This is a genomic window from Rhizobium indicum, assembly GCF_005862305.2.
Classification (GTDB): Bacteria; Pseudomonadota; Alphaproteobacteria; order Rhizobiales; family Rhizobiaceae; genus Rhizobium; species Rhizobium indicum.
The window spans coordinates 1,515,482-1,570,566 of record NZ_CP054021.1; the positions used below are offsets into that span (position 1 = coordinate 1,515,482).

At 61.3% G+C, this 55,085-nt stretch carries 57 protein-coding genes, 2 tRNA genes and 3 pseudogenes (1 of these 62 cut by a window edge); 33 read left to right on the forward strand and 29 right to left on the reverse strand.

What is annotated here, in order from left to right; all coding sequences use genetic code 11:
• Window positions 1-239: 239 nt before the first annotated feature.
• Window positions 240-476: a hypothetical protein gene (locus FFM53_RS07600; protein ID WP_026158563.1), complete on the forward strand. Its 237-nt coding sequence runs from the start codon at window positions 240-242 to the stop codon at window positions 474-476.
• A 277-nt stretch (window positions 477-753) separates the two neighbouring features.
• Here the strand turns inward: FFM53_RS07600 and FFM53_RS07605 are convergent, their stop codons facing one another.
• From FFM53_RS07605 to FFM53_RS36895, 10 genes and pseudogenes are all read right to left on the reverse strand, one after another.
• Window positions 754-2,328, reverse strand: a complete 1,575-nt coding sequence (locus tag FFM53_RS07605; protein WP_138387902.1) for a carboxylesterase/lipase family protein — start codon at window positions 2,326-2,328, stop codon at window positions 754-756.
• Between the two features lie 464 nt (window positions 2,329-2,792).
• Complete coding sequence (locus FFM53_RS07610) at window positions 2,793-3,119, reverse strand: NIPSNAP family protein (protein ID WP_018069196.1); 327 nt, start codon at window positions 3,117-3,119, stop codon at window positions 2,793-2,795.
• A gap of 222 nt (window positions 3,120-3,341) precedes the next feature.
• A complete protein-coding gene (locus FFM53_RS07615; protein WP_138387903.1) occupies window positions 3,342-3,935 on the reverse strand; it encodes a hypothetical protein in 594 nt (197 codons plus the stop codon).
• Between the two features lie 13 nt (window positions 3,936-3,948).
• On the reverse strand, window positions 3,949-4,146 hold the full coding sequence (locus FFM53_RS07620; RefSeq protein ID WP_131718171.1) for a response regulator transcription factor: 198 nt from the start codon (window positions 4,144-4,146) through the stop codon (window positions 3,949-3,951).
• Complete coding sequence (locus FFM53_RS07625; RefSeq protein WP_138387904.1) at window positions 4,143-4,442, reverse strand: GcrA family cell cycle regulator; 300 nt, start codon at window positions 4,440-4,442, stop codon at window positions 4,143-4,145. The genes FFM53_RS07620 and FFM53_RS07625 overlap by 4 nt, the downstream gene beginning before the upstream one ends.
• Window positions 4,439-4,837 (reverse strand): hypothetical protein, encoded by a 399-nt coding sequence (locus FFM53_RS07630; RefSeq protein WP_138388039.1) that lies wholly within the window; start codon window positions 4,835-4,837, stop codon window positions 4,439-4,441. Before FFM53_RS07630 ends, FFM53_RS07625 begins: the two co-directional genes overlap by 4 nt.
• Window positions 4,803-5,168, reverse strand: a complete 366-nt coding sequence (locus FFM53_RS07635) for a hypothetical protein (RefSeq protein WP_138387905.1) — start codon at window positions 5,166-5,168, stop codon at window positions 4,803-4,805. Before FFM53_RS07635 ends, FFM53_RS07630 begins: the two co-directional genes overlap by 35 nt.
• Window positions 5,169-5,200: 32 nt before the next feature.
• Window positions 5,201-5,476 carry a sigma-70 family RNA polymerase sigma factor gene (locus FFM53_RS07640; RefSeq protein ID WP_138387906.1) on the reverse strand — a complete coding sequence of 92 codons (276 nt, stop codon included), beginning with the start codon at window positions 5,474-5,476 and terminating at the stop codon, window positions 5,201-5,203.
• Between the two features lie 273 nt (window positions 5,477-5,749).
• The gene (locus FFM53_RS07645; protein ID WP_138328744.1) at window positions 5,750-5,944 is read right to left on the reverse strand and encodes a hypothetical protein; all 195 of its coding nucleotides are present in this window, start codon (window positions 5,942-5,944) and stop codon (window positions 5,750-5,752) included.
• Window positions 5,941-6,130: pseudogene (locus FFM53_RS36895) on the reverse strand (hypothetical protein). The gene FFM53_RS07645 and the pseudogene FFM53_RS36895 overlap by 4 nt, the downstream one beginning before the upstream one ends.
• A gap of 172 nt (window positions 6,131-6,302) precedes the next feature.
• Between FFM53_RS36895 and FFM53_RS07655 the strand changes: the two are divergent.
• The 5 genes from FFM53_RS07655 (at window position 6,303) to FFM53_RS07675 (ending at window position 8,973) form a co-directional block, all read left to right on the forward strand.
• The gene (locus tag FFM53_RS07655) at window positions 6,303-6,950 is read left to right on the forward strand and encodes a S24 family peptidase (protein WP_011650846.1); all 648 of its coding nucleotides are present in this window, start codon (window positions 6,303-6,305) and stop codon (window positions 6,948-6,950) included.
• Between the two features lie 116 nt (window positions 6,951-7,066).
• On the forward strand, window positions 7,067-7,534 hold the full coding sequence (locus FFM53_RS07660; protein ID WP_138328746.1) for a hypothetical protein: 468 nt from the start codon (window positions 7,067-7,069) through the stop codon (window positions 7,532-7,534).
• A gap of 706 nt (window positions 7,535-8,240) precedes the next feature.
• Complete coding sequence (locus tag FFM53_RS07665; RefSeq protein ID WP_138387907.1) at window positions 8,241-8,504, forward strand: hypothetical protein; 264 nt, start codon at window positions 8,241-8,243, stop codon at window positions 8,502-8,504.
• An 11-nt stretch (window positions 8,505-8,515) separates the two neighbouring features.
• Window positions 8,516-8,752: a hypothetical protein gene (locus tag FFM53_RS07670; protein WP_138387908.1), complete on the forward strand. Its 237-nt coding sequence runs from the start codon at window positions 8,516-8,518 to the stop codon at window positions 8,750-8,752.
• Window positions 8,749-8,973 carry a hypothetical protein gene (locus tag FFM53_RS07675; protein WP_138387909.1) on the forward strand — a complete coding sequence of 75 codons (225 nt, stop codon included), beginning with the start codon at window positions 8,749-8,751 and terminating at the stop codon, window positions 8,971-8,973. Before FFM53_RS07670 ends, FFM53_RS07675 begins: the two co-directional genes overlap by 4 nt.
• A 26-nt stretch (window positions 8,974-8,999) precedes the next feature.
• On the opposite strand, the gene FFM53_RS07680 is transcribed toward FFM53_RS07675, so the two are convergent.
• Window positions 9,000-9,239 carry a DUF982 domain-containing protein gene (locus tag FFM53_RS07680; RefSeq protein ID WP_130666756.1) on the reverse strand — a complete coding sequence of 80 codons (240 nt, stop codon included), beginning with the start codon at window positions 9,237-9,239 and terminating at the stop codon, window positions 9,000-9,002.
• A gap of 291 nt (window positions 9,240-9,530) precedes the next feature.
• On the opposite strand from FFM53_RS07680, the gene FFM53_RS07685 reads away from it, so the two are divergent.
• From FFM53_RS07685 to FFM53_RS07695, 3 genes are all read left to right on the forward strand, one after another.
• The gene (locus FFM53_RS07685; protein WP_003546085.1) at window positions 9,531-9,782 is read left to right on the forward strand and encodes a type II toxin-antitoxin system Phd/YefM family antitoxin; all 252 of its coding nucleotides are present in this window, start codon (window positions 9,531-9,533) and stop codon (window positions 9,780-9,782) included.
• The gene (locus FFM53_RS07690) at window positions 9,779-10,228 is read left to right on the forward strand and encodes a type II toxin-antitoxin system VapC family toxin (RefSeq protein WP_138387910.1); all 450 of its coding nucleotides are present in this window, start codon (window positions 9,779-9,781) and stop codon (window positions 10,226-10,228) included. Before FFM53_RS07685 ends, FFM53_RS07690 begins: the two co-directional genes overlap by 4 nt.
• A 1,007-nt stretch (window positions 10,229-11,235) precedes the next feature.
• Window positions 11,236-11,835: a c-type cytochrome gene (locus tag FFM53_RS07695; protein ID WP_138387911.1), complete on the forward strand. Its 600-nt coding sequence runs from the start codon at window positions 11,236-11,238 to the stop codon at window positions 11,833-11,835.
• Between the two features lie 244 nt (window positions 11,836-12,079).
• On the opposite strand, the gene FFM53_RS07700 is transcribed toward FFM53_RS07695, so the two are convergent.
• Window positions 12,080-12,156, reverse strand: a tRNA-Pro gene (locus FFM53_RS07700).
• A gap of 261 nt (window positions 12,157-12,417) precedes the next feature.
• Here FFM53_RS07700 and FFM53_RS07705 point away from each other — a divergent pair.
• A complete protein-coding gene (locus tag FFM53_RS07705) occupies window positions 12,418-12,825 on the forward strand; it encodes a hypothetical protein (RefSeq protein ID WP_041935634.1) in 408 nt (135 codons plus the stop codon).
• A 363-nt stretch (window positions 12,826-13,188) separates the two neighbouring features.
• On the opposite strand, the gene FFM53_RS07710 is transcribed toward FFM53_RS07705, so the two are convergent.
• From FFM53_RS07710 to FFM53_RS07720, 3 genes are all read right to left on the reverse strand, one after another.
• Window positions 13,189-16,584 carry an acyl-[ACP]--phospholipid O-acyltransferase gene (locus FFM53_RS07710; protein ID WP_138387912.1) on the reverse strand — a complete coding sequence of 1,132 codons (3,396 nt, stop codon included), beginning with the start codon at window positions 16,582-16,584 and terminating at the stop codon, window positions 13,189-13,191.
• A 92-nt stretch (window positions 16,585-16,676) separates the two neighbouring features.
• On the reverse strand, window positions 16,677-16,958 hold the full coding sequence (locus FFM53_RS07715; protein WP_003546080.1) for a YiaA/YiaB family inner membrane protein: 282 nt from the start codon (window positions 16,956-16,958) through the stop codon (window positions 16,677-16,679).
• Between the two features lie 49 nt (window positions 16,959-17,007).
• The gene (locus FFM53_RS07720; protein ID WP_173883556.1) at window positions 17,008-17,694 is read right to left on the reverse strand and encodes a PspA/IM30 family protein; all 687 of its coding nucleotides are present in this window, start codon (window positions 17,692-17,694) and stop codon (window positions 17,008-17,010) included.
• Between the two features lie 111 nt (window positions 17,695-17,805).
• Between FFM53_RS07720 and FFM53_RS07725 the strand changes: the two genes are divergently transcribed.
• The 8 genes and pseudogenes from FFM53_RS07725 (at window position 17,806) to FFM53_RS07760 (ending at window position 24,897) form a co-directional block, all read left to right on the forward strand.
• Window positions 17,806-18,414, forward strand: a complete 609-nt coding sequence (locus tag FFM53_RS07725; RefSeq protein WP_138388040.1) for a TetR/AcrR family transcriptional regulator — start codon at window positions 17,806-17,808, stop codon at window positions 18,412-18,414.
• A 444-nt stretch (window positions 18,415-18,858) separates the two neighbouring features.
• Window positions 18,859-19,659 carry an FRG domain-containing protein gene (locus FFM53_RS07730; RefSeq protein WP_173883557.1) on the forward strand — a complete coding sequence of 267 codons (801 nt, stop codon included), beginning with the start codon at window positions 18,859-18,861 and terminating at the stop codon, window positions 19,657-19,659.
• A complete protein-coding gene (locus FFM53_RS07735; protein WP_138387915.1) occupies window positions 19,656-20,711 on the forward strand; it encodes a DUF262 domain-containing protein in 1,056 nt (351 codons plus the stop codon). The genes FFM53_RS07730 and FFM53_RS07735 overlap by 4 nt, the downstream gene beginning before the upstream one ends.
• A gap of 211 nt (window positions 20,712-20,922) precedes the next feature.
• Window positions 20,923-21,702: an SDR family NAD(P)-dependent oxidoreductase gene (locus FFM53_RS07740; protein ID WP_138387916.1), complete on the forward strand. Its 780-nt coding sequence runs from the start codon at window positions 20,923-20,925 to the stop codon at window positions 21,700-21,702.
• Window positions 21,703-21,750: 48 nt separating this feature from the next.
• A pseudogene (locus tag FFM53_RS07745) lies at window positions 21,751-22,029 on the forward strand (TetR/AcrR family transcriptional regulator); the annotation flags it as partial.
• Between the two features lie 191 nt (window positions 22,030-22,220).
• Window positions 22,221-23,045, forward strand: coding sequence for a hypothetical protein (locus tag FFM53_RS07750; RefSeq protein ID WP_138387917.1), 825 nt, complete (start codon window positions 22,221-22,223; stop codon window positions 23,043-23,045).
• A gap of 83 nt (window positions 23,046-23,128) precedes the next feature.
• The gene (locus FFM53_RS07755) at window positions 23,129-24,388 is read left to right on the forward strand and encodes an XRE family transcriptional regulator (protein ID WP_138387918.1); all 1,260 of its coding nucleotides are present in this window, start codon (window positions 23,129-23,131) and stop codon (window positions 24,386-24,388) included.
• Window positions 24,388-24,897 carry a DUF4411 family protein gene (locus FFM53_RS07760; protein ID WP_138387919.1) on the forward strand — a complete coding sequence of 170 codons (510 nt, stop codon included), beginning with the start codon at window positions 24,388-24,390 and terminating at the stop codon, window positions 24,895-24,897. Before FFM53_RS07755 ends, FFM53_RS07760 begins: the two co-directional genes overlap by 1 nt.
• Window positions 24,898-25,252: 355 nt before the next feature.
• Here FFM53_RS07760 and FFM53_RS07765 read toward each other — a convergent pair.
• A tRNA-Gln gene (locus FFM53_RS07765) sits at window positions 25,253-25,326 on the reverse strand.
• 163 nt (window positions 25,327-25,489) lie between these two features.
• Between FFM53_RS07765 and FFM53_RS07770 the strand changes: the two genes are divergently transcribed.
• From FFM53_RS07770 to FFM53_RS07780, 3 genes are read left to right on the forward strand one after another with little or no spacing between them, the layout of a single operon-like run.
• A complete protein-coding gene (locus FFM53_RS07770) occupies window positions 25,490-26,401 on the forward strand; it encodes an MBL fold metallo-hydrolase (RefSeq protein WP_138387920.1) in 912 nt (303 codons plus the stop codon).
• Between the two features lie 30 nt (window positions 26,402-26,431).
• On the forward strand, window positions 26,432-26,890 hold the full coding sequence (locus FFM53_RS07775; protein ID WP_138387921.1) for a thiol-disulfide oxidoreductase DCC family protein: 459 nt from the start codon (window positions 26,432-26,434) through the stop codon (window positions 26,888-26,890).
• Window positions 26,887-28,608, forward strand: coding sequence for a saccharopine dehydrogenase family protein (locus FFM53_RS07780; RefSeq protein ID WP_138387922.1), 1,722 nt, complete (start codon window positions 26,887-26,889; stop codon window positions 28,606-28,608). The genes FFM53_RS07775 and FFM53_RS07780 overlap by 4 nt, the downstream gene beginning before the upstream one ends.
• Window positions 28,609-29,189: 581 nt before the next feature.
• On the opposite strand, the gene FFM53_RS07785 is transcribed toward FFM53_RS07780, so the two are convergent.
• Window positions 29,190-30,101 carry a DUF1499 domain-containing protein gene (locus FFM53_RS07785; protein WP_138387924.1) on the reverse strand — a complete coding sequence of 304 codons (912 nt, stop codon included), beginning with the start codon at window positions 30,099-30,101 and terminating at the stop codon, window positions 29,190-29,192.
• Window positions 30,102-30,711: 610 nt separating this feature from the next.
• On the opposite strand from FFM53_RS07785, the gene FFM53_RS07790 reads away from it, so the two are divergent.
• Window positions 30,712-31,104 carry a hypothetical protein gene (locus FFM53_RS07790; RefSeq protein ID WP_138387925.1) on the forward strand — a complete coding sequence of 131 codons (393 nt, stop codon included), beginning with the start codon at window positions 30,712-30,714 and terminating at the stop codon, window positions 31,102-31,104.
• A gap of 15 nt (window positions 31,105-31,119) precedes the next feature.
• Here FFM53_RS07790 and FFM53_RS07795 read toward each other — a convergent pair whose 3' ends face one another.
• Entirely contained in the window at window positions 31,120-31,365 is a 246-nt protein-coding gene (locus tag FFM53_RS07795; protein ID WP_003546063.1) for a hypothetical protein, read from the reverse strand.
• A gap of 123 nt (window positions 31,366-31,488) precedes the next feature.
• Here FFM53_RS07795 and FFM53_RS07800 point away from each other — a divergent pair, with 123 nt between their 5' ends.
• On the forward strand, window positions 31,489-31,686 hold the full coding sequence (locus FFM53_RS07800; protein WP_018495454.1) for a hypothetical protein: 198 nt from the start codon (window positions 31,489-31,491) through the stop codon (window positions 31,684-31,686).
• Between the two features lie 374 nt (window positions 31,687-32,060).
• Window positions 32,061-32,339 carry a hypothetical protein gene (locus tag FFM53_RS07805; protein WP_138387927.1) on the forward strand — a complete coding sequence of 93 codons (279 nt, stop codon included), beginning with the start codon at window positions 32,061-32,063 and terminating at the stop codon, window positions 32,337-32,339.
• 37 nt (window positions 32,340-32,376) lie between these two features.
• Here FFM53_RS07805 and ppdK read toward each other — a convergent pair whose 3' ends face one another.
• From ppdK to FFM53_RS07835, 5 genes and pseudogenes are all read right to left on the reverse strand, one after another.
• A complete protein-coding gene (ppdK, locus tag FFM53_RS07810; RefSeq protein WP_138387928.1) occupies window positions 32,377-35,085 on the reverse strand; it encodes a pyruvate, phosphate dikinase in 2,709 nt (902 codons plus the stop codon).
• A 1,034-nt stretch (window positions 35,086-36,119) separates the two neighbouring features.
• The gene (locus tag FFM53_RS07815) at window positions 36,120-39,581 is read right to left on the reverse strand and encodes a chromosome segregation SMC family protein (RefSeq protein ID WP_138387929.1); all 3,462 of its coding nucleotides are present in this window, start codon (window positions 39,579-39,581) and stop codon (window positions 36,120-36,122) included.
• Window positions 39,582-39,854: 273 nt separating this feature from the next.
• Window positions 39,855-40,625 carry a DsbA family protein gene (locus FFM53_RS07820; RefSeq protein WP_017993213.1) on the reverse strand — a complete coding sequence of 257 codons (771 nt, stop codon included), beginning with the start codon at window positions 40,623-40,625 and terminating at the stop codon, window positions 39,855-39,857.
• A 542-nt stretch (window positions 40,626-41,167) separates the two neighbouring features.
• A pseudogene (locus FFM53_RS36900) lies at window positions 41,168-41,353 on the reverse strand (hypothetical protein); the annotation flags it as partial.
• Window positions 41,353-41,850, reverse strand: a complete 498-nt coding sequence (locus tag FFM53_RS07835) for a DUF721 domain-containing protein (RefSeq protein ID WP_011650811.1) — start codon at window positions 41,848-41,850, stop codon at window positions 41,353-41,355. The gene FFM53_RS07835 and the pseudogene FFM53_RS36900, both read right to left, overlap by 1 nt.
• Before the next feature lie 107 nt (window positions 41,851-41,957).
• On the opposite strand from FFM53_RS07835, the gene mutY reads away from it, so the two are divergent.
• From mutY to FFM53_RS07850, 3 genes are read left to right on the forward strand one after another with little or no spacing between them, the layout of a single operon-like run.
• Window positions 41,958-43,049, forward strand: coding sequence for an A/G-specific adenine glycosylase (gene mutY / locus FFM53_RS07840; protein WP_138387930.1), 1,092 nt, complete (start codon window positions 41,958-41,960; stop codon window positions 43,047-43,049).
• Between the two features lie 2 nt (window positions 43,050-43,051).
• On the forward strand, window positions 43,052-43,666 hold the full coding sequence (locus FFM53_RS07845) for an HAD family hydrolase (RefSeq protein ID WP_138387931.1): 615 nt from the start codon (window positions 43,052-43,054) through the stop codon (window positions 43,664-43,666).
• Window positions 43,667-43,671: 5 nt separating this feature from the next.
• A complete protein-coding gene (locus FFM53_RS07850) occupies window positions 43,672-44,037 on the forward strand; it encodes a nuclear transport factor 2 family protein (protein WP_138387932.1) in 366 nt (121 codons plus the stop codon).
• Between the two features lie 167 nt (window positions 44,038-44,204).
• Here FFM53_RS07850 and FFM53_RS07855 read toward each other — a convergent pair whose 3' ends face one another.
• The 3 genes from FFM53_RS07855 to FFM53_RS07865 all read right to left on the reverse strand — a co-directional run bounded on the left by FFM53_RS07855 (window position 44,205) and on the right by FFM53_RS07865 (window position 46,187).
• Window positions 44,205-45,368, reverse strand: a complete 1,164-nt coding sequence (locus tag FFM53_RS07855; protein ID WP_138387933.1) for a site-specific DNA-methyltransferase — start codon at window positions 45,366-45,368, stop codon at window positions 44,205-44,207.
• A gap of 142 nt (window positions 45,369-45,510) precedes the next feature.
• Complete coding sequence (locus FFM53_RS07860) at window positions 45,511-45,861, reverse strand: antibiotic biosynthesis monooxygenase family protein (protein WP_138328773.1); 351 nt, start codon at window positions 45,859-45,861, stop codon at window positions 45,511-45,513.
• The gene (locus FFM53_RS07865; RefSeq protein ID WP_138387934.1) at window positions 45,858-46,187 is read right to left on the reverse strand and encodes an NIPSNAP family protein; all 330 of its coding nucleotides are present in this window, start codon (window positions 46,185-46,187) and stop codon (window positions 45,858-45,860) included. The genes FFM53_RS07860 and FFM53_RS07865 overlap by 4 nt, the downstream gene beginning before the upstream one ends.
• A gap of 71 nt (window positions 46,188-46,258) precedes the next feature.
• On the opposite strand from FFM53_RS07865, the gene FFM53_RS07870 reads away from it, so the two are divergent.
• Complete coding sequence (locus FFM53_RS07870; protein ID WP_138387935.1) at window positions 46,259-46,945, forward strand: ArsR/SmtB family transcription factor; 687 nt, start codon at window positions 46,259-46,261, stop codon at window positions 46,943-46,945.
• Between the two features lie 44 nt (window positions 46,946-46,989).
• On the opposite strand, the gene FFM53_RS07875 is transcribed toward FFM53_RS07870, so the two are convergent.
• Complete coding sequence (locus FFM53_RS07875) at window positions 46,990-47,442, reverse strand: hypothetical protein (protein WP_138388041.1); 453 nt, start codon at window positions 47,440-47,442, stop codon at window positions 46,990-46,992.
• Between the two features lie 229 nt (window positions 47,443-47,671).
• Window positions 47,672-47,887 (reverse strand): hypothetical protein, encoded by a 216-nt coding sequence (locus FFM53_RS07880; protein WP_131709970.1) that lies wholly within the window; start codon window positions 47,885-47,887, stop codon window positions 47,672-47,674.
• A gap of 204 nt (window positions 47,888-48,091) precedes the next feature.
• Between FFM53_RS07880 and FFM53_RS07885 the strand changes: the two genes are divergently transcribed.
• Window positions 48,092-49,921 (forward strand): methyl-accepting chemotaxis protein, encoded by a 1,830-nt coding sequence (locus FFM53_RS07885; protein WP_138387936.1) that lies wholly within the window; start codon window positions 48,092-48,094, stop codon window positions 49,919-49,921.
• Between the two features lie 186 nt (window positions 49,922-50,107).
• On the forward strand, window positions 50,108-50,797 hold the full coding sequence (locus FFM53_RS07890; RefSeq protein ID WP_017990554.1) for an HAD family hydrolase: 690 nt from the start codon (window positions 50,108-50,110) through the stop codon (window positions 50,795-50,797).
• 295 nt (window positions 50,798-51,092) lie between these two features.
• On the opposite strand, the gene FFM53_RS07895 is transcribed toward FFM53_RS07890, so the two are convergent.
• Window positions 51,093-51,740, reverse strand: coding sequence for a hypothetical protein (locus FFM53_RS07895; RefSeq protein ID WP_138328780.1), 648 nt, complete (start codon window positions 51,738-51,740; stop codon window positions 51,093-51,095).
• Window positions 51,741-52,005: 265 nt separating this feature from the next.
• Here FFM53_RS07895 and thrC point away from each other — a divergent pair, with 265 nt between their 5' ends.
• The 3 genes in view from thrC to FFM53_RS07910 are tightly spaced (at most 29 nt apart) and all read left to right on the forward strand, a layout consistent with a single transcriptional unit that may run on beyond the window.
• Entirely contained in the window at window positions 52,006-53,430 is a 1,425-nt protein-coding gene (gene thrC / locus FFM53_RS07900; RefSeq protein WP_138387937.1) for a threonine synthase, read from the forward strand.
• A gap of 3 nt (window positions 53,431-53,433) precedes the next feature.
• Window positions 53,434-54,732, forward strand: coding sequence for a M16 family metallopeptidase (locus FFM53_RS07905; protein WP_138387938.1), 1,299 nt, complete (start codon window positions 53,434-53,436; stop codon window positions 54,730-54,732).
• A gap of 29 nt (window positions 54,733-54,761) precedes the next feature.
• Window positions 54,762-55,085, forward strand: partial view of a GNAT family N-acetyltransferase gene (locus FFM53_RS07910; protein WP_129418199.1) — the 5' portion only. 291 nt of this gene lie beyond the right edge of the window; 324 of the gene's 615 nt are visible here — the first part of the coding sequence; it begins with the start codon at window positions 54,762-54,764; the stop codon falls past the right edge of the window.

A 55,085-nucleotide genomic window follows, 5' to 3' on the forward strand; every position in this document is an offset into this window, starting at 1 on the left:
CGCCACAGCGCTGGGGGTATTCTCAGTCTGCGTAGCAGGCGGGCCCGGGCCAGCTCGCTGGTGAGGACACCTCGCCTTCTTCCCCGGGGGCCGGAGCACGGGACGGTGGCGGAGCTGTTCCTGCCGTTGAGTGGCTCATCTTCGAAAGTGGACGAAATGTTCCAATCCATTGTCACCCATTGACGTGAACAGGTTTCACCCCAATACGGTCAGGCCAGCCAGACGACAACAGGAGTGTAATCGTGAGCGAACCGACCGTAGCAGATGCAACAAACCGCATTTATGAGTCGCTCCAGGCGGACAACGCCGACATCGACGTGCATATCGCGGCCCTGAAGGCAGCGTTGACGCGGGCGGGTGTGAAAGAGGCCGTATTCGACCCGGCCAGGCTCGTGCAGAATAACCGTTCTGGCAGGAAGCGGATGGAGGCCTACTTTCGGCAGCGCGGTGTCACGGTGAAATTCTCAGCCTCGTGAAGCCTTCCAGACGGCTGTCATCACCCTCAGTGGGGCTGACACTACGCATTGGCGTCGGACGCGAATGAAGAGCTCGCGTCGAAGTAACCTGGCTCGTGTTGCCCTTAGTGGCCGAGAGGGGGTTGCTTGCCCTTTCCCGACGCTCGGCGAGCGGGTGGACCATGAGAGTTGACCGAATGTGGGCTCGGTGCCGGACGGATGGCCGATCCACGTTACCTGGGCTGCGATGGCGCTGTCGCTCATGGCATGGGGCCGGGAGCTAAGCGACAGGCATCCGTCACTCCTTTTCCTCCCAATATCTTTGCCAGAGGTCGAGCCTCGGCTTCAGCGGATCTGCTCCGAACGTCACGCCGTGATTGGTGAAGTCCATGACCCTGTCGGCGAACGGGTCGTGGTGAGGCCATTTTGGCCGTGAGCCGCTATTGGGGTCACCCCTCCTTGCAAATTCGAGCCAGTATTCGCTTGCCAATGTGGCCATGGCCCAGTCGGCCGGTGTCACCTTGTCTTTCACCAGTGCGTCTGGAATGCCCAGCGTATACGGAATTTCGAAGCCGTGCGGAGTGCCTTTCCACATCGGATCATTGCGTAAGGCCTCGGCGACATAGGAGAAACGATACCACCACGTCGGTTGACCAGCGCGGACCAATTCGTCAGCGAGGTGGCGAGACGGTTCAACGAGCGTCTTGTCGGCCAGAACCTGCTGCTTCAGCTCATCGAGGGTCTGTTGACCGCTGGGATCGTAGAGGCTGCGGGCTTCGGCTGCATGATTGCCGAAGAGCGCGAAGAGATCGTCTTTCGTCGCGGCCTCACCGATACCGAGATCACGATTATTTGCCCCGACGATGACGGGAACCGGCGCTTGACGGCCCGCCGCAAAAGCCGCTTCCGGCGTTTCGAGCAAAAACCGTCCGTCAATAATCGCCCCTGAGACGCCGAGGACGGGCTTGCCTGTCGACATTCCCGCCAGCACGTCTTGTGCCGATGCACCTTCGGTCAGCTTTTCCGCAGGCAGCGCCCGAAGGGCGGTGAGAGCGCCGGCATCGCTCCCGTTGATCCCCAGCGAAGCCGCATAGTCTAACGCGGTTTTCTCCGCTTCTTTCAAAGGTGACAAAGGCGTGCTCTCAGCACGCGCGGCAGGCAGACCGGGTGACTGTAGAATGGCGCCCCGGAAAAGCCCCCGTGACAACGGCGATATCATGTGCGCCATCACCGAGCCGCCACCCGCCGACTCTCCGAATAGGGTCACTTTCTTCGGATCGCCGCCGAAGGCTTCGATATTTTGCCGGACCCATTTCAAGGCGGCAAGCTGGTCCATGTAACCATAGTTGCCGACGGGCTCGTCAGGGGATTCCTTCATCAGCGCCGGATGGGCAAAGTAGCCCAATCGGCCTGTGCGGTAGTTCATGCTGACGAACACGACTTTCCGGGCGGCCAGTTGGCCACCGGGATACTGAGGGGTGTTTCCCTGGGCAAGAGCGCCGCCATAAATCCAAACCATCACCGGCAGGGGTGTTCTGGAACGCTTGGCGGGTGTCCAGACATTGAGGGTCAAACAATCCTCTGACTTCGGCAAGTCGTCGGTCTGCATGCAGGACGGACCGAAATCGCGGGCATCCTTGATACCGCTCCATCTCTCCGCTGGTCTCGGATTACGCCATCTCAGATCACCAACCGGCGGTGCCGCATAGGGTATGCCTTTGAAGCTGACGACCGTGCCCGACCTCTCACCCTTCAGCATTCCGCTGTCGATCGTAACGGTGTCGTCTGCCGCACCTAACCGTGGCGCCAACGTCAGCTGACACGATGCGACGGCCAAAAAGAGCAGAAACGTGCGACTGGCGTCCACAAACACTGCACTCTCCACCGCTAAGCCGAGACAGTTGGGAACAAACTACTCCCATGGAGCGGCAACGAAAAGGGTTCATCCGACGTCTACCGGCCCTCACCCCGCCGCAAGCCCCCTGCTCGCCCACGAGAACAGCGGCGGCGGCATCTGGCGCGGGCGCGCTTTCGCTCTCCGAAGCCACTGATATCAGACCTAAGCGACTTTGCCGACGGCGATGAAGAGCCGTCGGCGAAGCGCTCCATTCCGGCCGTTCGGGCAGCGTTGGCGATATCCTAGAGCATGATGCCGAAAAGTGTGGTCGGTTTTCGGACGACATCATGCTCCAACTATTTAATTTAGAACAGGATTCAGATTTTAGGCCGACCGGGCCTAAAATCATCCTGTCCTAGGAGCTGCCGTTCTTCATCGCTTCCGCGGATGACCAGATCGGGTGGAATTCCGACTGGCGGCAAGCGGGGATCGGTGGTGTCTTACTTTACTGCCGAAAAGGCGGTCGGTGACAACAGCTGGCTAGAGATATTGGAGAGAATTTGCCCGTCGCGCTCTGACTCGTCGCGGACCTTAAGCCATGCAGGATCAGTGGTGAAAGCTTTCCATTTCACCTCGCGATCAGCTAGCGATTCCCAGGCGATGAGATAGGTGAGACGCTGGCTGCTTTCGCCCACGATTGTGGTGAAGAAACCCGCCTGCTTGATGCCGTGCTTGTCCCATATTGCCAGCGTATGTTCGGCAAAGCGGTTGAGCAGCGCGGGCAATCGGCCGGGCAGGCAGTCGTAAATTCTGAGCTCGTAGATCACAGTCTTGCTTCCTTATGTCCCTTGAGAACGACATGTGTTTGGCACTTGCTCCCCTGCGCCCACAATGTCCTCAAAACTTGCAGCAACGTCAATTTCACGGTGGATCCGTCAAAGTCCCTATTAGAACAGGCCCTGCAGGTATGTGCGAACCGCTAATCTTCTGTCAATCCGATCGCCTGTGTTTAGGAGTGGCAATTTTGACCCCCGGCTTGAGCCACTCCATCAACCACCCCTCGCCCCCCGCAACGCCGTCAATCCCCTCCGCAGCCACAGCAACTGCTGCGGCGGCATCTGCCGGAAGTGTTCATAGTCCATCACCGTGACGTTATAGACCGTGCTCCTGACCTGCGGTCCATCAGGGCAGCGCAGCAGGATGCCTTGCAGCGCCATCATGCGGTTGCTGGCTTTGCGGGCGCGGTCGGCGAAGGTTTCGGTGACCTCGCCTTCGTGGCCTTTGACGGTAAAGAGCGATTGCGCCCTCGGGCTCGGGGCGGGAATGCCTGTGGTCTTGTGGTAGCGGGCGATTGCCTCGGCATAGTCGTCGCCGGCCTGGCGCTGCTCGGCGGTGATCAGGCCGTCGAGGAACATGCGGCCGAGGGTGTAGCCGGCAAAGGGGCTCTTGACCGTCTCGTCATCAACCGTCCTGCCGAAGCCGTGGATGCGGCGGCGGGCTGATATCGCCACGCTGATATTGTCCTTCTCGGTTTCGAAGGGCTTGATCTTGCCGCAGGGAAAACGCTCGACATTCTCCTTGCGCGGACGGCCGGCGCCCTTGTTAACCCGTCCTGTCTTCACCTTGGTGGCTTTGCCGCCCATGCTGATCGTCCTTCTATCGAATGATGCCGTTTCGGAGTGCCGCGGCGACCAGCGCCGTATCCTTGAAGACGCCGAGCCGCGCCTTGGCGTTGGCAATGTGCGTGTTCACGGTGATCGGCGAGATGCCGAGAATGGTGCCGATCTCGGCGGCCGTCTTGCCCGCCGCCATCCAGCGGATCACTTCGGTTTCGCGCGGGGTGACGTTGCTCATGGCTCTGCATACCCATCGATGCAGGGCACGCGCGGCATCGTCACATGCGCGCCCGACAGGGTCACCCGCGTCACGCGGTCCGCGTGGCGGATCGGCTGGACGGGCGGGCCCGCCTTCGGCTGCGGATGCCAGGTGTCCTGCCTGGAGGGGAACCTGTCGCGGTTGCGGTGCGCCATGTTGATGACGGTGTTCTTCTTCGAGCCGAATAGGTTGGCGATCTCTCTCGCCGACAGCCCTTCCTTCCAGAGCTTTTCCGCCTTGACGATCTTGTCTTCCGTCCAAAAGGTGATGGTCACTTGGTGGCCTCCTGTGCGTCCCGCGCGGCGCGGGCGATGATCGGGTTGTCGGGAAACATCCGGGCCAGCTCCCGCTTGGCGTTGCGGCTGCCGTTGGCCGCTGCCTTCAGCAGCTGCATCTTGTAGGCCGGCACTTTCGGCTGAAGCACCTCGGGTTCCGCCTCCAGGCGCGGCCGGCGCTCGGCCTCGATCGCTGCCTGCTGATGCCGGCACTCTTCGGCAAAGCTCGCCGAGCTCGGGGCAAAGGCGCGGTTATGGTCTCTCACCTGGCCGGAAATGAAGCGTTTGGCGGCCCGCCAGACCGCCTCTGCCGGAAGGCCCTCGACGGCGACGAGATAGGCGCGGATCTGCATGTCGGGATCAGTGCCTGTTGATGCCGGGAAGCCAGAAAGCATCCCCGAAATGATCTTCACCAGAGGGGAAATCTCGTGCGGCATCCACTGTCGTCCTTCTCGTACTGCTGTTGATCGACCCGGCCTCCCTCGCCTTCTCCTTAAGGTACCAGTCGCATTTGATCGCCTGCCAGCCGCGGAAGATCTGCATCTCGGCGGCGCCGACCGGGTCGCCGGTCAGCAGGTATTCCCTGGCCTGCATCCTGGCGGCATAAGCCGTCAGCGGCTTCTTCAGCGTGCGTTTGCGATGCTCGATGATGGCTGCCGCCAGTTCCTCCCCCAGCACCGGACTGAGGATCTCCATGATCTCCTGGCTCACTGTGTCCTTGCCCATGCGATGTCCCTTTCCCGTTTGAGATGGCCTCTTCAAACCCGCAGCCTCCGTCGCCCGCCGGCAAAATTGACCGGGGCGCCGGGCCTCGCGGTACGGCGGGGAAACCGCCTGGTCTCGCCGGCATTGTCCTGCTGGGCGGTGTCGCCCTTTTCGGCGCTTCGAAGCCTGTGGATATCGGTTTCCACCGACGGCACCGACACCCCGAGGATGGCAGCGATCTCGATGTAGTCCCGGCCAGTGCGGAAGAGTTCGAGCGCGTTCATGTGGGCGCCTTGCTGCGCTGGCGCGGCCTCGGCCTGGATGCTCATCGCTTGATCCTTCTTTCCGATTTCGAACGCGGCTCGCCGTTCCCGCCGGAGCGGGTGGCTCGTCCCGTGCTTGATTCAAATTCATCGATGACGACCGGAGCCGGCTCTTGCGCGAGCAAAGGCTCCGGTCGTCTGCCAGGCCGCCGCCTGGGTCGGACACGACATCGTCGCGCCGGTGGGCACGGCATTGCCGCGCCCGGGGGGCACGACATCGTCGCGCCCGCGATGCTGGCGTCGCCGAGGGAGGGCGACGACGCCAGCGGCCGATAGCCGTCAGGGAGGGGCTGGGCTATCGGGGTTGGTGATCGGCAGAGCGCCGGGCGGGATCATCGTCTCGCTGATCTCTTCCGGTCGCGTCGGCCGGTCGCAATTTTCGCAGTGGCGCTCGATCACCTCGGCAATCGACAGCGCCTTCGCGCAGATCGGGCAGCCGGTGTAATGGGCGGCAATCAGGGCGGAGATGGTCATATCGATTCCACCTCCCTTGGCGTTCAGCACCTGCTGCAGGGCCTTGGCGAGAGACGGGATATCCTCGTTGCGAACTGATATCACAGACATCCGCCCTCCCCTTGGCCCTTGCGGCCGGTGAATGACGACGCCGGTCGGCATGACGTCCATGGCGAGCTTCTCTTCGCTTGAGATGGTGAACCTCATGGCGTCGTCTCCCCCGCCGCGGGACGCGGCGCGCAGGCCGGTAAACTCCGAAAGGCTGGACCGTTGTTGATGTTGTCTCTGTGTGTCATGGCGATTAGGGTACAATTAATACCCTATATGTCAAGCACATTAGGGCATGACATGTACCTTATTTTAGGGTATTTTTTATATCATGTTGAAAGATCAGGAACAATTTGAACGCGAAGAACGCGCAAAGCGCCTCGTCATGGCCAGGAAGAATGCCGGCTTTGCCGGGCCGAAGGCGATCGTCGATCGGTTCGGCTGGAATGCCAATGTCTACAAGGCGCATGAATCCGGCCGCAACGGCTTCGGCATAGCTGACGCAAAGAAGTATGCCCGCGCTTTCAAGGTCAATCTCAACTGGCTGCAGTTCGGCACCGGCAACGCGCTCGATCCGGATGAGCTGCCCGCCTCCGTTGCCGATGTCCCAAAAATCTCCTGGGTCAGCGCCGGCCAGCTGAGCGAGCAGGCGCCGATCACCGATTTTTCGGAATTCCCGACGGTCGCCGCACTCGACCTGCCCGATGGCGAATGGATCGCGCTCGAGGTCGAAGGCAATTCGATGAACAAGATCTCGCCGCCCGGCTCGATCATTTTCGTCAATCTGCGCGACAAGCGCCTGGCGCCGAACGCGCTTTATGTCGTCGCCGACGAAACGGGTGCCGCGACCTACAAGCGCTATCGCCCGAACGACGACCCGCCCTTCCAGCCGGCTTCTTATGAGGACGTGCCGCCACCGGAATTCCAGGGCGCCGTCACCATCGTCGGCCGCGTCCGCCGATCGATCATCGAGATGTGAGGATCCATGCCGGGCGCGCTCGACGATCTCACCGTTTTTGGGTGTACTACCGGCACCCGTGTGCGCACATCACCAAGCTGCCGGGCAGATCAGCAGAAGATAACATTGGAGGGGAAATGCTTGCTTTTATGGGAACATGGCCGGCGCCGGTTGTTTACGGCCTGGTTGGGGGGATATTCGGGGCGATTGGCGCGGCTGTCGGCCATCTGGCGGCCAAGCGATTTCCGAACGCGAGAACGATCATTGTTGTTCTGTTTCTTGCCAGTTCAAGCCAAGTCACCAAGCTGATCGTCATTCCCAGAATTCAGAATGACGAGGCGAACGCTAACCTGCCGCAGAAGATAGACGCCATTACCACTCTTGAGCGCATCTCTGTCGAGGGAAAGACGGTCCGATATTTTTACCGTCTGAGCGATTCCCTCCCTTTAACGGATGGGGCCGTTATGAAGTCAGGCATTGCCTCGTCCGTGTGCACTTTCTGGAAGCCGAAGCTTGATTCGGGCGAGGCCGAACTCGCCGTCTACAACTACGCCTTCAAGGATGGGCAGTCGAGTTTCGATCTGAGGGCAAGCGATTGCCGATAACGTCGCGACGTCAGGTCGTCCGTTAAAGGATATCTCAATGATTCAAACGTCTTACAATGGGTAAAAGATGCTGAAACCGACATCGCGCGCAGGCAGAATCTGGTTCTATATCGTGACCTTTGCGGTGTTTCTCCTGGCGTTCAGCGCCGCGCGGGAGATCTATGGTCTTTAGGATTTCGCTCTGAATCTTGCCGGATGGCATCCAGACCCGCCTCGATCACCTCGTCGGTGATTTCGATTTCGTTGCGCATGGCCGGCCCTCCTTTTTTCTCGTAGCATCATGCTCCAACTTCAGTTCTCATTCCTCTCTCTTCAGCTCAGGAAGAGAAGGTTCCTGAAGGCTGGTGAGGGAGGGTTCCGGCCAAAGCTTCCCCCTACCCCATGAGCAAAGCCCATGAAGCTGGGAGAGCATTGGCCAAGTCCTGAAGGCCGGAGCCGGGATGGGACACGTGCCAGAGGGGCCATTCGCTTCGCCCTCGTCCTGATTTTCTGACAGCGCACTTAAGGACTTTCGCTTCCCGCGCCGCTGGGCTTCGTCAGCTCGGGAGTTGCACCCGGTCGCCCAATCACTGGCCCGAGACATAGACCTATGATTCGTACCTCGTCAATCGTTGGGGTATTTTTTATACCTTCCATGGTTGACGTAATCGGGTATGATATATACCTTTCCTTCACAAGCCGATCAGAGGCGCGAGAGGACAGGGCGATGCAGCACATTCGCAGAATCGAGACCGAGGAAAGCAAGCGGGATGCCCGCTGGAATGGCGCGCAGACGATCGGCGACTGCCGCGCCTATATGGCGATCGAGGCCCAGCGCATGGGCGCGCTCGGCTTTGCCTTCCTGCGCCGCCCCGAACATTCGATCCGCGGCCCGTCCTGGCTGCGCGGGGCGGCGGCTTCCGTCGAGGAGCATTACCGTTATGCCCGCGAGATCATGGGCATCGCCAATAACGATCAATTCTACGCTTGAGGGGAACGGAGATGCCTGCCGCCAACCTTACACTCGGTTCAACCGAGAGCCCTTCCCTTCCTGCCGCCCGACAGGCCGGGACAGCCGAAAAGATCCGCGCCAAAGCCCGCTTCACGGCCGGAGCACCCGATCTCCTGCAGGCGCTGGTGGAGGCCGAACGCTTTTTCGACGGCAGCGACGATCACGGCTGCCCGCTTCACCAGAAGATCCTCGCCGCCATCGACACGGTGAAAGGCGGTGCGTCATGAACGATTGCCTGATCAAAGCCTTTTCCGGCTGCGCCTGCCCGCCCGGCGAATGCGCACAAAAGCCCGCCACCCCGGCGCCGGTCACCTTCGTCTCGTGGCGGATCCAGGCCATCGCCTGCCTCGCCTTCGGCTTCCTCGCCGCGATCGTCTCGGCCGCCTGGATGGAGACGCAGTTCAAAACCCGGGATCTGCAAAACCAGGAGCAGGTGTCATGGAAGTGAGCCAGGGCTTTTGCCAACACCGCCGGTCAGGAGCTGAACTTGATGTCGCTGGCCTTGGCCGCCGTAATGAATGCGCGGCGCACCTGCTCCGGCCCGGCGGCATCATTGAACACATCAAGCACCAGCCGTTCGGCCACCTTGGCCGCCGGCGTCTGCTCGGGCCAGTCATTCAGCAAGGTGTTGCCCGCCTGAACGACATTATAGACCGTCCTCGTCTTGCCATTGATGGTGATCTTCACCGGCTTGAACCTTCGTCGCCTGCTCATGGCGCCGCCCCCTCACACTGGACACGCGACTCAACGAATCACTTCAGGACTCGTTCCGGTTGATTCGAAAATGCGGAACACCGCACTCGATTCATGCGATGCCAATGCACCGCTCCCGTTCAGCCGCACCTCCGTTATAACTCTTCTGCAGAAAAATTATAACCGGAGAGAGGATGGGTTTTCGGCCGATTCTAAGCGACGCCGATACACCCTTGGAAATTCGCCCTCTTGAGTTTGTCGGCGCCAATGTCTATTTTGACCATATATGGTCATTTAAGACAGGAGGCCGCAATGTCGACAATCAGCGTGGCAGAGGCAAAGGCCGGTTTCGCCGGTCTGGTCGATGAAGCGGCAAACGGGGAATTCGTGACGATCACGCGGCACGGAAAGCCCGCCGCCGTGCTTGTGTCCGTCGAAGCGGCCGAGGCGGCGAAAAGGGCTTTGAAGAAGCCACGGCCGAATTTCGGGGATTTCCTGTTGACGTTTCCCGGCGGGGTCGAGCTGGAGCGGAACCCGTCGAAAATGCGCGATATTGATCTGTGACCGCCTACCTTCTCGACACGAACATCATTTCGAAGTTCGCGCCGGGCAAGGTGCCGCCGTCCGATCCGGTGCGGGCATGGTTTCGTGAGCAGGGCGAAGCCGATAGCCTGTTTCTGTCGGCTCTGTCAGTCGCGGAGATCGAGAAGGGAATGCGGAGCCTTCACCGTCGCGGCGGGATCGAACGGGCAAAGTGCCTTTCGGCATGGCTGGACGTCATCACCGAGAGTTTCGGCGATCGGATCTTGCCGATGGATACCGTTGTCGCGCGCATCGTCGGCGCTCTGGAAGATGAAGCCGAGATGCAGGGCCGTCATCCCGGCCTTGGCGACCTCATTATCGCGGCGACCGCGCGGGCCTACGACCTCACCGTCATTACGGAAAACCTGCGGCATTTCCAGCCGCTTGATGTCGCTGTTGATCTTCCCGCCGCGTTCCGGTCGGAGTGATCGTTGCCGTCATTTTTCGTCAGCTGAGAATTTCGGGAAACATTGGCAACCCTGATTTCGGGAATGATGACCGAGGGTCACAGCTGGTCGGAGTGGAGTGATTCGAAATCACTCGACCCCCACGTCCCAAACAACAAGAATAGTCTCAAAAGCCCTGCATTGCCGGGCTTTTTCGCGTTCGAACGTGACGCCAAAACACGCTCTGTTCCGCCCAATCATTGCCGTACCGCAACCGAACCGCATTTGGAGGATGCGCAACCAAGATCGGAACGGCAGTTGATGAAGACACTGAGAGGGAGGCAGCCTGAACTGGCGGCCAATGCCAATGGCGCCGTCCCGCCGCGCTCAGTTAGCCGGAGCGCTCGTCAACCCAGTGATGCGTGCCACGTCGACCGTCGTTTAATACCAGCGTCCCCGGCCGTACCAGCCGCCGCCGCCTAGCAAAAGAAGTATCACAACGATGATGAGAAGGGTTGTGAGATCCATGTGCGTTCTCCTGGGAGGACCATCACCATCTCGTTTGCACCTGACGGGCGTTGCTCATGGTGGGACTCCCTAGCTTACAACGGCAATGACCGCAGTTGGTTCCATTCGATGGCCCCTACCCGGCCGGCGCCGACCCGGCGGATAGATCGGCGCGGCAGCAAATTTTTCACGTCCGCAAAATTCGCAATTTGGGGTGTGGCGCCATGGCAGCGAGTCAATGCCCGCCCGCCAGCGCGATGACGGCGACGACGTAGGATAAGGCAATCATGAGATAGGCGAGTTGGAGCAAGGTCACGGTCCAGCCTTTCGTTGGTGGCCTCCCATATATTCAGACTTTTGCGGCTGGTCATGTCCGCAAAAAGCCCGGACTTATGTCGCAAATGCCACAAGACTCCAAGTCAACTAGGGCGTGAACTCATAAAAACGCAGCCATAATCGGATGGAGGCGACGGGGGTCCGCTCGCCAATGGTTGCATCTCCTGATAAGATCAGCATCACAAGCCCCGATCTGGAGGCCTCGCATGCCCTGCAGCAGCGCGCTCGCTCCGTTCGTCATCGCCGCTCTCGTGGCCCTCGGTCCGCTGCCGGCTGGAGCGCAGAACAATGCTGCGCCACCGCCAGCGGCAATCTCCCAACAGGCCAAGCTTTGCCAGATGTGTCACGGTAGGAAAGGTCTGCCGACTGTTAAGAACACGCCGATCATCGCCGGCCAGCACGAGTCCTCTTTGCTGATAGCTTTGCAGGAATATCGCAATGGAGCGCGCACCGACGACCTCATGGGCCGGATCGCGAAGAATCTTTCCGACGACGACATGAAGGCGCTTGCGGCCTACTTCTCCGCACTGCCCTGGCCCGCCTACCGCGAGCCGGCCGACGCAGCGAGCATTACCCGTTTCCAAGCGCTCGACGCCGGGAAGAAGTGCACCTCGTGCCACCGGGAGGGTTTCGTCGGATACGCCAACACGCCGCGCGTCGCAAATCAGAAGCTGGACTACCTGATCAAAACCCTCTCCGACTTTCACGATAACAAGCGCCCGCACATGCCCCGCATGACGGCCTTGGTGCGCAATTTTTCGGCCGACGACATCGCTGCCATGGCTCACTATCTTGCCGGCCTCTGACGATCAGTTCGGGGTCGGCGATCCACCGAATAGGGCCGCCGAAATAGCGATCACTGCGTTACGGCGATCGGCACCTCTTTGCCCACGAACTAAGCATCGTGTCCGCCGATATGGTGGAGCGATAGCCCAGGAGCCAATTCATCGACCTTGTCGTGGAATTGAAGGTCATGATCAATCGTTGCCGGGCAAAAATCGACATAGCAGCGACACAAACGAAAAACCCCGCCGGAGCGGGGTTTCTAGCTGGTCGGAGTGGAGTGATTCGAACACTCGACCCCCACGTCCCGAACGTGGTGCGCTACCAGACTGCGCTACACTCCGTGACCAGCGGCGCTTCTATAGAACAGCCTATCTGGTTGCACAAGCACCAAATTCCAAAAAGCCGGCGGAAATTTTGACGGGGTTGTGACAGGCTCGGACGGTGGCGCCTGCAGCAAAAAGCCACACCTGCCGCAAATCGAACGGAAGTCTCTTGAGAGCAATTTTCTTTTGCCGGGTTCCGCGCTAAAGGGCAGACGGGACAGGCGAAACCACTCACGAGGGCGGCTTCGCAACCATGCGCTTGAGATCAGGGACGACACGATGAATTTCCGCACCATGACCGCGGCCGGGCTTGCAATTGCGCTTGCCGGATGCACGACCATTCCTTCCGCCGGCAATCCGATCGAGGCCCGCTGGGTCGGCAAATCGGCCGGCATCTTCTTTGCCGCCTACGGCCCGCCGATCAGCGACAGCGAGCAAGGCTCGACCACCGTCTATACCTGGCGCGGCGGCTACAAGACCGTGCGCATTCCGGCGAAATATGCCGAAGGCGCCGACGGCAAGCGCGGCAAGCAGATCGCGTCGGCCCGCACCGCCTATCTGCGCTGCCAGGCCGAAATCACCACCAGCTCCGATTACACGATCCGCGACATCCGCACCGTCGCCGACATCCCCGGCGTCGACGGTCCGTCCTATTGCGCAGAGTTCCTGGCGCCGGAACAGAAGTAACGGACGGTTTGTCGGCACGGGGCCATTGTTGCTCGGTGCCGAGGGCAGCCCCTCATCCGGCTGCCGCCACCTTCTCCCCGCCTGCGGGGAGAAGGGACCATGCCGCGACCTCTCGATCCACGCTTGCCTCTCGCTGCCGGAATAGCCAGGGCGTTACGTGGATACCCCCCTCTGCCCTGCCGGGCATCTCCCCCACAGGTGGGGAGATCACAAGTGGCTTAACTTCCTACCCATCTACCGTTTCGCCGTGCTGTGACACCAGTTGTTTGGGGAAGCCAGTGCGCCCAGCCAATCTCCCCCCTTGTGGGGGAGATGCCCGGCAGGGCAGAGGGGGGTGCCACACGCACCCCGAACCCTACGTCCTCACGCCGCCACTTCCCCCTGCACCGCAGCTTCCGCCAGCTTCCGCGCCGCGACGAAATCCACCTTGCCGGAGCCGAGTACCGGCACCTTGCCGATATTGACCTCGGCCGGGACCATCATGTCCATGGCGCCCTTGGATTTGGCGAAGGCGAGGAATTCGGCGCGGGTGGCGGTGGGGGCGTCGGTCAGGAGCACCAGGCGTTCGCCCTTCTTGGCGTCGGGCAGCGAGGAGACGACCGAGAGGGCACCCGGCCAGAGTTCGGCGGCGAGCGTCTCGACGGCGGCGAGCGAGATCATTTCGCCGCCAATCTTGGCGAAGCGTTTGGCGCGGCCGCGGATCTTGACGAAACCGTCCTCGTCGATGGTGACGATGTCGCCGGTGTCGTGCCAGCCGTCGGCGAGCGGCTCGAGCACGCCGGGCTTTTCGGCGCGCAGGTACCCTGCCATGACATTGGCGCCGCGCACATGCAACCTGCCGCCCTCATCGATGCCGGGCACCGGTTCGAGTTTCCATTCCATGCCCGGCAGGATTTTGCCGACCGTGCCCGACTTGTTGTACATCGGCGTGTTGATCGAAATGACAGGCGCGGTCTCGGTGACGCCGTAACCTTCGAGGATGCGCAGGCCGAACTTTTCCATATAGGTCTGGCGGGTTGCGGCCTTCACCGGCTCGGCGCCGGAGAAGATATAGCGGATCGAGCGGAAGTCGTAGGGATGCGCCGTCCTCGAATAGCCGTTGAGGAAGGTGTCGGTGCCGAAGATGATCGTGGCGTTGGAGGCATAGATCAGCTCCGGCACGATGCGGTAATGCAGCGGCGACGGATAGAAATAGACCGGCACGCCTGATATCAGCGGCAGCACGGTGCCGGCCGTCAGCCCGAAGGAATGGAACACCGGCAGGATGTTGAACACCTTGTCGCCGCTGTGGAAATCGATGCGGGCGGCGGCCTGGGCGGCATTCGACAGGATGTTGCGGTGGGTGAGCACCACGCCCTTCGGCGTGCCCTCGGACCCCGAGGTGAAGAGGATCACGGCCGGATCATCCGGCTTACGCTTGACCAGCGGCCGCGCCTTGCGGAGATACCCAAGGATCTTGTCCTTGAGTGAGATTTCGGCCCTGAGATCATCGAGCCAGACGATCTTCACCTGCTTTTCCATCTCCTCGATCACGGGCCCGAGCTTCGCCTGGGTGACGAAGGCGCGCGAAGTCAGCACATGCCTGACTTCGGCGGCCTTGCAGGCGGAGAGGATATTGGCGGCACCCGCGGTGAAGTTCAGCATCGCCGGCACCTTGCCCGCGCTCATCACGCCGAGAAGAGTGGCGGCGGCGCCATTGGCATTCGGCAGCATGACGCCGAGGTTGGTTTCCGGAAACAGCGTGCGGAATTTGGCGCCGAGCACGGCAGCCCCGGTCAAGAGCTTGCCATAGGTCAGCCGGCCGGTGACCGGATCTTCGACGGCAAGCTTTTTCGTGCCGAATTCATGGCCTGCCTGAATGACGCGGTCGAGCACGGTGGACGAGGTATCGGCGGTCTGGAACAGCAGGTTCGACATGACCTGATAAAGTGCTGCACCCGCCGCCGTACGGCGCTTGCGGCCTTTCAGCTCCGGCGGTACTTCCAGCTTCACCGGTTCGAGAATGGTGACCTTGACCTTGGGGAACAGCCGGCGGCGGATCTTGCCGTTATCGAGATAGGAGAGATAGCTCTTCTCCAGCCCGTCGATCCTGACCGGCACGACCATCGAGCCGGTCTTGTCGGCGACCATGGCGGCACCGTCATAGACCTTCATCAGCGTGCCGGTCACCGTCAGGCGGCCCTCGGGGAAGATGCCGATCGGGTTGCCGTCCTGCACCACCTTGATCAGCGAACGCGTCGCCATCGGTTTTGTCGGGTCGAGCGGCAGGAATTTGCACATCTTCAGGAAGGGCCGCACCCACCAGGCCTGGGCGATCTTGTAATCGACGGCAAAGGTGGGCTCTTCCTCGGTGATGGCAAGCGCCAGGGCGCCATCGAGCAGGCTGACATGGTTGAGCGCGATGATCGGCGCGCGGCCGGCCTTCTTGATATTCTCCAGCCCCTCGACCTCCAGCCGCATGAAGGCGCGGAACAGGATCGAGATGAAATCGCGGAAGGGATTGGTCGGCAGCGTCTTCAGCATCAGCCAGGCAACGGCGAAATTGATCACGCCGAGGCCGATCAGGATTTGAGGGATGGAGGCGCCGAGCGCCTGGACGACGGCAACGAGGCCGAGGCCGACGGTGATGAACAGGGCCGACAGCACATTGGCGGCACCGATGACGCGGGCGCGGCGGTCCTCATGCGCCCAGGTCTGCAGCGCGGCGAAGGTCGGCACGGCGATGAAGGCGCCTGCTATCGCCATGCCGGCGAGATCGATGGCGACGCGGATGGTATTTTCACCGGCAAAGAAACCGGCAATCGTCGTTGCGTGGCTCACCGAAGCCAAGCCCCAGAGATTCCAGGCGAGATCGAGGCTGAAGAGGCCAAGCAGCGCGGTGCCGACCGGGGCCGGCAGCAGCACGATGCGGCCAGACGACATCCAGGCGGCAATCGCCGAGCCGACGGCGACGGCGATGGCAAAGACGGTGAGATAGGCCGGCACGACGAGCTCGGAGCCGCCGAGCAGCTCGGTGACCATAGTCGGCAGGATGGAGAGAACGAAGGCGCCGACCAGCCAGAACCAGCAATTCATCAGCGCCGAACGCCACAGGCGTTTGTCCTCGCGGATTTCCATGACGAGGGTGTAGCTGGAGCGGATGACATTGCGGTCGATCTGAAGATCCGGCGCCTTGGAGCCGGTGGGCGGGATCATCCGGCTGGCGAGCCAGCAAAGCACCGAAAGCCCCATCATCATCGTGCCGAAGAGCAGCACATTATCGCCGCTGGAAAAGGCGAGCGCGGCGATGATCGTGCCGGAAAGGATGGCGATGAAGGTGCCGCCCTCGATCCAGGCATTGGCCTTCGGCAGGTCGCGGCGTTCGAGATGATCGGGCAGGATGCCGTATTTGATCGGCCCGAACAGGGCCGAGACAACACCGAAGCCGAACAGCGCCGCCATCAGCACGAAGATGGACGAAAACGCGAGACCGACGACGGCAAGGGCGGCGACCGCGATCTCGCAGCGTTTCAACAGCTCGGCGATCTTCGCCTTGTCGTGCTTGTCGGCGAGTTCGCCGCCGAGTGCAGAGAGCAGCAGGAAGGGCACGATGAGGATGACGCCGGCAAGCGTCACCAGGGCGGCACCTTCACTGGCCGACATCTTGAAGAGAATGAGGAACACCAGGGTGTTCTTGAGGAAATTGTCGTTGAAGGCCGTCAGGAACTGGGTCCAGAACAGCGGCGCGAATTTCCTTGAGGTCATCAGATTGTGTTGCACGGCGGGTCCCTCTTTCGACTGGCAGAGAAGGCCACAGAGTTGTTACGCAAAAGTTGAATGCGGTAACAACTCTGCGCTGTGGTTAACCAAGATCAATCTTCATCGTTACGATTGAACTTGACCAGGAGTTTCTCCGTGCGGGCATCCTCGACCTTGCGGATCAGCTTCTCGGATTCGGCGTTATCGCGCAGCGTCTTGGTGATGTTCACCGTGGTCTGTACCAGCATCAGAATGCCCATGGCGAGATAGCCTTTGCCCCAGAGATCGAGCGGCATCATGTAGAGGCCGAGCGCCAGCATGAAGGCGGCCGAGCCGAAGGAGATGTAGGAGAAGCTGACCCAGCTCGCGGAATGTTTCTGGAAACTGTCGTTCATATCAGTGGTCCCTATGGTTCGATGGATGAATGGTTGGATGGATGCGATTTCAGGCAGCAGGCGTGATGCGGCTCTTCAGCCGCGCCAGCACATCATCGGCGGATGAGCGCAGCGGCGCGCCGAAGCCGGCATTGGCAAGCTTTTCGATGATGCCGGCCGGGCGGATGGCGCCTTCCATGTCCTTCAGGGCGGCGGCCGTCAGCTCATTCTGGCTCTGGCGCAGGCGAAGGCGGGCGAGCGTCTCCTCGGCATCGTCGAGCGTCGCAAAGCCTGGACCGGCGACTGCGACATCGAGCTTCTGCGCCTCCTGCGTGGCACGCGCCAGCCGCTCGCCGCGCTGCAACTCCTGCAGCCGCGCTTCGGAGGCCCGGACGATGCCCTTCAGCTTGTCGATCGCTTGAGTGAACTGGGCCTGCGCCCTTTCCGATGCATCGCGCTCGGCTTCGAGAAAAGCGATCGCCTCGGCCGCCTCGCGGGCGAGAGCCTCATTGCCCTTGGTGAGTGCCGCGGAAGCGCGAACCTCGAGATCGGCGATGCGGGCAACGATCGTTGCGTGCTGCCCCTTCTCCTGCTCGTTCTGGGCGATGGCGACCGCCACACTGCGCCGCGCCGACTGGATCGATTGGGCGGCATCGCGGATCTGCTGGGAAAGCAGCGGCACGGCGTTACGATCGGCGAAAGCCTGTTCGGCATCATGCGCCCTGCCCCGCAACAAAATGGAAATCAGTTTGAACATTTCCTTCCTCCGGTTTATGAACGTTGTTCACGAGAGGTGTTATGCCAGAATCATGAACGTCGTTCAAGATAAATTTTGAACGACGTTCAAAAAATCGAAGTGGAATGGTTAATGGCCGGTAGGCGAGAAGAAAAACGCGAAGACCTGAAGGCCCGGCTGATCGAGGCGGCGCGCGAGCGGATCGCCAGAGACGGGCTGGCGAACCTCCGGGCCCGCGATATCACCCAGGATGCCGGCTGCGCGCTTGGCGGCCTCTACACGGTCTTTTCAGACCTCGCCGAGCTCGTCATCCACGTCAACTCCGCGACGCTGAAGGCGCTGGAGGCAAGGCTGACCCTTGATAAAACCAAGGACCGGCCGCCGACCGACCGGCTGCGCAACCTGGCGCAGGGATATCTCAGCTTCGCCGTCGAGCACCGGAACCTCTGGAAGGCGCTGTTCGACCACTTCCCGCCGGAAACCAGCCCGACGCCGCAATGGCATCTTAACGAGCACCTCTTCCTGATGGACGTGATCGCCGAACCGCTGGCCGAACTGCAACCCGACATGCCCCCCGAAGACCGCGCCATCCGCGCCCGCACCCTCTTCGGCGCGGTGCACGGCGTCGTCAGCATCAGCCTCGAAGGCCGCTTCGTCGGCCTGCCGCTGGAGCGGCTGGCGCGGGAGGTGGATGAACTGGTGCAGACGATAGCGGCCGGGGCGGAGCGGCGGCGGGGGTGATGGGGCGGCCACCGGTTTTTGATTGGAACGTCAGCGCACATTCCGTCATCCCAGACGTTGCCCCACTACTGTCCGGGTCGTGCCGATGGCACCAACCGATAGCAATGCGGCTTTGGCAGCTTTGCGCCGCCAGTTGCGGACGTTCAGACGATCGGCGACCATAGAGGTTCTGTACGCTAGCTGTGCTGTCCAAATTGAGCATTTGGTGCGGAGAGATTGCTCGCGCTACCGGGCATTAGTTTGGGACACTAAACTAGCCGCACTCACGGGGATATGGCTGCGCAAAGGGACTCAAATATCTCCTCGCAATAATTTGCAATTTCTACATAAGAAACTGGAGACCGAGGTGATTGAAAACGCTGCATGTATAGGGTTCGGTACCTACTTCCGCCCATGCCCAGAGTTGTGGTAACTGGGGAGTACATTATTGTTTACGGGGGCGAGATGCCAGACATCGTTACTCATAAGCCGGGTAGCTTTTCGGAAGTGATGCAGCTTGTTGAAGCGTTCCAAGATGCCCATGAGACTTCGTGGTATCGAGGCGTTGGTAACGCGGAGCATTCCCTGACCCCCACAATATTTCGGCATCCAAAGCATACGAAAATTGAGAAAATCCATGAGATGGAGACTGCTCTCTCGTCTGTATTCGAGCAACGCTCACCACCGTTTGTAAGTCAAGCTTTCAAAAGCGTTTGGGAACGAATGTTTTACATGCAGCACTACGGCATACCTACCCGGTTACTAGACTGGACGGAAAGCCCGTTTATCGCATTATACTTTGCGCTTACCTCTTCCGAAAGGACAAAGACGGGGAAACCAAAGAATGATGCGGCATTTTGGATGCTCGATCCAATTTTGTGGAACCGTGGCGCGCTCAGCGACATCTCCTTCAATGGAGGTATTCTCGACCCAAACCGTGAGCAAGTGAAAAGTTATAGCCCCGAAGCGGATCTTGATGAGCGGAAGAATCTTCCGATAATGATTTACGGCACTCACAATAGCCCGCGGATAGTGGCGCAACGAGGAATGTTCGCCTTGTTCGGAAAAAGCGTCGATGCCATGGATAAAAGCTACTCAGATAATCCCTTTGCCGATGGAACGCTGCATAAAGTCGTCATAGATAAGGACATACGGGATACCGTTGCGCATTCGCTCTTCCGCAAGGGGATATCCGACTCAACAATTTACCCCGATCTTCACGGCTTATCGCTTGAACTAAGGCGATCTTTTGGGTTTTCGCAATGAGCATTCTCAGGATAACTCCGCATAATCCGAAAACTCTAGTGTGGTGGTACAATCACCGGGAAGACATTGACTTTGACCCGCCATATCAGCGCCGTGGTAGGCTTTGGTCTGTAGAAGACAAAGCTTTCTTGATCGATTCCATTATAAATGGATTTGACGTACCCAAGTTATACTTGGCCGATTTTCAGATAGGTCAATCAGCGCTCAACAACTCCAAGCTTCCGTACGCAATTATCGATGGAAAGCAACGCTTGGAAGCGATTTTCGACTTCTTTGAAAATAAGCTCGTGCTTGGCCCCAGCTTCTCATTCAAGAAGGATCCGTCCTTGAAAATCGCTGGCTTAAGCCTGAGAGACCTGCGGAGATCGCATCCGAAGGTTGCAGAGGAATTTGAGAACGCATCCCTAGACATTATGAGCGTCTTTGCAGAAGACGAAGCCGATATTAATGAGATTTTCGTTCGTTTGAACAAATCAAAACCCCTTACGGGAGCCGAAGTCCGTAATGCCGTAATAGGACCGGTATCGGATCTTATTCGCGTCTTAAGCTCTCATGCTTTCTTTATAGAAAATATCAGATTTGGCGTCTCGCGCGCAGCAGACCTCAATGCCGCGGCAAAGCTGTTGCTCTTTGAGTACGCTGGAAAGCCTACAGCTACCAAGAAAACAAACTTGGACGAGTTTGCGCGGCAAGATGTAGATAGAGAAAAACTAGAACTAGCGGCTCGAAGAGCCTTGGACACGCTCACCGCTATATCTGAGATCTTTATACCGCGTGACCCTCTACTCGCGTCCGCAGGCATAATTCCGGTTTACTATTGGTTTATTCGAGGCATCCCCGAGGAGCAGCGCTTCGGAGTGCGACAGTTTCTGAACGACTTTGAAGTGCAGCGTAAAGAGAATCGAGAAATGCAAAAAGATGTGGGAGAGGAAAGCCTTAATCCTTCCTTGGCTCGCTTTGACACCCTTAATAGAAGTACTAATGACCAACAAAGCCATGTTGGCCGAATCCAGATACTAGAAGAGTTCTTTAACCAATGGCCGTTGCGTTAAACGCTTCCTGCAAGCAGTACCTTGCATTCTCATCAAGTCGGGAAAATTCATAAACCCCAACCCTACTCCACATACCTAAATATCCCGATTGGTAAATTCCCATGAATCCTCACCTGGGAGGAGCGCGCGGTGGAGCCCATGCCTCAACTCCTCCGTTGAGCAAACCAACGAAAGCTGATTGACTGACGCCGCCGCCGCGAATGGAGACAGCATGAGCCGTATTTTCATCACCGGTTCCACCGATGGCCTCGGCCTTGCCGCGGCACGCACCCTGATGAAGGAAGGCCATGACGTCGTGCTGCATGCCCGCTCCAGGGAGCGTGCAGCCGCTATCTCAGAGATTTCGGCCGCGGCGCTCGGCATCGTCATCGGCGATCTCGCCCGCGCCACGGAAACGCGCTCGATCGCCGAGCAGGTCAACGCTATCGGCCGCATGGACGCCGTCATTCACAATGCCGGCATCTACCTCGAGAGGAGCCGGGGCGAAACGCCGGAAGGCCACGCCAAGACGCTGGCGGTGAATGTGCTTGCCCCCTATCTGCTCACCGCCTGGATCACCCGCCCCGATCGCCTGGTCTATCTCAGCAGCGGCATGCACCGCAGCGGCAGCAGCGCCCTTGACGATATCGACTGGAAGAAGCGGCCGTGGAACGCCAGCCAGGCCTACTCGGAAAGCAAGCTCTATATCGCCACCCTCGCCGCCGCCCTCGCCCGCCATTGGCCGGATGTTCTCAGCAACGCGGTGGATCCCGGGTGGGTACCGACCAAGATGGGTGGCGCCGGCGCGCCCGATGACCTGGAGATGGGGCATCTTACGCAGACATGGCTTGCGGCAGGTGATGGCGAAGCTGCGAAGGTCAGCGGCGGTTATTGGTATCATCGGCAGCGGCGGGAGGCGGCGGCGGAGGTTAGCGATACTGGGTTTCAGGATGCGCTAGTGGAGAAGCTTGCCAGACTCACAGGTGTTCGTCTGTTCGCGGAGCGCCCGTAGGGCGAAAGGCCGGCCGGTTACGAGTGTTGCCGCGTTCGAAACCTTTGAAAGGCGATGTTCGACCACTCCCCGCCGGAAACCAGCCCGACGCCGCAATGGCATCTCGACGAGCACCTCTTCCTGATGGACGTGACCGCCGAACCGCTGGCCGAACTGCAACCCGATATGCCCCCGAAGACCGCGCCATCCGCGCCCGCATCCTCTTCGGCGCCATCCATGGCGTCGTCAGCATCAGCCTGGAACGCCGCTTCGTTGGGGGTTGCCGTAGCGCAGGAGGTGGATGACCTGGTGTTGACGATCGCGTGGCGTACGGCTTCGACCTGGTAATGAGCACTAGTTTAAAGCCTTCCTGCCCCCCAAAACGCTCCAACTGTCGCGAGCGCAGCACCTACGAAAAATCGGTTGATATCGTGTTGGAGCGCTCGAACAGAAGTTGAGCGTGCGCAATAGTGACAAATAGTGATGCAGGAGTTGTCGCGACACGACTAAACTCACACTCAATAAGAAGGACGATGCACGTGTCAGACTGGATCCCGGCTCTTACATCCTCAGGCTTCGTCGCGCTCATCTCGTTTATTTGGGGAACCTATTACAAAGCGGCTATCGAGAAGGGCGTTCAGCATCGGCTAGACTTGAAGCTTGAAGAGGTTCGGTCTCAATTCAGGCAAGAGGAAGAGAAATATAAGCAGGCGCTCGGAGCCCAAGATGCAAAAATCAGCGCGCTTCGCTCGGGCGCGTTAGCAGGTTTGGCAAACCGATCTATGTCACTCGACAAACGTCGCCTAGAAGCTATCGAAACGCTGTGGGCGGGCATCTCCGATTACGGACCGTTCAAAATAGTGGCACAGATGACGAAGGCCCTTAAGCTGGATGCGTTGATCGATGCAGCCGAGTTGGGCAAGCCCGACAGCGAAAAAATCCGGCAGTTCGCAGATGTAATTTGGACCATGTACAAGCTTGATGATTATCAGGCTGCGAAGCAGGTAACGCGCGAGCGACCGTTCGTCTCGCCGTTGGCGTGGGCGATTTATTCCGCACACGCAATAGCCGTTAGCTCGCCCATCGCTGGCCTTGCTGCCACCCGTACCGGCGTGGGCATGCAAATTCTTTCTGACCCGAAGCCACTACTGGATAGCGTAAAGGCGGTTCTGCCAGGCTATACCCAATTTATAGATGACCACGGAGCCGGGTCTTTCCCATACCTCATTGAACCATTGGAGAACGCGCTGCTGGATGAACTGCGCAAAAACCTTGACGGCGCCGAAGGTGATGAGCAGACCCTTCAGAAGGCCGCGGCAATTTTAAAGGCCGCAGAAGCGCTTAGTGGGACTCAGCTCGCCTAGCGCTCGCGGTCGGTCGAACACGCCTTGTATGTTGAAGTTTGCCGAGGGCCGAATTGTTGTATTAAGGAGACGATCAATCAAGCGTGGCACCTGACGCATCAACTGCCACAATAAAATTTTCGCCGGATGCACCAAATCCTAAACAATTTCGTTATCATTCAGTTATGCCAGCTACTATAAAGCGCGAACGCCCGATCTATAATCCTGCTGTTCTGCGGTGGGCACGGGAGCGGCGTGGCCTGGACATCGAGCACGTAGCCGAGAAGCTTCACCAGTCAGTCGCACGTATACAAGCTTGGGAAAACGCTTCCGAGGTACCGACAGTCAACCAAGCCCGTACCCTCGCAGACCTCTATGAACGCTCTTTCATGGAGTTCTTCCTTGATGAACTGCCCCCAGTCAAAGAACCACTGCTGATTCCGGACTTTCGCGCTCATCGGGGCATGACCATCCCTCGCGAAGTCGTTGCGCTCAAAGACATCCAATATTGGGCGGAAGCCCAGCGTGAAAACGCACTCGATCTTTTCGAAGAAGTCGGTGAGCAGGAACCGCGTTTCCCGGACATTCTCGGCTGCACTACGGCCGCAAACCCAGAGGATGTTGCTCGAATTGCCCGGGAGGCCATGGATTTTTCGATTGAGACACAGCTTGCTTTCAAATCTGCCGATCAAGTGAAGTTTCCTGCGATTCTTCGCCGTCACATTGAAAAGCTTGGCGTCCTGACGCTCAAGAACACGGCGCTGCGGGATGTCGGAGCGCGCGGAATGTGCATCGCCAAATTCCCGCTGCCAGTGATCGTCTTCGGTAACGAAGCGCCGACCGCGCAAGCTTTCACACTTGCTCATGAACTAGCCCATCTAACCCTTCATCAAAGTGGTATCATCGCTCCGCTCAGCGCGCAGCCCTCGACAACCGTCGAAGGGTGGTGCGATCGGTTCGCGGCAGCATTTCTTATGCCTCGAACTACGGTCATAGCCAGGGCTGGACCAGTGCCAACCCAACCGGCGCCGTTCATCTCTGATGGAAACGTAAATGATCTCGCGTCTACATTTCGCGTAAGCGCGCACGCCATGCTCATTCGCCTGGTGCACCTGGGCTACGTTCTGCCGGCATTCTATTGGAGCATTAAAAAACCCCAGTTTGAGCAGCAAGAAGCGAGCTACAAAAGCTTCGGACGATCTGAATATTATGGCACGAGATTCCGAAACGCGCTCGGGGACCTTTATACCGGGCTGGTTATAGAAGCATGGTCCAACGGCCGCATTACCAATCACAATGCCGCGCAATACATGGGTATAAAGAATCTTCAGCACCTGAATGATATCAGGGATCATTTCAGCTGATGGTGAAAAAATATTGTTTCGATACGTCCGGAATATCAAATCCTCTTGAAACTATGCCGGAGGACATCCACAAAACGCTTTGGGCACATTTCAAAGCATTCGTTCTCAGCGATTACATCGCAGTCACACCAGAAATTTTCGAGGAAATGTGCCACATTGCCGGCGATCTCGGACAATTCGTCAACGTATCAAAAGAGTTCATGGTGCTTGAAGTTGGAAGCCCTGATTGGGATTGGCAAACATACATAGGTCACTCGAACCAGTTGCTCACACGCCACCGGGACTGCATTTCCGAGTTCACGGGAGGCTCCGCAAAAACTATCTGCGTCAACGACATGACCATTATCGCACTGGCAAAGACCCTTAATGTGCCAGTCGTGAGCATGGAAAATCTGATCAGGGAAGAGACCCAAACCACCAAGCGTAAGATCCCAAACATCTGCCGTGCAGAAGGTGTGGTGCATCTTGCGTTCAGCGATTTCCTCAGACGAGAAAATCTGAGATTCTGACATACGAGCGCCCTTTGTCAGATCGCAGACCAGTATGATCGCACTGAAGCGAGCCGGAATTACTGAAGGGCAATATAATTGAGGTCGAGCTGATCGAAGACGTTTCGCCTATTTCCTCGGCTCACGGTACGCCTTCAACTCCTATTCGGTAGCGGGGAGAATTTCACTGCCCATGTTAGTGCAGCTCACGTTTCCATTTTCCAACTCACCGTATCAAGTGAGAAAAGCCAGTTGAACTCCATGAGGCGTTATATAAGCTTGACGATCCAGCACAACTGGAGAGACAAATGTCGCCGTACTCTGAGTTTGCCGTTGCGTCGTTTCGTGCTGTGGTCAATGCGTGTAAAAATTAGCGTGGCTGGGGCGCCTGGATTCGAACCAGGGGTGACGGTACCAAAAACCGTTGCCTTACCGCTTGGCGACGCCCCACCAGAGCTTGAGCGGAAACCGCTTGCTCAAATCGACGCCTGATTAGCAAAGCTCTTCGCCTGTCACAATGACTAAGTTTAACCCGGCGCAGATTTTATGCGCTGCGCAGCACCCGCCGTCGTGCTAGGAATTGGCGACGTCATTGGCCCGAGATCATTCCTTCATGGACAGTCCCGCATTCGACCTCGCTTTCGAGCCGGCCTATGGGCAGGCCGTGCCGGTTGTTTCAGGTGTCGAGCGGGTTACAGTGAACAATCCCGGGCCTTTCACCTTTTTCGGCACCAACAGCTATATCGTCGGCGCTTCCTCCGTCGCGATCATCGATCCCGGCCCGGAGGACGAGGCGCATTATCAAGCACTGATGGCAGCCCTTGGCGGACGCGCGGTGACGCATATCTTCGTCAGCCACACGCATCGCGACCACTCGCCGCTGGCGAGGCGCCTGCAGGCGGCAACGGGGGCGGTGACGGTGGGGCAAGGGCCGCACCGGCCGGCGCGGCCGCTGCGCGACGGCGAGATCAATCCCTTTTCCGAAAGCTCGGATCTATCATTCGTGCCCGATATAACGCTCAGTGACGGCCAAACCCTATCGGGCGATGGCTGGGCGCTGAGCGCGGTGCTGACGCCGGGGCACACGGCCAATCATGCCGCCTTCGCGCTTGCGGGTCGTGACATCCTGTTCTCAGGCGATCATGTCATGGCCTGGTCGACCTCGATCGTCGCGCCGCCGGATGGCTCGATGGCGGATTACATGACCTCGCTTGACCGGCTGATTGCGCGTGAGGACCGGCTGCTGCTGCCCGGCCATGGCGGGCCGGTGACGCAGCCGGCCGGATTCCTCCGGGCGCTGAAGGCGCATCGCCTCAAGCGCGAGCAGGCGGTGCTGGCGCGCGTCCAGGCGGGCGACCAGCGGATTGCCGAGATGGTCAAGGTAATCTATCGCGATACCGATCCGAAGCTGCATGGGGCGGCAGCCCTTTCCGTGCTCGCCCATATCGAGGATCTTTTGGAGCGCGGCGAGATTGCGGCGGATGGGCCGCCAACGCTTGCCGCCCACTACCGGCCGGCGTCATGAATATGAGGGTGGGGTCATGAGGATGGGAACATGACGATGAAGCCTCGAGCCGATTACAGCTATCGCAACGATCCCGATGTGCCCGGTTTTGCCGATGACCGGCCGTTGATCATCTTTGATGGCGAATGCGTGTTCTGCTCCGGCTGGGTGAAATTCGCGCTGAAACATGACAAGCGGCAGCGATACCGCTTCCTCGCCGCGCAGACGCCGCTCGGCGAGGCGCTCTACCGGCATTACGGGCTCCACGCGCGCGACTACGAGACCAATATCCTGATCGAAAACGGCCGCGCCTTCTTCAAGTCCGACGGCTCGATCCGCATGGTGGCGGGCCTCGGCTTTCCCTATTCGCTGGTCAAGCTCTTCCGGCTGCTGCCGCGGCGGGCGGCCGATGCGCTCTATGAATTCATCGCCCGCAACCGGCTGAAGCTTGCCGGCCGGCAAAGCTGCATGGTGCCGACGCCGCAGCAGCGAAGCCGCTTCATCACATGAGCGACGACCGGTTTTCGCTGCTCATCATCGGCGGTTACGGCACTTTCGGCGGGCGGCTTGCCCGGCTGCTTGGCGATGAACCGCGGCTCAGGCTGCTGGTTGCGGGGCGCTCGCTTGAAAAGGCTGACGATTTCGTTGCAGATCTGCGGACGCCGAAAGATGGAGCCGAGGGCCTGGGAAGCAACAATCTCGGCGCGATGGTGCAGGCAGTCAGCTTCGACCGAGACGGCGATCTCACCGAACAGCTGACGCGGCTGAGGCCTCATCTCGTCGTCGATGCCTCGGGGCCGTTCCAGACCTTCGGGAAGGATGCCTATAAGGTGGTCGAGGCCTGCATCGGCCTCGGCATCGATTATGCCGATATCGCCGACAGCACCGGTTTCGTCGCCGGCATCGGTGGGCTCGATGCGGCAGCCAAGGCCAAGGGCACCTTCGCGCTCTCGGGGCTCAGCAGCCTGCCCGCCCTCTCCTTCGCGGCACTCGATGCGATGGCGCCGCATTTCTCCCGGATCGAATCTGTCGCGGCCGGCATTGCCCCGTCGGCGCATGTGCGGATCGGGCTCAATGTCGTGAGAGCGATCGCCACCTATGCCGGCAAGCCGGTGGCGGTGCTGCGCAACGGGCAGCCGGCCGCCGGGTGCGGGCTGATCGATGCGATGCGGGTGACGGTGGCGGCGCCGGGTGTGGCGCCGCTGCGCAGCCGCAAGTTCGTGCTGGTGGATGCGCCGGATCTCAAGCTGCTGCCGCAGCACCTTGCCGATCTCAAATCCAGCTTCACCGGTGTCGGCACCGAGCCGCAGCCGCTGCAGCACTTGCTCAGCCTTGCGGCCAGGCTTGTGCGCCTCCGGCTCCTGCCGTCGCTGCTGCCGTTTGCGCGGTTGCTGCAGCGTGCCAGCCATAGCCTGGCAATCGGCGAACACCGCGGCGGCATGTTCGTCCGCGCCAGCGGCGTCGATCACGCGGGAAAGCGGCTGTCCTGCGGCTGGCATCTGATTGCCGAAGGTGATGACGGGCCGTTCATCCCCATCATCGGCGTGGACGCGCTGGTGCGCCGGCTGCTGACCGGCACGCGGCCGGAGAATGGCGCCCGGCCGGCGGCGGGGGAATTGCAGCTTGAAGATTTCGAAGCGGCCTTCCGGCGGTTTTCAATCACATCAGGCATCAGGATGGAAAACGAGGCGGCACGCCAGCCGCTCTACCGGCAGATTCTCGGCAGCGCCTGGGAGCGGCTGCCGCCGGCCATTTCAGCCCTGCATGCAGGCGGGGCGCGCGTCGCCTCCGGCCGGGCACGGATCGAGCGCGGCGGCGGGCTGCTGGCCAGGATCGTCGCTGGGGTGATCGGCTTTCCCAAGGCGGGCGAGGATGTGCCGGTGACGGTGCGTTTCGTAAGCGACGGTGACAGGGAAATCTGGACGCGCGATTTTGGCGGCAAGGTCTTCCGCAGCTGGCAGGCCGAGGGAAAGGGCCGCGACCGGCATCTGCTCGCCGAGGTCTTCGGGCCGTTCCGGGTGCTGATGGCGCCGGTGCCGGATGGGGAGAAGCTGCGGCTCGTCGTGCGCGGCTGGCGGTTCTGCGGCATTCCGCTGCCGATGTTTCTGGCGCCTGGTGGGGATACTTATGAGGAGGAGCGGGATGGGCGGTTCTGCTTCCATGTGGAGATCGGTGGGCGGCTGACGGGGTTGGTGGTGCGGTATACGGGGTGGTTGGTGGTGGAGTGAGTGAGCGGGTCTCTGCCTTCGGGCGGGTGGCTGCCCCTCACCCTAACCCTCTCCCCGCTCGCGGGGCGAGGGGACGTGCCCTGCGAGAGATGGGCGAGGAACGGAGAGGTTGCGGCATATCCCCTTCGCCCCGCAAGCGGGGAGAAGGTGCCGGCAGGCGGATGAGGGGCTGGTCCGTGGGCCGCAATACCCCCCTCTGCCCTGCCGGGCATCTCCCCCCACAGGTGGGGAGATCACAAGTGGCTTGAACTTCGTGCCCCTCTACCGTTTCGCCGTGCTGGACGCTCATTGTTTGGGGAAGCCAGTGCGCCCAGCCAATCTCCCCACCTGTGGGGGGGTCCGAAGGACGGGTCGAGACCCGTGGCTCGACCCCGGGCCCGGCAGGGCAGAGGGGGTGCCACACGGCATGCCCTTCGCCGTCATTCCTTCCTCGGGCTTGAAGAAGGTGCTGCCGCCTTCGGCGGCACCGTATGGGCGTTGAATCTGCCGCACCGTATCCCGGCCCTTCGCTTTGGGCTCAGGGCGTTCGCAACTGCAATCGATTCGCCGGATCGATTGCTGGCGCTCTGCGCCACCGTTGCTCACCCACCCGCAATCCCCAAGAGTTCGGCATCCAGCGCCTTCAGATAATCGCCGGCGATTGCGGCGCTGAAGCCGAGGTCGTGTTGGCCGTAGCGGGAGGCGACGCGGATGTCGACGAAGGTGGTTTCGGCCTCTTCGCGGAGCCGGATGATGATATCGAAGCGCAGGCCGAGGATTAGCGTGCGGGTGGTGCCCTGCAGCGTCACGCCGTTGACGCCGCGGATCAGCTTGGCGACGTCGTCGTCATAGGGGCGCGGCGTCGGCACGGGGACGATATCGGGCGCATCGGCCACGGCATCGTCGCCCGGCTGCGGCGGCTTGACCGGCCTGTCCTCGGGATCGCGGCCGGGCTCCGTGTCGCCACTGCTCCTGGTGATGGTAATACCGCTCATCTTGGCGACTTTGCGCACCGCTTCCAGCACGCGGTCGAGCGCGCCCTCATAGCGCCGGCCTGTCAGTTCGGGATAGGCGGTGAGCTGCTTTTCACGATCCTCCGGCGTCACCTGCACGTTGCGTTTCAGCCAGATCTGGTCGGAATAGGGCGGCGAAAGCCAGTCGGGTGCGGAGACCGGATCGGTGGAAACGTCGTAGATATCAGGCAGCGTCATGTAACGCTCGGTGGCATAGGCGCCGAGGCCGAGCGGAAAGGCGGCATAGATCAGTGCGGCCAGCGCCGCCAGCCCGCCTTCGGCCCCCGTCATCCAGAGGCTGCGCAGCCCGACTGCGGCGAGCATGGCGGAAAGCAGCGCGCCGCCGGCGGCAGCAATCAACAACAGCACGAGATAGGGTGTGGCGAGGCCGCCGAAGCGGTGGGCGATCATCACCGCCAGCGCCAGCACCAGGGAAAACGCCCCGAGCAGCCGCGAAAAGCGGGAGGCGTTGGAAACGGGGCGGTCGAAGCGGATGGCCATTAAACTTACCGGTTGCTCGTCAGCGCCCGCGCGTTCGACCACGCAAATCGCCATGCACCTGTTTAGAGCATGATGCCGAAAAGTGTGAAGCGGTTTTCGGACGACATCATGCTTCTATTCTTTGATTTAGATCCGGATTCAGATTTAGAGCCTTTCCGGGTTAGATTGCAGCATTCTGTTGGCTCAAACGGAGTCGGATGGTCGACCGGCCGGCGCGTGTCGTAGCCCGGCTCTACGGCCAAGCCGGCCGGTCGATCAGCCGGCCCGTTTCAGCCAACCCGAAGGGCCGGGCATCTTTCCGCCAGGATCAAAGGCGATCGGCTCGGACGTACCTAGGGGTATGCCCGTCGCCAATCGCCTTTGCCCTGACGAAAACCTGCTCCGGCAGAATGCTGCAATCTAACCCGGAAAGGCTCTAGGCCGGCCCGGCCTAAAATCATCCGGATCTGGGGCAAGATTCGGCTAAATTGAAACTATTGTCTGAGGCAATGCGTTGGAATCCACGGCGAAGGCCATGACGAAACGGCGGTTGCTTCATAAGCCCTTGCTGATATGTCAAAAAAAGGCCATTCTGCCGCGGTTTCATCTCCAGATGCAGAGGAGAGACGGGATGATTTCACCCGAGATTGCAGCAAGACCGCAGGCGTCTGCGCTTGGCGGGATCGACCACCAGTCCGAGCCGATGCTGCCGATGGAGCTGCTTGAGCTCGAGCTTTCGCTCGAAGGTTATGCCGGCGGCGATGCCGGCTTCTGCGAGGCGGTGCGCCAGGCGGCGGCACGCTCCGGCGGCGAACTGCTGTTCGACCTGCCGGCCGGCGGCCTCATCGACGATTGCCGTCGCATCGCCGTGCTGCGCATTCCTAAAGATGGCCAGGAGATGCGCGTCGTGTTGGCGCTGCTCGACGGTAACGGCACAGAGATCCGCATGCAGGCGCCGGACGAAGAGACCGCGCCCTTGTTGCGTTTCGCCGATGCCTTCATCGAATTGCTGGAGCGGATCTAGTTCTAGATAATGATGTCAGCGGCGCTCGGCCGCAGCTTCCGCAACGCTGCGGAACGGGAACTTGCGCCCGCATTCGCATTTGATGACGAAATTTTCCTGGTGGTTCGAAGGCCGCTGCACGCCAAAGCCGCGCGGCAGCTGATCGACCTTGAAATCCGGGTGCTTGCGCTTGGGATCATCGACTTCCGAGGCTTCGGCAAAGCCCTCATTGCCGCATTGCGGACAGTTCAGTTTTTTCGAAAATCGATCGCGAAGGGCCATGCTCGTTCCAGTTTTGCAAGCTTTCCTCATACATAGGAATGGCCCTCATGCATAGAAAGGTTGGCAAGCGAAAGTGGAACCAAGTGCCAAGCCTGCCGTTCCTTTTTCGAAAAGGAGGCGATCATGCCCAACAGAGACCCGATCCCGACACCCAATGCCGATACCCCGCGCGGCCCGACGCCGACCCCCGGCATTCCCGACCCGATCCAGCAAAAACCGCCACTGACACCGGCGCAGGACCCGGGCGACACGAAGAATCCTCAGGATCCGCCGCTCAACCCGGCGCTGCTGCCGATTGGGGATCCGGCTGGGGCGGCGTGAAGTCCGGTTGACGGTAGTGGTTCGGCTGCCTCTCGGCCAATCTCCCTCCTTGTGGGGGAGATGTCCGGCAGGACAGAGGGGGGTGCTCCTCGCCGCTACGCCGCACAAAAAACGGCGCGCGGCTGTCGCCGTCGTCTAGGTCTGCTCAGAGCGGGTAACAGCTCGGTGCGCTCCGAGGGCGTGGGAACCCCCCTCTGCCCTGCCGGGCATCTCCCCCACAAGGAGGGAGATCGGCAGACGGCCAACGCTTCCCAAACCAAAGGGGCGCTTCCCCCGCGGCAGCCGCCGGATAACCGGAAGTTGCGAGAGCAATAGCTTGACGCCCTCGCCCGAATGGCCTTTCCTCTGAGAAAAGCATTCCAAGGACCAAACCAATGCGCATTCGTCTTCTCATCACCGTCATGGCCACCATCGTCGCCGGGCTTTCGGCCTGCCAGACGATGACGCCGGAGGAGCGGCGGGCGGCGGATGAGCAGCGGTGCATGAGCTATGGCTTCCGGCGCGGCACGGATGGGTTTGCCACCTGCCTGCAGCGCATCGATCTCGACCGGCGCGCCGAATCACGGGCGCAGAGTGCTGAGATGATGAACCGCATGGCCTGGGATCTGAACGGGCCTTATATCTACCGCGATCGTTGGCGGTATCGTTACTGAGTGCCCAGGGCGCCCTGCCCCAGGCTCCGCCGATATTTTACACGCTCGCCCGCAGGTCTTTCGGACCGCGCCTGATCTCTTCCAGACTGCCCGCAATCACCGCCTGCGCTGCCGCCAACCTCGCGATCGGCACGCGGAACGGCGAACACGAGACATAATCGAGGCCGATCGTTTCGCAGAAGCGGATCGAGGCCGGGTCGCCGCCATGTTCGCCGCAGATGCCGAGCTTCATGTCCTTGCGGGTGCGCCTGCCGCGTTCGGCGGCGATGCTGATCAATTCGCCGACACCGTCGAAATCGAGCGAGATGAAGGGATCGTGCTCGATGATGCCCTTGCGCTGATAGGTGGGGATGAAGGCCGAGGCATCATCGCGCGAGATGCCGAAGGTGGTCTGCGTCAGGTCGTTGGTGCCGAAGGAGAAGAATTCGGCGGCTTCGGCAATCACATGGGCGCGCAGGGCAGCACGCGGCAGCTCGATCATCGTACCGACGAGATAATCGATCTTCATGCCGGCTTCGTTCATCACGTCGCCGGCGACGGCATCGATGTGCGCCTTGACGTAATCGAGCTCGGTGCGGAGGCCAACGAGCGGCACCATGATCTCCGGCACGACGGCGGCCCCGGTCTCCTTAGCTGCGGCGACCGCCGCCTCGAAGATGGCGCGGGCCTGCATCTCCACGATTTCGGGATAGGAGATCGCCAGCCGGCAGCCGCGATGGCCGAGCATCGGGTTGAATTCGTGCAGCGCATCGACGCGCTGGCGAAGCACCGACGCTTCCATGCCCATGGCGAAGGCGACCTCGGCGACCTCGTCATCGGTCTTCGGCAGGAATTCGTGCAGCGGCGGATCGAGCAGGCGGATCGTCACCGGCAGGCCATGCATGACGGTGAAGAGGCCGGTGAAATCCAGCCGCTGCATCGGCAGCAGCTTGTCGAGCGCCAGCCGCCTGCCCTTCTCATCGACGGCCAGGATCATCTCGCGCATCACATGGATGCGCTCGCCCTCGAAGAACATGTGTTCGGTGCGGCATAGGCCGATGCCTTCGGCGCCGAAGGAGCGGGCGGCCAGCGCATCGGCCGGCGTATCGGCATTGGTGCGCACCGTCATGCGCCGGGCGCGGTCGGCCCAGCCCATGATGCGGCCGAAATCGCCCGACAGCGCCGGCTGGATCATCGGCACCTCGCCCTTCAGCACCTGGCCGGCCGAGCCGTCGATGGTGATGATATCGCCCTTCTTGAGCGTGACGCCGACGCCGAGCAGCCGCTCGTTGCGCACGTCGATGCGCATGGTGCCGGCGCCGACGACACAGGGAATGCCCATGCCGCGGGCAACGACCGCCGCATGGCTGGTCATGCCGCCGCGAGTGGTGAGAATGCCTTCGGCGGCATGCATCCCGTGAATATCCTCGGGGCTGGTCTCGACTCTGAGCAGGATGACCTTGCGGCCTTCGGCTTCCGCCTCGACGGCCTCTTCAGCGGTGAAGACGATGGCGCCGGTGGCAGCGCCCGGCGAGGCCGGAAGCCCGGTACCGATCACCTGGCGGGTGACGCGCGGATCGATCGTCGGATGCAGCAGCTGGTCGAGGCTGGAAGGCTCGATGCGCAGCACCGCCTCGTCCTCGGTGATCACGCCCTCATCGACCATGTCGACGGCGATCTTCATGGCCGCCCGGGTCGAGCGCTTGCCCGACCGGGTCTGCAGCATCCACAGCCTGCCGCGCTCGATGGTGAATTCGATATCCTGCATGTCGCGGTAATGGATCTCGAGCTCGGTGCAGATGCGGCAGAGTTCGCGAAACGCCTCCGGCATCAGCTTTTCCATCGAGGGTTTTTCGGAGCCGGAGGAAATCCGCCCCTCCTCGGTGATGCTTTGCGGCGTGCGGATGCCGGCCACCACATCCTCGCCCTGGGCATTGACCAGGAATTCGCCGTAAAGCGCCCTCTCGCCGGTCGAGGGGTTGCGGGTGAAGGCAACGCCGGTCGCCGACGCATTGCCGAGATTGCCGAAGACCATCGCCTGGATGTTGATCGCCGTGCCCCAGCCTTCCGGAATATTGTGGAGATGGCGGTAGGTGACGGCGCGTGCGCTCATCCAGCTGGAAAAGACGGCGCCGACCGCGCCCCAGAGCTGGACTTCGGGATCCTGCGGGAACTCCTGCTCCAGCTCCTCCTCGATCAGCTTCTTGTAGAGCGAGACGATGTGCTGCCATTCCGAGGCGCTGAGTTCGGTATCGAATTCATGACCGAGCTTGGCCTTCTCGTCTTCCAGGATCTCCTCGAAGGCATCGTTGCCGAGACCCATGACGACATCGGCATACATCTGGATGAAGCGGCGGTAGCTGTCCCAGGCAAAACGCGCATCGCCGGCATCATGGCCGAGCGCCTGCACCGTCTCGTCGTTGAGGCCGAGATTGAGCACGGTGTCCATCATGCCCGGCATGGAGACGCGGGCGCCGGAACGCACCGAGAGCAGCAGCGGCTGGCTGACCGAACCGAAGCGGCGGCCGGTGACCGCCTCGATCGCCGATATGCCGGCGCGCACCTCAGCCTTCACCGCATCCTCGATGTGGCGGCCGTTCTTGTAATAGGTGTTGCAGGCGTTGCTGACGATCGTCAGCCCCGGCGGCACCGGCAGTCCGAGCGCGCACATTTCCGCCAGATTGGCGCCCTTGCCGCCCAGAATCTCGTGATCGCGCGCCCGGCCCTCAGCCTGCCCGTCGCCGAACCTATAGACCCACTTGGTCATCTTCCCCCCAACACCACAAAGGGATCAGCTTAATCCCTCAGACTGCCGACAACGCTGCGAACTCCTCTTTCGTCATGCTCGGGCTTGTCCCGAGTATCTGCTACCGGTTGATGCGCAGCAGATCCTCGGCACAAGGCCGAGGATGACGCCGAGTAGAGAGCGACGTCTGTCAACAAACTTAGGGATTAGCTTAATCCCTTGGAGTTGAAATGAAAATCGACAAATGCGGCAAAATGTTGCGTTGCACAATAAATCTTGTGGCAGCTGGCGGTCAAAACGTTTGAAACATGGCTGACATGAAAAAAGGCACAAAAAAAGCTTTGCGGGACTGCAACAATGTCCCGCAAAGCCTTGTTTCCGTCCAGCCAGGAAAACCGGACGGGGGGTCCCTCAACCCAGGAACGATTCAGCTTTTTCTCAAAACAGAACCGTACTGACCTTCGTTCTACGCAATTCCTGGAAAATAGATCGCTACTTCCCTGGATTTGCTCCAACGGTTTCCGGTTCTTGCCCTCGCCCGGAAAACCGCACGCAAATTCGACAATACGCAGCGTTTGCTCACCCGCTTTTTCAGCAGAGTAATTAGGTTGCGTTGAAACAACTTCTAATGCAAGTCAGCGAAAAGAGCATCACCCAAATGGGGTACAAGCGACAAGAGAGCCGACCTTTTTTGGTGTTTATTGCTCGGCCCTTGATTTTACGCAATTTATGGACGCAAAACCGCGCCGCACCTTTGCTGAAATTGCGTCTGCGCTCGGCGTCTAAATGAATGCTCGGGTCAAGCCCACTGTTGTCCAGTTGGCGTTAACGACTGCCCCTCACCCTAACCCTCTCCCCGTTCTGACGGGGAGAGGGAACGTGCCATGCGAGACATCGGCGGGGAAAGGAGAGGCTGCGGCATATCCCCTTCGCCCCGTTTACGGGGAGAAGGTGGCGGCAGCCGGATGAGGGGCTGCTCTCGCCCATCCCCTGGGCCGGCATGTCGCGTGACAATCCGCCCTGCCCCGACGCAGAAAACGCGTTCGTCGAAAACCTCAGGCAATCTCGCGCAGGCGCTCGGCCATTTGCAGGTCGACAGAGACGAGCTGGGAGACGCCCTGCTCGGCCATGGTGACGCCGAAGAGGCGGTTCATGCGGGCCATGGTGATCGGATTGTGGGTGATGATGACGAAGCGGGTTTCGGTGGAGGCCGCCATTTCGTCCATCAGGTTGCAGTAGCGCTCGACATTGTGGTCATCGAGCGGCGCGTCCACTTCGTCGAGCACGCAGATCGGCGCTGGATTGGTGAGGAAGACGGCAAAGATCAGCGCCATCGCCGTCAGCGCCTGTTCGCCGCCGGATAGCAGCGTCATGGTCTGCGGCTTCTTGCCGGGCGGACGGGCGAGGATTTCGAGGCCGGCTTCGAGCGGATCGTCGGATTCGATCAGCTGCAGTTCGGCGGTGCCGCCGCCGAAAAGATGGGTGAAAAGCCGCTGGAACTGGGCGTTGACGATGTCGAAGGCGGCGATCAGCCGCTCGCGGCCCTCGCGGTTGAGGCTCTGGATGGCGCCGCGCAGCTTGCGGATCGCATCGATGACGTCGTCGCGTTCCTTGATCAGCGCTTCGAGCTTCTCGCTCAGTTCCTTCTGTTCCTCGTCGGCGCGCAGGTTGACGGCGCCGAGCCGTTCGCGCTCGATCCTCAGGCGTTCCAGCTCGCGCTCGACTTCGCGCGGATCGGGAAGCGCCTGCATGGTCGGGCGTCCGGTCAGCTGCAGCGCCTCGTGCGGCGCAACGTTCAGGACCTCGCGGATGCGGGCTTCGCTTTCCTGCCGTTTCTCGCGGGCGGAGACGAGACGCTCCTCGGCGCGGCCGCGGCGTTCACGGCATTCGGCAAGTTCCGACAGTGCCGTCGTCGCCTTCTGGTCGGCTTCGCGCTGGATGCGTTCGGCCTCGGCCAGGAGATCGCTCGCCTGGCGGCGCGCCTCCTCGGCCTTCTGCAATTCGCTGAGCAGAGCGCGACGCTTGTCGTCGAATTCATCCGGCGCCAGTTCGAGCTCGGCTGCCTCTTCGCGCGCCTCTTCCTCACGCTCGCGCAGCGTCGCAACATGATCTTCGGCGCTTGCCGCCCGCTGGCGCCAGGTCTCGCGCTCCTGGCCGATCGCCATGATGCGGCGCTGGCGGGCTTCGTTTTCCCTCGCCAGACTTTCATGGCGGGCGCGGCTTTCGGCCAGCGCGCCGCGATCGGTCGCAACTTCTGCCTGCTGGAACCGCAGCCGCTCGTCGATCGCAGTCAGGTCGGGCGCGTCTTCCAGCTCGATGCGGGCGTTTTCTTCCTGGACGGCGATTTCCTCCAGTTGCGCGCGCAGCTGGCTGGCAGCCTCGCTGACGACATCGCGGCGGCGGATGAGATCGCCGGAGGCACGCTCAGCGGCAACGAGAGCATCGCGCGCTTCGGCCAAATGACGCGCCGACAGGCGGCTCATGTCGCGCGCCTCGGCAAGCCGGCGCTCCTCGGCGCGGATCGCTTCGGCAGCGGCAGCCTGCCGCGCGTCGGCTTCGGCAAGCACGTCGCGGGCAAGTGTGGCTTCGCTTTCGAGTTCGGCCAGCCGGTTCTTCTGGGCAAGGCGCAAGGCCGCTGCACTCGGGGCATCGGCACCGGTGACATGGCCGTCCCAGCGATAGACCGCACCCTCTTTGGTCACCAGCCGCTGGCCGGGCTTCAGCGCCGCCATCAGCCGCTCCGCATCGCCTTCCACAACCAGGCCGATCTGGCGCAGGCGGCGGGTGAGTGCTGCCGGCGCGCGCACATGTGTCAGCAGCGGCGCAACACCGGATGGAAGGGCGGGATCGCCGGCGCCATCGCCATTGTCCGACCAATGGGCCGGCGCCTCGGCATCGAGCGGCGATTCCAGATCGTCGCCGAGGGCGGCACCGAGTGCGGTTTCGAAGCCGCGATCGACCTTCAGCTCGTCGGCAACCGGCGGAAATTTGCCGGCCGCAGCACCGGCGGCGAGCATGCGGGAAATGGTGCGGGCCTCGGTCTCCAGCGCATTCAGGCTCGAACGGGCCTGATCGACCGGCGCGCGCGACAGCGCCTCGGTCTGGCGGGCGCTAGCCAGCGCCTGGTCGACCACCTGAACCGCCGCTTCCGCGTCGGCGACGGCGATCTCGCCGGCCTCGACGATGGCGCGCTTTTCGTCGGGATCCGGCAGGCCGGCGATCTTTTCGCCGACGGCTGACAGTTCCTGGTTTGCCTCGTCCATCTGGCGTTCGAGGCGCATCCGCCGGTCCGTGAGATCGCGGATGGCGCGTTCCAGCTGGTTGCGGCCGGCAGCGGCTTCGGCGCGCTCGGCCGTCAGCTGGGTGAAGATGCGTTCGCTGTCGGCCAGTTTTGCCGCCGCGCCCTCGAAGGCCTCGCGGGTCTCCTCGGCATAACGGCCGGAATCGGCGAGAATTTCTGAAATCTCCGCCTCTTCGGCATCGAGCCTTGCCAGGATGACGGCATTGTCGGCCACCAGCCGCTGCTCGCGGCTTATATCCTCGGCAAGCTGGGCGAGGCGACGGGTCAGCTCGTCGCGGCGGCGCAGGATGCGGCCGGCATCTTCCTCCAGCTGGCTTCTGGCGATCTGCAGGCGCTGCAGGGCGGCGGCGGCACGCGCCTCGCCCTCGCGCAGCTCCGGCAGCTTCAGGCTGGCGATGCCCTGGTTCTTCGCCGCCTCCATCTGCATCTGCGCCTTTTCGGCGACGACGGAGGTCGCCTGGTTCAGCGCACTGTCGGCCTCGGCCTCTGCTTCCTTGGCCTGCACCCAGCGGATATGCAGCAGCATCGCTTCGCGGGCGCGGATATCGGCAGACAGGGTCTTGAAGCGGTTTGCCTGGCGGGCCTGGCGCTTCAGGCTCTCGATCTGGCTTTCGAGCTGCGAGGTCACGTCATCGAGGCGCTCGAGATTGCCTTCGGCGGCGCGCAGCCGCAGCTCGGCCTCGTGGCGGCGGGAATGCAGGCCTGAAATGCCGGCCGCCTCTTCGAGCAGCTGGCGGCGGGCCTGCGGCTTGGCCTGGATCAGCTCGCCGATACGGCCCTGCCCAACCATCGAGGGCGAACGCGCGCCGGTGGAGGCGTCGGCAAACAGCAGCTGTACGTCCTTGGCGCGGCTTTCCTTGCCATTGATGCGATAGAGCGAGCCCTGCTCACGCTCGATGCGGCGGGTGACCTGGATCTCGTCGCTGTCGTTGAAGGCGGCAGGCGCGGTGCGCTCGCCATTGTCGAGATAGAGCGCCACTTCGGCAGTGTTGCGCGCCGGGCGGTTGCCGGAACCCGAAAAGATCACGTCGTCCATGCCGGAGGCGCGCATGTTCTTGTAGGAATTCTCGCCCATCACCCAGCGCAGCGCCTCGACGAGGTTCGACTTGCCGCAGCCGTTCGGGCCGACGACGCCGGTCAGCCCGCGTTCGATGATGAATTCCGTCGGCTCGACGAAGGATTTGAAGCCGACCAGGCGCAGCTTGTTGAACTTCATGCAGAAGCTCCGCAGCGCAGGGAGGGTGTGGCACCCACCTCTGCCCTGCCGGGCATCTCCCCCACAAGGGGGGAGATCGGCAAGTGGTTAGGGCTTCCCCAAACAAGGGAGCGCTTCCGCAGGGCAGTCATGAAGGTCGAGACATTCCTTCCAGCTGATCTCCCCCCTTGTGGGGGAGATGTCCGGCAGGACAGAGGGGGGTATTCCCCACGCAGCCACAAAAAAACGGGCGCACGGCTTTCGCCGTCGCCCGTTCTATCGAAACGATCCGGTTCAGAGCAGGCTGTCGATGAGCTTCGACAAAGTGTCAACCGGCATGTCTCCAGAGTAGCGCTTGCCATTGATCAGGAAAGTCGGGGTGGCGTTGACGCCGAAATCCTTGGAACCTCTTTCCCGCGTGGCATTCACTTCATCCAGAAGCTTCTGGTTCGTCAAGCATTTCGTGAAGCTATCCTCAGTAAATCCGGCAAGCTTCGACATCTGCAGCAGTGCGGCGCGGCCATCATCGGCGGCCGCCCAGACCTGCTGCTGCTTGAAGAGCATCGAAACCATCGGGAAATACTGTTCCGGCGTGCTCAACTGCTCCGGATTGGAAGAATTGCAGCGGGCGAGCATGAAGGCGGCTGCAGCGCGCGGGTCGAAGGGGAATTCGCGGATGATGAACTGCACCTTGCCGCTGTCGACATATTTCTGCTTGATCGTGTCGAAGACGGTGTTGTGGAAATGGGCGCAATGCGGGCAGGTCATCGACATGTATTCGACGATCTTGACCGGGGCATCGGCCTTGCCGAGCGCCATCTCCGGCAGCACGCCGGGCTTCAGCACCTCAGCCATGTCGACATCGCCGTCGGACTCCGGCATTTCGGTCGCCGAGGTGGCGGCCGTCTGCATGGTGTCGACATTGGTGCCATCAGCCATGGTCTTGCCGGAGGACGAAGCATCGGCAGCGTCCTTGCTGTCGTTGCAGGCGACAAGCGCTACGGCAGCGGCGGCGATGGCGATACCGCTGAGCAGGCGGCGTTTCGTCAGTTGCATTTCGGACATCTGCATGGATTCCCCATAACTAATGAGATTGACGGCGTGACTGTGCGATATAACGGCTGGCGGCCACTCACAAGGCACGGTTCGCCAACTTCCTTCAAAGAATTGTGACCGCGGGAAGACGACTAGACCAAAAATTGCGAGAATTCCTACCGCTCCGTCCCTTCATCCGAACAACGGCGGTTCGCAGTTCGAAACCACTGCCGTCCGGTTCGTGCCGATGGCTGCCCCTCACCCCAGCCCTCTCCCCGTAAACGGGGCGAGGGGACGTGCCCTGCGAGAGGTTGGTGAGGAACGGAGAGGTCGCAGCATGTCCCTTCGCCCCGTTTACGGGGAGAAGGTGCCGGCAGGCGGATGAGGGGCAAGCCTCGGCAATCTCCCTGGACCGAGGCCGACAGGGCTAAGCGCCACCGCCCTCAGCCTTCATTCGCTCGGCATGCAGACGTTCGAGCCGCTCGAAGGCCATATCGGCGATCGATATCCGAACCCGGATCATCGATCGCCTCGCGGGTCTTTCGACGCATGATTTCGTCGGTCGCACCTTCTTTCCGGGCGAACTGCGCGCGGATCGCCTGGCGACGTTCTTCGGCCGGCTGATCCGTGGTCTCGGCGAGGAGCTTGCGCATGCGCGAGCTAAGTACCAGGCCGTCAACCGCACTGATCTTTTCGGCGCTGGCTTGAGTCAGGCCGCCGGTCTTGGTGTTGCCGGTCAAGTTGGGCGTTTTGCTCATCAGCGTTGATTTCCCCGCTTCCCCATCACCGCGGTCCCTAAGCGCTGGATCGCCTGGCGCAGCTTGTCGTTCTCTATCCCCTCCATCATGCCTTCGAGCTTGCGGGCGGCTTCGCCTTTCAGCGGCGGCGGGGTGCGGGAGCGGCGGATGGCTTGTGAGACCGGCTTCTGGACGATGCGGATCTGGTGGACGGCGGCAAAGCCGAAGAAGCTGTTGATGCGCTGGATGAGTTCGCCCTGCGCATGGGTGAGGAACAGCGCGCGCGCGCCTTCGCAGGCAATGGTCAGCACGCCGGGGCGGAAGCCGCCGGTCTCATCGCCGCCGCGGGCCCAGGCGATCTTTTCCGGCCGGGTGCAATCGGCGAAATCCTCGCCGGCAATTTCACTCCACGAGCCGAGCAGCGCCGTGTTGATGCCGGCGCGCCTCGCAAGCACGGGATCGATCAGCCCGTTCGCCAGCTCGGAAATCTGCTTTGCACCTTTGCGTGGATAACTCATCGAAACCCTTCAGCGACGCCGCCAATTCGCATGCCAATTCGCACAGGCGACTTGATCGCGCGGCATTGCTTCCCAAGTATAGGCACTTCCCCCCATCGCGGCAAATCATGACGATCACCACACTCGACACGCCCTCCGCCAAGCCCCTGCTCGACTGGTACGATCGCCACCACCGCGACCTGCCCTGGCGTGTGGCGCCCGGCATGGCGGCCCGCGGCGTCAAGGCCGATCCCTATCGCGTCTGGCTGTCCGAGGTGATGCTGCAGCAGACGACGGTGCAGGCGGTCAAACCCTATTTCGAGCGGTTTCTGCAGCGCTGGCCCGAGGTGACCGATCTTGCCGCAGCCGAGACCGACGCGGTGATGGCCGCCTGGGCGGGGCTTGGCTATTACGCACGGGCCCGCAACCTGAAGAAATGCGCCGAAGCGGTGGCGAACGAGCATGGCGGCGTCTTTCCCGATACCGAAGAAGGTCTCAGATCCCTGCCGGGCATCGGCGACTATACGGCAGCCGCCGTCGCAGCCATCGCCTTTGACCGCCAGGCGGCTGTCATGGACGGCAATGTCGAGCGGGTGATCTCCAGGCTCTATGCGATCGCTACGCCGCTTCCAGCCGCCAAGCCCGCGATGAAGCAGAAGGTGGCGCTGTTAACGCCTGCCGATCGGCCCGGCGATTTCGCCCAGGCGATGATGGATCTCGGCGCCACGATCTGCACGCCGAAGCGGCCGGCCTGTTCACTCTGTCCGTTCCGGGGTGCCTGCAAGGCACTCAAACTTTCCGATCCCGAGCTCTTTCCCGTCAAGGCGGCGAAGAAGGAGAAGCCGGTCAGATACGGCGCGGCCTTCATCGCGGTCACCGCCGATGGCGAGATCCTGTTGCGGCGGCGCGTCGACAGCGGCCTGCTCGGCGGCATGACCGAGGTGCCGACAACAGCGTGGACGGCGCGCATCGACGGCGAGACCTCAGCTGCCGCCGCGCCCTTCGCAGCGGCATGGCAGGCCTCCGGCACCGTCATCCATGTCTTCACCCATTTCGAGCTCAGGCTTTCGATCTGGCGTGCGGCCATCGCCACCAAAATCGATAGGAATGACGGATGGTGGGAGCCGGTTACAAATCTTGAAGCCCAGGCCTTACCAACAATCATGAAAAAAGCGATCGCAGCGGCTATTCCTCTCGCGTTTAAAACATCCAAGGGATGACCATGACCACCGACATAAGACATATCGTTTTCGACATCGGCAAAGTCCTTATTCATTACGATCCGCATCTTCCTTTCAGCCGCCTCATCCCTGATGAGACCGAGCGCAACTGGTTCTTCGCCAATATCTGCACCCATGACTGGAACATCGAGCAGGACCGCGGCCGCACCTGGGCGGAGGCCGAAGCGCTGCTGATCGAACAGCACCCGGCCCGCGAAGAGCATATCCGCGCCTTCCGCAAATATTGGCATGAGATGGTGCCGCACGCCTATGACGACAGCGTCGCGATCATGGAAGGGCTGATTGCCGAGGGGCGCGACGTGACGATGCTGACCAACTTTGCCTCCGACACCTTCCGCGAGGCACAGGCGCGCTTCCCCTTCCTGACCAAACCGCGCGGCGTCACCGTTTCCGGCGATGTCGGCCTGATCAAGCCCGATATCGCCATCTACGAGACGCATACGAAAAGTTTCGGTCTCGATCCGGCAGCGACGATCTTCATCGACGACGCGCCGGTCAATGTCGAAGGCGCCAAGGCCTTCGGCTGGAATGCGGTGCTGTTCTCAGGCGCCGACAAATTGCGCAACGATCTCGCCGGCTATGGGGTGAAGGTCTGAGACCCATGGCTTTCGACCCGGCAAAGCAAATCGAACTCTTCCACGCTGCGATCAACGCCCTCGATTTTCCGGCGATCGAGGCCTATTTCGCCGAGGATGCGACCTATGTCTCGAACGGCGTCGGCGATCTCACCGGACGGGCTGAGATCATGGCTGCCTTCCGGCGTTATTTCGACGACTATCCCGATCAGACGGCAGAAAATTCGCTGGTGGAAACGTTGACGCCGCTCTCCGGCCGATCGGTCTGGTCGGTGCGCGCCACCCACAGCAAGACGGGCAAGCCGCTGATCCGCGAGGGTGAGGAGACGATCACCTTCAACGCAGAAGGCCGCGTCACAAGGGTCGAGGTCACCGATTACCAGGAATTCTGATCAGGATTTCTTGTTTTACGCATTCCGGACGCAAAACCGCTGCACACTTTTGCTGGAATTGCTCTGAATAGAGGACGCCCGGGTTTGACCCCGGGCGCCTTGGTCTTCTTCCGCAACTGGAGGGAAATCGGAAGAAGGTGGTTTCGATCCGTCAGAGGCGCTGCTCACTACGCCTTTGCCAGATCACTGCGGATGACGGACCTGAGATCGTCGATCGGGCGCAGGGACTGCCCGTCTTCGAAATGCCAGAAGGTCCATCCGTTGCATGCATCGAGACCCTGCACCTTGGCGCCGAGACGATGAATAGAGCCGGCCTCGCCGCCGGAAGCTACCGTGCCGTCGGCGCGGACAATCGCGCTGTAGCGGCGCTTGGCGTCGGTCAGCACCTGGCCGGGCTTGATCAGGCCGCTTTCAACAAGCACGTTGAAGGCGACGCGGACTTCGGCCTTCTTGCCGGTCATGACGGTCAGTTCCGCCTTGCCGAGCGGCTCGACGGCGGCGATGCGAGCCGAGGCCGCATCGATATAATCCTGTTCGCGCTCGATGCCGACGAAGTGGCGGCCGAGACGCTTGGCGACGGCGCCCGTCGTTCCCGAGCCGAAGAAGGGATCGAGCACGATATCGCCGGGCTTGGTCGAAGCCATGATGACGCGGGCGAGCAGCGCCTCCGGCTTTTGCGTCGGATGCGCCTTCTTGCCGTCCTCACCCTTCAGCCGCTCGCTGCCGTTGCAGATCGGGAAGAGCCAGTCAGAGCGCATCTGCACGTCGTCATTGGCGGCCTTCAGCGCATCGTAATTGAAGGTATAGCCCTTGGCCTTGGCGCTGGGGCTTGCCCAGATCATCGTCTCATGGGCGTTCTGGAAACGGCGGCCCTTGAAATTCGGCATCGGGTTGGTCTTGCGCCAGATGATGTCGTTGAGGATCCAGAAATTCAGATCCTGCAGCGTGGCGCCGACACGGAAGATATTGTGGTAGGAGCCGATCACCCAGATCGAGCCGGTCGGCTTCAGCACACGCCGGCAGGCCAGCAGCCAGGCACGGGTGAAGGCATCATAGGCCTCGAAGGAGGCGAACTGATCCCATTCGTCGTCGACTGCATCGACCAGCGACTGGTCGGGGCGATGCAGCGTTCCGCCGAGCTGGAGATTATACGGCGGGTCGGCAAAGATGATATCGACGGAGTGGCTGGGCAAAGCTTCAAGGGCGCTGACGCAATCGCCCTTGATGATCGTGTCAACCCAAGAAGCCGGCCAGGAATCCGACCGGGATCCCGGCCGGGAATCCGACTTGACGGAAGCCTTGAGGTCGGCAAGCGGAAAAACTGATGCCATTCTGATACTCACTCATACGCTCTACGCTTAACTGTCCGTTATGGTTACGCAACTTAGTTACCAAAGCCTGAAGCGGTGGCCGATTTCGGGAATTTATTCGGCCGGCCGATGAGTGAGCGGCAGACTTTGCCGCCGCCGGCGATCAGGCGGCGTCGTGAACCCTACGGCTGTCATCAGGTGCTTCGTCGCGTTCGAACATGCCGTAATCGCGAACGACACTGGCGATCCGCAGGCGATAATCGGCGAAGATGCCGCCGCGTCCGGCCTGCTGGGCTGCCCGGTGAGACTCGAGATTGCGCCATTCCTTCACCGCCGCCTCGTCGCGGAAGAAGGAGAGCGACAGCAGCTTGCCGCGTGTCGTCAGGCTCTCGAAACGCTCGATCGAAATGAAGCCGTCGATCTTTTCGAGTTCGCCGCGCAACTCGCCGGCGAGATCCAGATATTTGTGGCGTTCGCCCATATAGGGCACGACTTCGAAGATGACGGCGATCATGGCAGCACCAGCTTGGAGTGAGGGGCGGAGACATTTTTGAGGAAGATGCGATCTTCCTTCAGGATGAAGCACTCGCGTCTGGCAAATTCATAATTCTCGCGGCCGAGCGGGTCGGATGCCAACCTGGCGCGATAGGCTTCGTAGGCGGCGAGGCTTTCGATGTTGTAGACGCCGTAAGCGGTCGTTGCCGATCCCTCATGCGGGCCGTAGTAGCCGATCAGGTCGGCACCGTTCTTCGGAATTGCCTGGCCCCAATTGCGGGCATATTCGGCAAACGCCTCCTTCTTGAAAGGGTCGATCTCATAACGGATGAAGCAGGTGATCATATCGTTTCTCCTTTGCTGTCGATCCTTTTTCGCACATTGCCTGACGGCGATGCTTCGGTTACGATCGAACTATGAAGGAAGGTCCTGATATTGCGCAGATCGGCGCGCTCATCGGCGATCCGGCGCGCGCCAACATGCTGGCAGCACTGACCGGCGGCCGGGCGCTGACGGCGACCGAGCTTGCCGGCGTCGGCGGCATCACCGTGCAGACGGCGAGCACGCATCTTGCCAAGCTCGAAGCCGGCGGGCTGCTTGCCCAGCGCAAGCAGGGGCGCCATCGCTATTTCACGCTCGCCGACGAAGCCGTCGCCCGGTTGATCGAAAGCATGATGGGCTTTGCCGCCGGACGCGGGCACCTGCGCCACCAGCCGGGACCGAAGGAGCCGGCGCTGCGCAAGGCGCGCATCTGCTACGATCATCTTGCCGGCGATTACGGCGTGCGCATGCTCGACAGCCTGATTGCCTCCGGCTCGATCGACGCGGTCGGAGATGGCCTGGCGCTGACGGAAAAGGGCGAAAGCGATCTCAAATGCATCGGCATCAATGTCGGCGACCTCAGATCGTCGCGCCGTCCGCTCTGCCGCTCCTGCCTCGACTGGAGCGAAAGACGCGCGCATCTGGCCGGCAGCCTCGGCAAGGCGCTACTTTCCAATTTCCTCGACAAGGGCTGGGTGCGGCGAACGGCCGAAAGCCGCTCGATCCTGTTCTCTCCGGAAGGCGATCGGCAGTTCCTGAAGCTTTTTCCGGTCGATCCGTAGGTTATTGCGGATCTGCAAGAGGTTCCGAGGCAGCATTCAGCCCCTCACCCACCTGCCCTCTTTTCATCTTCCTGCCGCACATGTGCCCGCAGCGCCGCCAGCGTCAGCGCCAGCGCCGCGTGATTGCTCTCGGCTTCACCGACGACACTTTCGTCCTCCCGGATCTCGCGCAGCTGCGCACCGTAAAGCGACTCGTCCGCTGCCTGGCGGCCGCGGGCAAGGTGCCAAACCGCATCCGGCCGGACTTCCCGGCACAGGTCGATGGCGTGATTGACGTCGTGTGTGAAGGGCCGCGCCATCAGGAAGCCGTGCTCTGACTTGATACTGCTCGGCATGTAGTCGTGAGGACCGTCGAAATCGTTGGGCTCGGCCGGCCGGAGTTGCTTCAACAGAAAGGCACAGGTGATGAAGGCGTCGATCCGGCTGTCGGGCATGTCAGTCTTTTCCAGGGTTTCGATGATGTCCTCGATCGTCATGCAGTCTTCCTCTTCATCCATTCTTGGCATGCCGCCTGTTCTCCTCCCAAGAGCGGCGGTGACGTCCTCCTCGATCGCCATCTAGTGCATGAGAATGCCAAAGGTAGTCCCCGGGCTGCGGTTAGTCTGGCACGATGCGGATTTGATGGATGTCGCGCCATCCTCAACGAAGGCGCATCTCTGCCGTCTCGGCAACAGGCTCACCTGCTGCCAGACCATGTTCTCCAGGTGCTCGCAAGCTATCGGCGGCTTACCTTTGGCAGCCTTTCTTCCTCATCTTCCTTTCGATCTTGGCTCTCTTGTCGGTGCCATCCCCGGCATGTTTTCCGCCGGTCAGGGCATTATCCTTCATCGCCTGCAGCTGCGCACAGCTTCGGTGCTTGCCCTTGGCGATGACGTCGGTGGATGTGAAGGCAAACAGCAGCACTACGGCTGCCGCCGGTCGGACGAAAGCTGAAAGCCTCATGGTGCCTCTCCTCTTGCACATGCATGGTACGCCCGAGACCGTGAAGCAGCAATCAGCGTCGACGATGCGCAGCTCAACTTTTCATCGAAAATGAAATATAGGCTGCAACCTATTGTTTTCGCGCCGCTAAGCGAAACGCACCTGAGAAAATAATTAAGCATGTTCGGCTACTCTCACGTTCTGAATTAACGAGAGAGCCCTGTCATGGCGTCGATCCAGCATAAGATCATCATTGCAAGCATCGCGATTTTCGCTTTGGCGGGTGGCGCTACGAGCGTCGGTATCTGGTCCGCCTCGACCCTCTCCGAAAACAACGCCGAGGTTGCCCGGTCGGCCCAAATTCTGCGCAACCACATGCAGGCCGACATGATGCATGACGCGCTGCGCTCGGATGCGCTCGCATCATTGCTGGCGTCCAATCCGGCAGCAGCCATAGACCCTGCCGCGGTGAAGGCCGATCTGGCGGAGCATGAGGCGTCGTTCCGCGAGATGCTTGACGCCAACAAGGCTCTTGCCGCAGACGACAAGACGAAAACGATCCTTGCCAGCGTCGAACGCCCCCTGCTTGCCTATATCGCAAGCGCCACTCAGATCGTCGAACTTGCCGGTAAGGACCCCACGGCAGCTTTGAAGGCATTGCCGGAGTTCATGACGCAGTTCTCGACGCTGGAAGCGGCGATGGAACAGGCCGGCGATCAGATCAGTGCTGCATCCGAGGAAATTTCCAATCGCAGCTCTGATATAAAGGCGTCGGTCGATATTGTTCTGGAAGCCCTTTTGGCTTCGGCCGTGCTCTTCGCCTTTGGTCTCTATTTCCTCACCCGCAAGACCATCACCAAGCCGATCCTTTCGCTTTCCGGCGATATGCAAAGGCTCGCCGGCGGTGACACGGCGATTGCCTGCACCGGGATCGGCCGCACCGATGAAATCGGAACGATGGCATCGGCCGTCGAAGTCTTCCGCCAGGCGGCGATTGCCAACAAGCAACTCGAAAAAGATGCCGAGGCGGCTCGATTGCAGGGTGAAACAGAGCGGGTCACGGCCCGAAAGCAGGCTGACGAAGATGCCGCCGAACGGCTGCGGGCGGCGACATCCGGCCTCGCCGCAGGCCTGAAGAGGCTTGCATCCGGCGATCTCGCCTTCCAGATCGACGAACCCTTCGCCCCGGACTTTGAAAACCTCCGGCATGATTTCAACATGTCGATCCGGCAGCTCGACCAGACGCTCAGTGCGATCGCGGCCGCCATTGCCGCCATCGACGAAGGCACGCGGGAAATCGCATCCGGGGCCGACGATCTGTCGAAACGAACCGAACAGCAGGCGGCCTCGCTCGAAGAAACCGCCGCAGCGCTCGATCAGATCACCGCCAATGTCTCGAACTCGAGCAAGCGGACCGACGAGGCGCGCACTGAAGCGACCGATGCAAACCGCAATGCTGCCAAGTCTTCCGAGGTCGTTTCGCATGCCGAAGAAGCCATGCGCCGTATCGAGGCCTCGTCGCAGCAGATCTCCAGCATTATCGGCGTGATCGACGAGATCGCCTTCCAGACCAATCTGCTGGCGCTGAACGCCGGTGTCGAAGCGGCGCGCGCCGGCGACGCGGGCAAGGGCTTTGCCGTCGTCGCCCAGGAAGTCCGCGAACTCGCCCAGAGATCGGCTCAGGCGGCAAAGGAAATCAAAGGCCACATCCAGAAATCGTCGGTGGAAGTGGAAAGCGGCGTCAAACTGGTTCTCGACACCAGCCAGGTTCTGAAGGCGATCAGCGAACAGATTGCCCGCATCAATCAGCACATGGATGCTATCGCCGTATCGGCAAGAGAGCAGTCGACCGGCCTTGCCGAAGTCAACACTGCCGTCAACTCCATGGATCAGGTGACCCAGCAGAACGCGGCGATGGTGGAGCAATCCACCGCGGCATCCGGTCAGCTCGCCGAGGAAGCTGCCAAGCTGCGCGAACTCGTTTCCCGGTTCAGGCTTAGGGCGACAGCTTCGCAATCTGCAACTGGACGCCGGGGTGGGCAGCTGGCGGCCTGACGGCTTCTATCTGCTCGCCATTGTTATTCCCAAGTCAACCCGACACGACCGATCCGGCAGCGACGCCGGAGCCGGTCGCTTGCCGCATCGCAGCCATGCTTGAGATCTGGTTGAGCTTTGGCCGGGCATCGTGTAAAGCCGCAGCATTCCCGGACAAGACCCAGACTTTCAGCAAGGCGTGAACATATGGACGGCTTCGACCTCATCATCTTCGACTGCGACGGCGTTCTCGTCGATTCGGAAATCATCGCGGCGGAAGTCGAATCCGCGCTTCTGACAGAGGCGGGATATCCGATCGACGCCGAGGAAATGGGCGAGCGCTTCGCCGGCATGACGTGGCGCAACATCCTGCTGCAGATCGAGCGCGAGGCAAGCATCCCGTTTTCGGCCTCCCTGCTCGACAAGTCGGAGCATATGCTCGACCTCAGGCTGGCGCAGGACGTCCAGGCCATTCCAGGCGTTGAATTTGCCGTCTCCAGGCTGCCGATCAAGCGCTGCATCTGCTCGAATTCGAGCACTAAGCGGCTCGACATGATGCTGACCAAGGTGGGGCTGAAGCCGCTGTTTGCGCCGAACATCTTTTCCGCCAAGGATCTTGGCCCCGACCGCGTCAAGCCGAAGCCCGACATCTTCCTGCACGGCGCAAGCCAGATGGGCGTTTCGCCTGACAAGGTTGTCGTGGTCGAGGATTCCGTCCACGGCGTGCATGCGGCGCGCGCCGCCGGCATGCGCGTCATCGGCTTTACCGGCGCCTCGCACAGCTATCCCGCCCATGCCGACAAATTGACGGATGCCGGCGCCGAAACGGCAATCTCCCGCATGAACGACCTGCCAGGCGTCGTCGCCGCATTGGCGGCCTGGGACAACGTTCTCTGAAGCGCTTCACGCCAAATCCGCGGGCTATGGACTGACACCACGCTTTGACTCTGCCGGGCCCACGCAGAATGGTAGCGATCAAGCCGGAATGCCGTGTCAGGCGAACACGCCCTCTCCTTCCTCATCCCTGTGCTCGTCACAGGGATCCAGTGCGCCCAAGTCCTTGGGCGCAAGAGAAAGGCTTCGTCGATGAGAGTCATTCACGGCGCAGACGCGCCGTGGCTGGATTCCTGTGACGAGCACAGGAATGAGGGAAGGTCGTGCATCCGGATTTCGGTAGCAGTCGCCGAATTGCTTAGCTGCTCTTCTTCGTCTTTGCCGGCTGGGTGTCGAAGCCGATATTGACGCGCACCAGAGCGCCCGAGCCGACCGGCATCGTTATGCCGTCCTTGCGGAAGATGACCTGTGTGCCCGGCGCGCCCGGCGGGATTTCGGTCGGGAATTTGGTGACCTCGGAATAGAGCACGGTCTCGCCGTCGACGACGGAGATGCGGATCGGCAGCGTCACAGGGCCTGGCGTGCCGGCCGGGCCGGTGATCAGGCGCAGTTGGGCAACCACCGTCATCGTCAGGTTCGTGTCGTTCAGCGTGCACTGGCGGGTGTAATCGCCGAAGGAAGCCTGGAAGACGATCTGCTGCGGATCGTCCTTCTTGCCCTTGGCATAGGTGCGGAAGATCGCATCCTGGTCACGCATGAAGATCTGCGGGCAGGCGCCCTGTACGACCGGAGCGACCGTGCCCTGCGCCGTCGTGGCGGTGCCGATCGAAGGATTGTTCGAGGACGGGTTGGCCGGCGCCAGCGGCATGATCTGGGCGGTTCCGTTCGGCTGGGTCGCCGGCGCCGCCGGCTTGCTGTCGCCACCTATGCCGAGCGAGTTGCAACCAGCGAGCAGGGCAAGAAAAGATGCGGAGACGATGAGACGCGAGACCTTGCCGAGCACCATATTCCATCCCTTGTATAAGCGCTTCTTGGAGGCCCCATGTCTTTTCCGCGGGGCCTTTCACGACGGTTTGCGATGGTCTATATCAGCGGCGCAAACAAAAATCGATTGGGTAAGCGCCGTTTTGATGCACTTTTCGACGCCGGATGCGGGCAACTTCAACAAGATACCTGAAATGGCACGCCGGCAGGACGGCCCCTTCACGCTTTCCGGCGAATCTCGCCACCACCGCGCCCAGCCAGACTTCCTCCAGCAATAAGATCAAAGGATGACGAACGTGGATTATATCTCGACCCGCGGCGAGGCCCCTTCCCTCGGCTTTTGCGACGCCCTTTTGACCGGGCTGGCGCGCGACGGCGGGCTCTATGTTCCGCGCAAATGGCCGAGCTTTTCCAAGAAGGAGATCCGGGCGCTCAGGGGCAAGACCTATCAGGAGGTCGCCTTCACCATCCTGTCGCCCTTTACCAATGGCGAGATCCCCGACGACACGTTCCGGGCGATGATCGACGAGGCCTACGGCACCTTCCGCCATCCGGCGATCGCGCCGCTCGTCCAGACCGGGCCGAACAGCTTCGTCATGGAGCTCTTCCACGGCACCACGCTCGCCTTCAAGGATGTGGCGATGCAGTTGCTCGCCCGGCTGATGGACTATGCGCTGGAAAAACGCGGCGAGCGGGCGACGATCGTCGGCGCCACCTCGGGCGACACCGGCGGGGCAGCGATCGACGCCTTTGCCGGCCGGGAGCGTACCGACATCTTCATCCTCTTCCCGCATGGCAAGGTCTCGCCGGTGCAGCAGCGGCAGATGACGACCTCGCCGTCACCAAACGTGCATGCGCTTGCCGTCGAGGGCAATTTCGACGATTGCCAGAACCTCGTGAAAGCGATGTTCAACGACGTGGCCTTCCGCGACAGGGTCCGACTTTCCGGCGTCAACTCGATCAACTGGGCCCGCATCATGGCCCAGATCGTCTATTATTTCACGGCGGCGGTGGCGCTCGGCGGACCGGACCGGAAGATCTCGTTCACGGTGCCCACCGGCAATTTCGGCGATATCTTCGCCGGCTACTGCGCCAAGCGCATGGGCCTGCCGATCGACCGCCTGGTGATCGCCACCAACGAGAACGATATCCTGGCGCGGACGCTGAAGACCGGCCGCTACGACATGAAGGCGGTCAAGGCGACGAGTTCGCCGTCGATGGATATCCAGATCTCGTCGAACTTCGAACGGCTGCTGTTCGAAGCCTATGATCGCGACGCCTCGAAGGTGCGCGCGGCGATGGAAAGCCTCAAGCAATCCAACGGCTTCGAGATCGGCAGCCAAGCGCTGAAGGCGATCCGCCGCGACTTCCGCTCCGGGCGCGCCAGCGAGAAGCAGGTCGCCGAGACGATCCGCAAGACCCATGCCGAGACCGGTTATCTGCTGGATCCGCATTCGGCGATCGGCGTCTTCGTCGCTGCCAAGAAAGAAAAGCCGAATACGCCGATGGTGACGCTTTCGACCGCGCATCCGGCGAAATTCCCCGTCGCCGTAAAATCCGCCTGCGGTATTGACCCGGCGCTTCCGACGTGGCTTGCTGATCTGATGCAAAGGGAGGAGCGTTTCCAGATCATCAAACCGGAGCTGAAAGCCGTTGAGACCTTTATCGGCAAGCACGCCCGCGGCGAGACGACAGCAGGCGCAGAAAGATAGCCAATGACAGTTGAGTGCACCCGGCTGAAATCCGGGCTGACAGTAGTCACAGAGACCATGCCGCATCTTGAAAGCGTTGCGCTCGGAGTCTGGATCAAATCGGGATCGCGTAACGAGACGGACAACGAGCACGGCATCGCTCACCTGCTCGAACACATGGCCTTCAAGGGCACGGCGCGGCGCACGGCCCGCCAGATTGCCGAGGAAATCGAGGATGTCGGCGGCGAAGTCAATGCCGCGACCTCGACCGAGACGACCTCCTATTACGCCCGCGTGCTCAAGGACTACGTACCGCTCGCCGTCGATATCCTCGCCGACATCCTCACGGAATCGGCCTTCGAAGAAGAGGAGCTGGAGCGCGAGAAGCAGGTGATCCTGCAGGAGATCAACGCCGCCAACGACACGCCCGACGACGTGGTGTTCGACCGGTTCTCCGAGGTCGCCTATCGCGACCAGACGCTCGGCCGGGCGATCCTCGGCACGCCGGAGACCGTCGTCTCCTTCACGCCGCAGCAGATCCGTGGCTATCTCAGCCGCAACTACACGACCGACCGCATGTTCGTGGTCGCCACCGGCGCCGTCGAGCATGACGAATTCCTGCGCATGGTCGAGGATCGTTTCGCCAGCCTGCCGACGGCCCCTTCCGCGCCGCCCGTCATGGAGCCGGCGCGTTATATCGGCGGCAGCGTGCGCGAACCGCGCGACCTGATGGACGCGCAGATCCTGCTCGGCTTCGAAGGCAAGCCCTACCACGCCCGCGATTTCTATTGCTCGCAGATCCTCGCCAATATCCTTGGCGGCGGCATGTCGTCCAGGCTCTTCCAGGAGGTGCGCGAGTTCCGCGGCCTCTGTTATTCGGTCTATGCCTTCCACTGGGGCTTTTCCGACACCGGCATCTTCGGCATTCATGCCGCAACCGGCGGTGAAAACCTGCCGGAGCTGGTGCCCGTCATCATCGACGAGCTGCACAAGTCGGCCGATGCGATCCACCAGAAGGAAATCGAGCGCGCCCGCGCCCAGATCCGCGCCCAGCTGTTGATGGGTGCCGAAAGCCCTGCTGCCCGCGCCGGTCAGATCGCCAGGCAGATGATGCTTTACGGCCGGCCGATCTCCAATCCGGAGATGATGGAGCGGCTGGAAGGCATCACCATCGAGCGGCTGACCGACCTCGCCGGCCGGCTGTTCTATGACACTGTGCCGACGCTTTCGGCGATCGGTCCGTTGGAACAGCTCGCGCCGATGGAAGACATCACCGCCTCGCTTTCGGTCCCGGCGTCGAAGACGCTGCAGGCAAGCCGCTGAGCCGACGTCCGTCCTGCCGGGAGTGATCGATGCCAAAATCGGTTTTTCGGTTCCTGCACCGGCAGCCGGAAGCGGTGGAGCTGGAGAGCGACAGATATTTCCTGCGCCTACCGCGCTACCAGGATTTCAACCAGTGGCACCGGCTGCGGGCCGAAAGCCGCAAGTTCCTGGAACCCTGGGAGCCGACCTGGCGGCGCGACGAGCTGACGGAGGGCGCCTACCGCGCCCGCGTCGTCCGCGGCAAGCAGGAATATGCCTCGGGCCAGGCGGTGCCGCTGTTCATTTTCCTGAAAGGCGACATGACGCTCGTCGGCGGCGTCACCATCGGCTACATCAGACGGGGTGCGGCACAA

Coding starts and splice junctions, on each gene's coding strand:
- FFM53_RS07760 (WP_138387919.1), top strand. CDS start 24,388: ATGGTGAAAAAATATTGTTTCGATACGTCCGGAATATCAAATCCTCTT.
- FFM53_RS07895 (WP_138328780.1), bottom strand. CDS start 51,740: ATGGTGCTCGGCAAGGTCTCGCGTCTCATCGTCTCCGCATCTTTTCTT.
- FFM53_RS07620 (WP_131718171.1), bottom strand. CDS start 4,146: ATGAGCAACGTCACCCCGCGCGAAACCGAAGTGATCCGCTGGATGGCG.
- FFM53_RS07675 (WP_138387909.1), top strand. CDS start 8,749: ATGAACGATTGCCTGATCAAAGCCTTTTCCGGCTGCGCCTGCCCGCCC.
- FFM53_RS07640 (WP_138387906.1), bottom strand. CDS start 5,476: ATGAGCATCCAGGCCGAGGCCGCGCCAGCGCAGCAAGGCGCCCACATG.
- FFM53_RS07720 (WP_173883556.1), bottom strand. CDS start 17,694: ATGTTCAAACTGATTTCCATTTTGTTGCGGGGCAGGGCGCATGATGCC.
- FFM53_RS07805 (WP_138387927.1), top strand. CDS start 32,061: ATGCGCATTCGTCTTCTCATCACCGTCATGGCCACCATCGTCGCCGGG.
- FFM53_RS07790 (WP_138387925.1), top strand. CDS start 30,712: ATGATTTCACCCGAGATTGCAGCAAGACCGCAGGCGTCTGCGCTTGGC.
- FFM53_RS07890 (WP_017990554.1), top strand. CDS start 50,108: ATGGACGGCTTCGACCTCATCATCTTCGACTGCGACGGCGTTCTCGTC.
- mutY (WP_138387930.1), top strand. CDS start 41,958: ATGACGATCACCACACTCGACACGCCCTCCGCCAAGCCCCTGCTCGAC.
- FFM53_RS07860 (WP_138328773.1), bottom strand. CDS start 45,861: ATGATCGCCGTCATCTTCGAAGTCGTGCCCTATATGGGCGAACGCCAC.
- FFM53_RS07740 (WP_138387916.1), top strand. CDS start 20,923: ATGAGCCGTATTTTCATCACCGGTTCCACCGATGGCCTCGGCCTTGCC.
- FFM53_RS07870 (WP_138387935.1), top strand. CDS start 46,259: ATGAAGGAAGGTCCTGATATTGCGCAGATCGGCGCGCTCATCGGCGAT.
- FFM53_RS07715 (WP_003546080.1), bottom strand. CDS start 16,958: ATGAACGACAGTTTCCAGAAACATTCCGCGAGCTGGGTCAGCTTCTCC.
- FFM53_RS07880 (WP_131709970.1), bottom strand. CDS start 47,887: ATGAGGCTTTCAGCTTTCGTCCGACCGGCGGCAGCCGTAGTGCTGCTG.
- FFM53_RS07905 (WP_138387938.1), top strand. CDS start 53,434: ATGACAGTTGAGTGCACCCGGCTGAAATCCGGGCTGACAGTAGTCACA.
- FFM53_RS07835 (WP_011650811.1), bottom strand. CDS start 41,850: ATGAGTTATCCACGCAAAGGTGCAAAGCAGATTTCCGAGCTGGCGAAC.
- FFM53_RS07705 (WP_041935634.1), top strand. CDS start 12,418: ATGAATTTCCGCACCATGACCGCGGCCGGGCTTGCAATTGCGCTTGCC.
- FFM53_RS07770 (WP_138387920.1), top strand. CDS start 25,490: ATGGACAGTCCCGCATTCGACCTCGCTTTCGAGCCGGCCTATGGGCAG.
- thrC (WP_138387937.1), top strand. CDS start 52,006: ATGACGAACGTGGATTATATCTCGACCCGCGGCGAGGCCCCTTCCCTC.
- FFM53_RS07795 (WP_003546063.1), bottom strand. CDS start 31,365: ATGGCCCTTCGCGATCGATTTTCGAAAAAACTGAACTGTCCGCAATGC.
- FFM53_RS07655 (WP_011650846.1), top strand. CDS start 6,303: ATGTTGAAAGATCAGGAACAATTTGAACGCGAAGAACGCGCAAAGCGC.
- FFM53_RS07695 (WP_138387911.1), top strand. CDS start 11,236: ATGCCCTGCAGCAGCGCGCTCGCTCCGTTCGTCATCGCCGCTCTCGTG.
- ppdK (WP_138387928.1), bottom strand. CDS start 35,085: ATGACCAAGTGGGTCTATAGGTTCGGCGACGGGCAGGCTGAGGGCCGG.
- FFM53_RS07645 (WP_138328744.1), bottom strand. CDS start 5,944: ATGACCATCTCCGCCCTGATTGCCGCCCATTACACCGGCTGCCCGATC.
- FFM53_RS07660 (WP_138328746.1), top strand. CDS start 7,067: ATGCTTGCTTTTATGGGAACATGGCCGGCGCCGGTTGTTTACGGCCTG.
- FFM53_RS07685 (WP_003546085.1), top strand. CDS start 9,531: ATGTCGACAATCAGCGTGGCAGAGGCAAAGGCCGGTTTCGCCGGTCTG.
- FFM53_RS07725 (WP_138388040.1), top strand. CDS start 17,806: ATGGCCGGTAGGCGAGAAGAAAAACGCGAAGACCTGAAGGCCCGGCTG.
- FFM53_RS07855 (WP_138387933.1), bottom strand. CDS start 45,368: ATGGCATCAGTTTTTCCGCTTGCCGACCTCAAGGCTTCCGTCAAGTCG.
- FFM53_RS07615 (WP_138387903.1), bottom strand. CDS start 3,935: ATGGGCGGCAAAGCCACCAAGGTGAAGACAGGACGGGTTAACAAGGGC.
- FFM53_RS07785 (WP_138387924.1), bottom strand. CDS start 30,101: ATGGCCATCCGCTTCGACCGCCCCGTTTCCAACGCCTCCCGCTTTTCG.
- FFM53_RS07680 (WP_130666756.1), bottom strand. CDS start 9,239: ATGAGCAGGCGACGAAGGTTCAAGCCGGTGAAGATCACCATCAATGGC.
- FFM53_RS07850 (WP_138387932.1), top strand. CDS start 43,672: ATGGCTTTCGACCCGGCAAAGCAAATCGAACTCTTCCACGCTGCGATC.
- FFM53_RS07630 (WP_138388039.1), bottom strand. CDS start 4,837: ATGCTTTCTGGCTTCCCGGCATCAACAGGCACTGATCCCGACATGCAG.
- FFM53_RS07730 (WP_173883557.1), top strand. CDS start 18,859: ATGCCAGACATCGTTACTCATAAGCCGGGTAGCTTTTCGGAAGTGATG.
- FFM53_RS07665 (WP_138387907.1), top strand. CDS start 8,241: ATGCAGCACATTCGCAGAATCGAGACCGAGGAAAGCAAGCGGGATGCC.
- FFM53_RS07815 (WP_138387929.1), bottom strand. CDS start 39,581: ATGAAGTTCAACAAGCTGCGCCTGGTCGGCTTCAAATCCTTCGTCGAG.
- FFM53_RS07865 (WP_138387934.1), bottom strand. CDS start 46,187: ATGATCACCTGCTTCATCCGTTATGAGATCGACCCTTTCAAGAAGGAG.
- FFM53_RS07670 (WP_138387908.1), top strand. CDS start 8,516: ATGCCTGCCGCCAACCTTACACTCGGTTCAACCGAGAGCCCTTCCCTT.
- FFM53_RS07775 (WP_138387921.1), top strand. CDS start 26,432: ATGACGATGAAGCCTCGAGCCGATTACAGCTATCGCAACGATCCCGAT.
- FFM53_RS07875 (WP_138388041.1), bottom strand. CDS start 47,442: ATGGATGAAGAGGAAGACTGCATGACGATCGAGGACATCATCGAAACC.
- FFM53_RS07820 (WP_017993213.1), bottom strand. CDS start 40,625: ATGTCCGAAATGCAACTGACGAAACGCCGCCTGCTCAGCGGTATCGCC.
- FFM53_RS07735 (WP_138387915.1), top strand. CDS start 19,656: ATGAGCATTCTCAGGATAACTCCGCATAATCCGAAAACTCTAGTGTGG.
- FFM53_RS07885 (WP_138387936.1), top strand. CDS start 48,092: ATGGCGTCGATCCAGCATAAGATCATCATTGCAAGCATCGCGATTTTC.
- FFM53_RS07780 (WP_138387922.1), top strand. CDS start 26,887: ATGAGCGACGACCGGTTTTCGCTGCTCATCATCGGCGGTTACGGCACT.
- FFM53_RS07800 (WP_018495454.1), top strand. CDS start 31,489: ATGCCCAACAGAGACCCGATCCCGACACCCAATGCCGATACCCCGCGC.
- FFM53_RS07635 (WP_138387905.1), bottom strand. CDS start 5,168: ATGGGCAAGGACACAGTGAGCCAGGAGATCATGGAGATCCTCAGTCCG.
- FFM53_RS07845 (WP_138387931.1), top strand. CDS start 43,052: ATGACCACCGACATAAGACATATCGTTTTCGACATCGGCAAAGTCCTT.